Source organism: Citrobacter werkmanii, assembly GCF_008693645.1.
GTDB lineage: Bacteria > Pseudomonadota > Gammaproteobacteria > Enterobacterales > Enterobacteriaceae > Citrobacter > Citrobacter werkmanii.
Genome location: NZ_CP044101.1, coordinates 401729 through 459399 on the forward strand (window position 1 = coordinate 401729; position 57671 = coordinate 459399).

41 protein-coding genes, 6 tRNA genes, 3 rRNA genes, 1 pseudogene and 1 riboswitch (2 of these 52 running past the window's edge) are annotated in these 57671 nt (G+C 52.5%); of the genes and pseudogenes, 36 read left to right on the forward strand and 15 right to left on the reverse strand.

The window, feature by feature from the left end:
* The 3 genes from ftsN to priA form a co-directional block, all read right to left on the reverse strand.
* A protein-coding gene (ftsN, locus tag FOB24_RS02640; protein ID WP_074458535.1) for a cell division protein FtsN crosses the window boundary here: on the reverse strand, positions 1 to 892 show its 5' portion. It extends 83 nt beyond the left edge of the window; the window shows 892 of its 975 coding nt (coding positions 1–892); it begins with the start codon at positions 890 to 892; its stop codon lies beyond the left edge, outside the window.
* Positions 893 to 985: 93 nt separating this feature from the next.
* Positions 986 to 2011, reverse strand: coding sequence for a DNA-binding transcriptional regulator CytR (cytR, locus tag FOB24_RS02645; protein WP_003028807.1), 1026 nt, complete (start codon positions 2009 to 2011; stop codon positions 986 to 988).
* A 154-nt stretch (positions 2012 to 2165) separates the two neighbouring features.
* The gene (priA, locus tag FOB24_RS02650; protein WP_150344478.1) at positions 2166 to 4364 is read right to left on the reverse strand and encodes a primosomal protein N'; all 2199 of its coding nucleotides are present in this window, start codon (positions 4362 to 4364) and stop codon (positions 2166 to 2168) included.
* Positions 4365 to 4621: 257 nt separating this feature from the next.
* Between priA and rpmE the strand changes: the two genes are divergently transcribed.
* From rpmE to FOB24_RS02665, 3 genes are all read left to right on the forward strand, one after another.
* Positions 4622 to 4834, forward strand: a complete 213-nt coding sequence (rpmE, locus tag FOB24_RS02655) for a 50S ribosomal protein L31 (RefSeq protein WP_038636025.1) — start codon at positions 4622 to 4624, stop codon at positions 4832 to 4834.
* 338 nt (positions 4835 to 5172) lie between these two features.
* Positions 5173 to 5853, forward strand: coding sequence for an oligogalacturonate-specific porin KdgM family protein (locus FOB24_RS02660; protein ID WP_150344479.1), 681 nt, complete (start codon positions 5173 to 5175; stop codon positions 5851 to 5853).
* Positions 5854 to 5942: 89 nt separating this feature from the next.
* Positions 5943 to 7367, forward strand: coding sequence for an MFS transporter (locus tag FOB24_RS02665; RefSeq protein ID WP_150344480.1), 1425 nt, complete (start codon positions 5943 to 5945; stop codon positions 7365 to 7367).
* A gap of 53 nt (positions 7368 to 7420) precedes the next feature.
* Here FOB24_RS02665 and metJ read toward each other — a convergent pair whose 3' ends face one another.
* Positions 7421 to 7738: a met regulon transcriptional regulator MetJ gene (metJ, locus tag FOB24_RS02670; protein WP_003825168.1), complete on the reverse strand. Its 318-nt coding sequence runs from the start codon at positions 7736 to 7738 to the stop codon at positions 7421 to 7423.
* Positions 7739 to 8003: 265 nt separating this feature from the next.
* Between metJ and metB the strand changes: the two genes are divergently transcribed.
* Positions 8004 to 9164 (forward strand): cystathionine gamma-synthase, encoded by a 1161-nt coding sequence (metB, locus tag FOB24_RS02675; protein WP_038636034.1) that lies wholly within the window; start codon positions 8004 to 8006, stop codon positions 9162 to 9164.
* A 2-nt stretch (positions 9165 to 9166) separates the two neighbouring features.
* Positions 9167 to 11599, forward strand: a complete 2433-nt coding sequence (gene metL, locus FOB24_RS02680) for a bifunctional aspartate kinase/homoserine dehydrogenase II (protein WP_150344481.1) — start codon at positions 9167 to 9169, stop codon at positions 11597 to 11599.
* Positions 11600 to 11707: 108 nt separating this feature from the next.
* Here the strand turns inward: metL and FOB24_RS02685 are convergent, their stop codons facing one another.
* The gene (locus FOB24_RS02685; protein ID WP_087856665.1) at positions 11708 to 12085 is read right to left on the reverse strand and encodes a carboxymuconolactone decarboxylase family protein; all 378 of its coding nucleotides are present in this window, start codon (positions 12083 to 12085) and stop codon (positions 11708 to 11710) included.
* Positions 12086 to 12174: 89 nt separating this feature from the next.
* Between FOB24_RS02685 and FOB24_RS02690 the strand changes: the two genes are divergently transcribed.
* The 3 genes from FOB24_RS02690 (at position 12175) to katG (ending at position 16476) form a co-directional block, all read left to right on the forward strand.
* On the forward strand, positions 12175 to 13083 hold the full coding sequence (locus tag FOB24_RS02690) for a LysR family transcriptional regulator (RefSeq protein ID WP_150344482.1): 909 nt from the start codon (positions 12175 to 12177) through the stop codon (positions 13081 to 13083).
* A 157-nt stretch (positions 13084 to 13240) separates the two neighbouring features.
* Positions 13241 to 14128 carry a methylenetetrahydrofolate reductase gene (gene metF, locus FOB24_RS02695; RefSeq protein ID WP_038636049.1) on the forward strand — a complete coding sequence of 296 codons (888 nt, stop codon included), beginning with the start codon at positions 13241 to 13243 and terminating at the stop codon, positions 14126 to 14128.
* 167 nt (positions 14129 to 14295) lie between these two features.
* Positions 14296 to 16476: a catalase/peroxidase HPI gene (gene katG / locus FOB24_RS02700; RefSeq protein WP_087856667.1), complete on the forward strand. Its 2181-nt coding sequence runs from the start codon at positions 14296 to 14298 to the stop codon at positions 16474 to 16476.
* A gap of 85 nt (positions 16477 to 16561) precedes the next feature.
* Here the strand turns inward: katG and gldA are convergent, their stop codons facing one another.
* The 6 genes from gldA to argE all read right to left on the reverse strand — a co-directional run bounded on the left by gldA (position 16562) and on the right by argE (position 25559).
* Positions 16562 to 17665 (reverse strand): bifunctional L-1,2-propanediol dehydrogenase/glycerol dehydrogenase, encoded by a 1104-nt coding sequence (gene gldA / locus FOB24_RS02705; protein ID WP_038636055.1) that lies wholly within the window; start codon positions 17663 to 17665, stop codon positions 16562 to 16564.
* A gap of 12 nt (positions 17666 to 17677) precedes the next feature.
* Positions 17678 to 18340 (reverse strand): fructose-6-phosphate aldolase, encoded by a 663-nt coding sequence (fsa, locus tag FOB24_RS02710; protein WP_150344483.1) that lies wholly within the window; start codon positions 18338 to 18340, stop codon positions 17678 to 17680.
* A gap of 245 nt (positions 18341 to 18585) precedes the next feature.
* Positions 18586 to 19446 (reverse strand): AraC family transcriptional regulator, encoded by an 861-nt coding sequence (locus FOB24_RS02715; RefSeq protein ID WP_087856668.1) that lies wholly within the window; start codon positions 19444 to 19446, stop codon positions 18586 to 18588.
* An 85-nt stretch (positions 19447 to 19531) separates the two neighbouring features.
* Positions 19532 to 21265, reverse strand: a complete 1734-nt coding sequence (locus FOB24_RS02725; protein ID WP_038636061.1) for a phosphoethanolamine transferase CptA — start codon at positions 21263 to 21265, stop codon at positions 19532 to 19534.
* A 211-nt stretch (positions 21266 to 21476) separates the two neighbouring features.
* Positions 21477 to 24128, reverse strand: a complete 2652-nt coding sequence (gene ppc / locus FOB24_RS02730) for a phosphoenolpyruvate carboxylase (protein ID WP_042313352.1) — start codon at positions 24126 to 24128, stop codon at positions 21477 to 21479.
* Between the two features lie 279 nt (positions 24129 to 24407).
* Positions 24408 to 25559, reverse strand: coding sequence for an acetylornithine deacetylase (gene argE / locus FOB24_RS02735; protein ID WP_150344484.1), 1152 nt, complete (start codon positions 25557 to 25559; stop codon positions 24408 to 24410).
* 155 nt (positions 25560 to 25714) lie between these two features.
* On the opposite strand from argE, the gene argC reads away from it, so the two are divergent.
* The 4 genes from argC to oxyR all read left to right on the forward strand — a co-directional run bounded on the left by argC (position 25715) and on the right by oxyR (position 30210).
* Positions 25715 to 26719: an N-acetyl-gamma-glutamyl-phosphate reductase gene (gene argC, locus FOB24_RS02740; protein ID WP_085049753.1), complete on the forward strand. Its 1005-nt coding sequence runs from the start codon at positions 25715 to 25717 to the stop codon at positions 26717 to 26719.
* Positions 26720 to 26729: 10 nt separating this feature from the next.
* Positions 26730 to 27503 (forward strand): acetylglutamate kinase, encoded by a 774-nt coding sequence (gene argB, locus FOB24_RS02745; RefSeq protein ID WP_150344485.1) that lies wholly within the window; start codon positions 26730 to 26732, stop codon positions 27501 to 27503.
* A 117-nt stretch (positions 27504 to 27620) separates the two neighbouring features.
* Positions 27621 to 28994, forward strand: coding sequence for an argininosuccinate lyase (gene argH, locus FOB24_RS02750; protein ID WP_150344486.1), 1374 nt, complete (start codon positions 27621 to 27623; stop codon positions 28992 to 28994).
* Positions 28995 to 29292: 298 nt separating this feature from the next.
* Complete coding sequence (gene oxyR, locus FOB24_RS02755) at positions 29293 to 30210, forward strand: DNA-binding transcriptional regulator OxyR (RefSeq protein WP_038636079.1); 918 nt, start codon at positions 29293 to 29295, stop codon at positions 30208 to 30210.
* Here the strand turns inward: oxyR and sthA are convergent.
* Positions 30193 to 31593, reverse strand: coding sequence for a Si-specific NAD(P)(+) transhydrogenase (gene sthA / locus FOB24_RS02760; RefSeq protein ID WP_032940238.1), 1401 nt, complete (start codon positions 31591 to 31593; stop codon positions 30193 to 30195). The genes oxyR and sthA overlap by 18 nt on opposite strands.
* 191 nt (positions 31594 to 31784) lie before the next feature.
* On the opposite strand from sthA, the gene fabR reads away from it, so the two are divergent.
* Together fabR and FOB24_RS02770 are read left to right on the forward strand one after the other, a co-directional pair.
* Positions 31785 to 32420 carry an HTH-type transcriptional repressor FabR gene (fabR, locus tag FOB24_RS02765; RefSeq protein WP_003028862.1) on the forward strand — a complete coding sequence of 212 codons (636 nt, stop codon included), beginning with the start codon at positions 31785 to 31787 and terminating at the stop codon, positions 32418 to 32420.
* 15 nt (positions 32421 to 32435) lie between these two features.
* Positions 32436 to 32795, forward strand: a complete 360-nt coding sequence (locus FOB24_RS02770) for a YijD family membrane protein (RefSeq protein ID WP_038636082.1) — start codon at positions 32436 to 32438, stop codon at positions 32793 to 32795.
* A 36-nt stretch (positions 32796 to 32831) separates the two neighbouring features.
* Here FOB24_RS02770 and trmA read toward each other — a convergent pair whose 3' ends face one another.
* A complete protein-coding gene (gene trmA / locus FOB24_RS02775; protein ID WP_150344487.1) occupies positions 32832 to 33932 on the reverse strand; it encodes a tRNA (uridine(54)-C5)-methyltransferase TrmA in 1101 nt (366 codons plus the stop codon).
* Between the two features lie 115 nt (positions 33933 to 34047).
* A riboswitch (cobalamin riboswitch) is annotated at positions 34048 to 34234 on the forward strand.
* Between the two features lie 65 nt (positions 34235 to 34299).
* On the opposite strand from trmA, the gene btuB reads away from it, so the two are divergent.
* From btuB to birA, 9 genes are all read left to right on the forward strand, one after another.
* Complete coding sequence (btuB, locus tag FOB24_RS02780; protein ID WP_038636088.1) at positions 34300 to 36138, forward strand: TonB-dependent vitamin B12 receptor BtuB; 1839 nt, start codon at positions 34300 to 34302, stop codon at positions 36136 to 36138.
* Entirely contained in the window at positions 36083 to 36934 is an 852-nt protein-coding gene (murI, locus tag FOB24_RS02785; RefSeq protein ID WP_038636091.1) for a glutamate racemase, read from the forward strand. The genes btuB and murI overlap by 56 nt, the downstream gene beginning before the upstream one ends.
* A gap of 375 nt (positions 36935 to 37309) precedes the next feature.
* Positions 37310 to 38849: ribosomal RNA gene (locus FOB24_RS02790) — 16S ribosomal RNA — on the forward strand.
* Positions 38850 to 38920: 71 nt separating this feature from the next.
* Positions 38921 to 38997 (forward strand) — tRNA-Ile (locus FOB24_RS02795).
* Positions 38998 to 39105: 108 nt separating this feature from the next.
* A tRNA-Ala gene (locus tag FOB24_RS02800) sits at positions 39106 to 39181 on the forward strand.
* 199 nt (positions 39182 to 39380) lie between these two features.
* Positions 39381 to 42285: ribosomal RNA gene (locus FOB24_RS02805) — 23S ribosomal RNA — on the forward strand.
* Positions 42286 to 42383: 98 nt separating this feature from the next.
* Positions 42384 to 42499 (forward strand): 5S ribosomal RNA (gene rrf / locus FOB24_RS02810).
* The 16S, 23S and 5S rRNA genes sit together here with 2 tRNA genes alongside, the layout of an rRNA operon.
* A gap of 456 nt (positions 42500 to 42955) precedes the next feature.
* Positions 42956 to 43984 (forward strand): UDP-N-acetylmuramate dehydrogenase, encoded by a 1029-nt coding sequence (gene murB, locus FOB24_RS02815; RefSeq protein ID WP_087856916.1) that lies wholly within the window; start codon positions 42956 to 42958, stop codon positions 43982 to 43984.
* Positions 43981 to 44943, forward strand: a complete 963-nt coding sequence (birA, locus tag FOB24_RS02820; protein WP_038636096.1) for a bifunctional biotin--[acetyl-CoA-carboxylase] ligase/biotin operon repressor BirA — start codon at positions 43981 to 43983, stop codon at positions 44941 to 44943. The genes murB and birA overlap by 4 nt, the downstream gene beginning before the upstream one ends.
* 32 nt (positions 44944 to 44975) lie before the next feature.
* On the opposite strand, the gene coaA is transcribed toward birA, so the two are convergent.
* The gene (gene coaA, locus FOB24_RS02825) at positions 44976 to 45926 is read right to left on the reverse strand and encodes a type I pantothenate kinase (protein WP_150344488.1); all 951 of its coding nucleotides are present in this window, start codon (positions 45924 to 45926) and stop codon (positions 44976 to 44978) included.
* A gap of 291 nt (positions 45927 to 46217) precedes the next feature.
* Positions 46218 to 46298, reverse strand: a pseudogene (locus FOB24_RS24380) (hypothetical protein); the annotation flags it as partial.
* Between the two features lie 19 nt (positions 46299 to 46317).
* On the opposite strand from FOB24_RS24380, the gene FOB24_RS02835 reads away from it, so the two are divergent.
* The 13 genes from FOB24_RS02835 to rpoC form a co-directional block, all read left to right on the forward strand.
* Positions 46318 to 46393: transfer RNA gene (locus FOB24_RS02835), tRNA-Thr, on the forward strand.
* A gap of 8 nt (positions 46394 to 46401) precedes the next feature.
* Positions 46402 to 46486, forward strand: a tRNA-Tyr gene (locus FOB24_RS02840).
* A gap of 114 nt (positions 46487 to 46600) precedes the next feature.
* A tRNA-Gly gene (locus tag FOB24_RS02845) sits at positions 46601 to 46675 on the forward strand.
* Between the two features lie 5 nt (positions 46676 to 46680).
* Positions 46681 to 46756: transfer RNA gene (locus FOB24_RS02850), tRNA-Thr, on the forward strand.
* A gap of 118 nt (positions 46757 to 46874) precedes the next feature.
* On the forward strand, positions 46875 to 48059 hold the full coding sequence (gene tuf / locus FOB24_RS02855) for an elongation factor Tu (RefSeq protein WP_016157942.1): 1185 nt from the start codon (positions 46875 to 46877) through the stop codon (positions 48057 to 48059).
* A gap of 230 nt (positions 48060 to 48289) precedes the next feature.
* Complete coding sequence (gene secE / locus FOB24_RS02860; protein ID WP_003033128.1) at positions 48290 to 48673, forward strand: preprotein translocase subunit SecE; 384 nt, start codon at positions 48290 to 48292, stop codon at positions 48671 to 48673.
* Position 48674: 1 nt separating this feature from the next.
* Complete coding sequence (gene nusG, locus FOB24_RS02865) at positions 48675 to 49220, forward strand: transcription termination/antitermination protein NusG (RefSeq protein ID WP_003033125.1); 546 nt, start codon at positions 48675 to 48677, stop codon at positions 49218 to 49220.
* Positions 49221 to 49377: 157 nt separating this feature from the next.
* Entirely contained in the window at positions 49378 to 49806 is a 429-nt protein-coding gene (gene rplK / locus FOB24_RS02870) for a 50S ribosomal protein L11 (RefSeq protein WP_038636105.1), read from the forward strand.
* Positions 49807 to 49809: 3 nt separating this feature from the next.
* Positions 49810 to 50517, forward strand: a complete 708-nt coding sequence (gene rplA / locus FOB24_RS02875) for a 50S ribosomal protein L1 (RefSeq protein WP_006688358.1) — start codon at positions 49810 to 49812, stop codon at positions 50515 to 50517.
* Positions 50518 to 50810: 293 nt separating this feature from the next.
* On the forward strand, positions 50811 to 51308 hold the full coding sequence (gene rplJ, locus FOB24_RS02880) for a 50S ribosomal protein L10 (protein ID WP_005132895.1): 498 nt from the start codon (positions 50811 to 50813) through the stop codon (positions 51306 to 51308).
* Between the two features lie 66 nt (positions 51309 to 51374).
* Entirely contained in the window at positions 51375 to 51740 is a 366-nt protein-coding gene (gene rplL / locus FOB24_RS02885) for a 50S ribosomal protein L7/L12 (protein ID WP_000028882.1), read from the forward strand.
* A 320-nt stretch (positions 51741 to 52060) separates the two neighbouring features.
* The gene (rpoB, locus tag FOB24_RS02890; RefSeq protein ID WP_003033111.1) at positions 52061 to 56089 is read left to right on the forward strand and encodes a DNA-directed RNA polymerase subunit beta; all 4029 of its coding nucleotides are present in this window, start codon (positions 52061 to 52063) and stop codon (positions 56087 to 56089) included.
* 76 nt (positions 56090 to 56165) lie between these two features.
* Positions 56166 to 57671, forward strand: the 5' end (the start) of a protein-coding gene (gene rpoC, locus FOB24_RS02895; protein ID WP_038636118.1) for a DNA-directed RNA polymerase subunit beta'. The gene runs 2718 nt beyond the window's last position; the window shows 1506 of its 4224 coding nt (coding positions 1–1506); the start codon lies at positions 56166 to 56168; its stop codon lies off the right edge, out of view.

Genomic DNA, 57671 nt, shown 5'->3' on the forward strand with positions numbered 1-57671 from the left:
CTTTGAGCGGACCAATAACCACGCGATTCCAGCCGTTATTAGTGGTAATTCGCGAGTTGAACCCTTCAAAGGCCAGCTGTGCACGCACGGTTTCTGCCTGCTCAGCGCCTTTAAATGACCCGCACTGAACCATCCAGCGGCGTTCATCTTTTTTCTCCGCCGTCTGTTTTGGCGGCTGCGTTTCATTCGTTATTGGCGCGGCCGGTTGCGTTTTCGGCTGAGCGGCGGTGGTATGCGCAGGCGTTTGCAGCAGATCCTGATACGGCTGTTGCGCCGCCGGTTTTGGCTGCGGTTTCGGCTGTTGTACCGGTGCGGTTTGCGCCGTACGCGTTTGCGGCTGCTGGTACGGCTGTTCCGTTGCCCGTTGGCGTGGTTGTTGAGCCTGCTGCTGCGTAGTGTTCCACTGCTGCTGTTGCACCTGACGTTGACGCTGCAGCGTTTGCTGGCGTTGCTCAGGCGTTTGTTCGTTCCATGGTACTTCGTTGAGCTGCGTTGGCTGTTGACGCATATCTGCCTGCATCTGCGCCAACAACTGGCGCTGCTCATTGGTTAACTGGTCGGCGTTCAGCACCTCGCCGCCGGCAGACGGTTCGGTAGGCGCGCGTACGCCAGGCTGACGGCTTTCCAGCTCTTTGATGTATCGCCAGCGCTCTTCCGGTTTTGGTGGAATGCCATTCCCGGTGACTTTCTGGTTTTGCAGCGTTTCGGACTCTTCTTTCTTGTGATGCGTAATGAAGTACAGACCACCGATAAAGGTCACGAGTACGGCTGCAGCAATAGCAACCATAGCGGGCGATACCGCAGGCGTATTGCGTTGTTTTTTCCGTGATGTGCTCTTTTTGCGCCGCGAAGGTGCCGGTTGGCCGCGACGTACATAATCTCGTTGTGCCACTATCGTTTCGCTGTATTTATTCGTTCGTCAGCCCGCCATGTTACTTAAGCGGCGGGCCTTTGACCAGACAGGGGAGTCCGAAAGCACTTTACTTTACGTCAGTGCCCGGGTTGTACCCCGAATAATAAGCTCGCAGTCCAGTAAACGTGAGCCACTGCTGACGTTCTGCCCTTGTAATTGATCGAGCAGTAACAGCATAGCTTCGCGTCCGATATCGAAACGCGGCTGTGCGACGGTTGTCAGGGGTGGATCACAAAATTCCGCGAGCGAAATGTTATCGAAGCCAATGATCGATAAATCGTCGGGTACTTTCAGGCCCTGACGTTTGGCGTAAGAGAGGGCGCCAAGCGCCATGACATCGCTGTGGCAGAAGACTGCGGTAGGCGGCTGTGGTAGCGCCAGGAGCTGTTTAAGCGCATTAGCTCCCGCTTCATAGGTAAAGTCTCCGCGCGCGATGAAATGCGGATCGACCGTAATTCCGCTGCGGCGCAGTGCCTGAACGTAACCTTGCAGACGGTAATGGCACAGCGGCATATCCTCTGGTCCGGCGATACAGCCAATGCGTTTATGTCCCAACTCCAGCAGATAATTCATCGCGTTGAAGGCGGCGGTGAGGTTATCAATGTGCACGGTGGGGAGTTCCAGCTCTGGCGCGAACTCGTTGGACATAACCATCGGTGGTAAATTACGCTGCTCTTCAACGCTGGCATCAAACGGCAGGCGCGAGCTGAGCAGGACCATGCCATCGATCTGCTTGGTGATAATGAGGTTAAGAAAGGTCTTTTCCTGCTGATTCTGGTGCGCGCAATCGCCGATAAGCACCAGATATCCCTGTTCTGCGGCGGTGACTTCTATGCCACGAATGACTTCGCTAAAAAACGGATCGCAGATATCAGGCACAATCACCAGAATGGTACGTGACTCATTACGCTTTACGTTGCGTCCCATCGATTGAGGTAGATATCCCACTTCCAGAGCTGCCTGCTCAACCTTGTTACGGGTTGACTGCGAAACTTTGTCTGGATTCATTAATGCGCGGGATACGGTTGCCGTTGAGACTTTCGCCTTCAGGGCAACATCTTTCATCGTAGCGGCGGCAACCTGCTTATTCGGTTTCACTCTTTCTCCTCGCCAGGGCGGCTGGCACAGACTCGTCCCTGGATAACCTTCATCTGAAACATTTTTATCAGATAGTGAATGGAAGCGGTTACAGAATTTTCATAAAAAGTGTGATGGATCTTTAATTTTACGATCCGCCTCGCATCGTGAGGGATTATCCCTCGATGGGATCGACATCCAGCACCCATTTAACTTTACGCGCATCGGGTAACGTATTGATCAGCGCCAGTGTGCCGCTGACGATATGCTGCAGGCGAATTCGCGATGGGTGCTGCAACAAAATTTGCCAGCGATAGCGACCGCCACGTTTGGGTGCCAGGGCGGGAACCGGGCCTAACACCCACAGTTTTTCATCGGCCAGCGGACTGGCCTGAATCAGATTTCGTAACTGCTGCAAGAACATCGGCGCATGCTGGTTGTTGTGATCTTCTGCCCGCACGATCACATGGCTGGTCCATGGGGGAAGCTGGAGCGTTTGTCGCTCGGCCAGCGCCTGCTCGGCAAAAGCGTCATAACCTTTATACAGTAAGGTTTGCAGTAGCGGATGTTCAGGGTGGTGCGTTTGCAGCACCACTTCACCCTGTTTCCCGGCGCGACCGGCACGCCCGGAAACCTGCGTGTAGAGCTGGGCGAAGCGTTCTGCCGACCGGAAATCTGCGGAGAACAGCGCGCCGTCAACGTCCAGCAGCGCCACCAGGGTGACGTCCGGGAAATGGTGGCCTTTCGCCAGCATTTGTGTGCCGATCAGGATTCGCGCGCCGCCGCGATGCACTTCCGCCAGATGCTGCTCCAGCGACCCTTTACGGCTGGTCGTGTCGCGATCGATGCGTGAGATGGGCACGCCGGGGAAAAAAGGCGCCAGAGCCTGCTCAAGCTGTTCGGTGCCGAGTCCTACCGGAACCATATGCGTTGAGCCGCAGGAAGTGCACTGACGCGGTATCGGACGCTGATTGTCGCAGTGGTGGCAGCGCAGATGGTGCTGCGCCTGATGCAGCGTGTAGTAGTGATCGCAGCGCGGGCATTCAGCAATCCAGCCACAGTCGTGGCACAGCAGGGCAGGAGCAAAACCCCGGCGGTTTAAAAACAGGATCACCTGGTTATCCGCCTGCAGGTGCTGACGCATACGGGCGATAAGCGCAGGGGCGAGTCCGGCCTGTACCTGCTGACCTTTCAGATCCAGCACGTGCTGAGTGGCTGGGCGCGCATTTCCGGCGCGGCGCGTCAGGCGCAGCATGCGGTATTTTTTCTGCCGCACGTTGCACAGCGTTTCCAGCGCTGGGGTGGCTGAGCCGAGAATAATGGGAATTTGTTCGCTATGGGCACGATAAACCGCGAGGTCGCGCGCATGATAGCGCCAGCCTTCCTGCTGTTTATAAGAGCTGTCGTGCTCTTCGTCGATGACAATCACGCCCAGATTTTTAAACGGTGTAAACAGCGACGAGCGCGTGCCGATGACAATCGCCGCTTCGCCATTTTTCGCCTTCAGCCATGCCGAAAGACGTTCGCTGTCATTTAAACCCGAGTGCAGGACTTCGACCGGCGCATTGAAGCGCTCGCGAAACCGAGCAATAGTTTGCGGCGTCAGGCCAATCTCCGGCACCATCACCAGCGCCTGTTTGCCCTGGGCGAGCACATTTTCCAGTACGCTTAAATAGACCTCTGTTTTACCCGATCCCGTCACGCCCGCTAATAGCCAGGCGCTAAAACTGTCCGAGGCGCTGTGGATCGCCCCGACGGCGGTAGCCTGTTCGGTATTCAGCCGCAGACGTTCACCGGAAACCGCGTAGTGTGTACGCCAGTCGCTAAAGTCTGGTGTTTCGCTTGCCAGATCGCACAGGCCTTTTTTACGTAGCGCCTGCAAGGCGGCGTCATTAAATTCCAGCTCTGCCACCTGGTCGCGCCAGATTTTTCCCTGGCGTAATGCTGCCAGCGCCTGCTGCTGCTTGGGAGAACGCTTCAGGCCGTTGAGATCAATAACCTGGCCCTCTTCAGTGGCAAACCAGTACCACATGGGCGCGTTGGCGGCCGGGCGTCCCTGGCGTAGCAGAATCGGCAGGGCATGAAACAGCACGTCGCCAATAGGATGATGATAATAGTCAGCTGCCCACAACAGCAGACGCCAGACGGAGGTCGAATAGACCGGCTCGCTGTCCAGCACTTCGAGAACGGCTTTCAATTCGTTGAGCGGCAGTTCGCTGTGCTCGCTAACGGAAAGGACGATGCCCACGCGCTCCTGTTGCTTGCCAAAAGGCACGCGTACACGACACCCGGCTTTGGCGCTCATGCCTTCCGGCAGAAGGTAGTCAAAGGTGCGAGGTAGCGGAACGGGTAAGGCAACGTGCGCAACGGGCATTGAATCATCCTGACTTGAAATCTGGCGGGTTAGTATACACATTAGTGAAGGGTAGAATGCGGATCAGTTTGCATGAGCAGGTTAATTTCTGTATGATTCGCCGCCTTTGATGCAAATTGATTGCGTCAAACAATGACCATTACCCGAGAATTTCAAGCTGTTGATGCAGTGTGAAAGGTGACGGGGAATAATTAACATCGCGTGGTGTCTGGCGTTAGGGCTGGAAGAGCGACGCGGCCTTAAACTGAGGTTTTCCCATGAAAAAAGATATTCACCCGAAATACGAAGAAATTACTGCAAACTGCTCTTGCGGTAACGTCATTAAAATCCGCTCCACCGTCGGTCACGATCTGAACCTCGACGTGTGCAGCAAGTGCCACCCGTTCTATACTGGCAAGCAGCGTGATGTTGCTACCGGTGGCCGCGTTGATCGCTTCAACAAGCGTTTCAACATCCCAGGCAGCAAATAAGTTTCAGCTGTCAGAAAAAAGCGCCTTTCGGCGCTTTTTTTGTTTCTGCGCCTGAAGAATGAAATTTATATTGATGTGTTGAATAGTGTCTTTTATTTAATAAATAAAACAGCGTTTTTATTTTTTAGGTAAAATGTTTCTACTGGTGATCTGCATCCTTTTTATCTTCTGATTTTTGCCACTCATGCCAATTGTTGGCAAAATACCAAAGGTTTCTGCTTTCTTTCTAAAATACACTTTCGTGGAAATATAAAATTATTCTTAATCCTTCATCGTTTCCCATTAATGGACGGAACGAGATGGATAATTTCCTTGATGTAGTGTGAAGAGGGATGGTCATGAAATTTAAATCTGCGTTATTACTGATTCCATTATTCTCTGTGGCCGCGCAAGCGGGTTATGTTGATTATCGTCATGAATATTATGACGATGGGCGCAATTACGATCGTGTTTATATGTCTTATCGTTTTGCGACTGGTTTTGGTGTAGCCGTTGAAGCCATTTCACGTTCCGAAGATACGCAATCTAATGATGCGTGGAATAATATGGAAAGTAATGGCAACGAGTATACTGCAAGCTACCAGTTTACCTGGCGGGATCTTATCTGGCAGCCGGGTATTGCGATCGAAACGGGCGATAACATCACGATTTATAAACCTTATATCCGCGTACAGTACAATATCAATGACAGCTGGTGGACTGCGTTTCGCTATCGTCAGGAGTACATGCGCAGAAACACTGACGGCAAGGATGATCGCATGGTCTATCGTCCGGAAGCATGGCTCGGTTATAACATTCATGACTGGATGTTTGAGCTTAACGGTATTTATAAAATTGCCGATAGCGAAGATTTATATAACAACCGAAAAGACGATTATGAATATAACTTCCGTGTAGCTTATAAAATAGGTTCCTGGATTCCATTTGTTGAGGTGGGTAACGTTTCCTCCGGTTATAACACCACCACCACAGACGATCGCCAGACTCGTTATCGTGTCGGTCTCGGTTATAACTTCTGACCGTTAATACTCTTCATAGCGGTTTATTACGCTGAGCATCGGTATATCCATATAGTTTGCGTGAATAATGAGTCTAAGGAGTTGATATCATGTCTAATGATGGAACTATAATCGGAAGTAATCAAAGTATTGCTGTCAGGCCTTTCGGATTAAGAGATAAATTTGGTTATTTGTGCGGCGACCTCGGAACCTGTTTTATTCTTGGACTGGTGAACAGTTTTTTAATGATTTATTACACCAACGTACTCGGTATTTCCGGGGTTATTGTCGGCTCGCTCTATTTTGTGACCAAACTCTTTGATGCGTTTGTCGATGTTGGCGTAGGGCGTTTATGTGATACCTCTAAACTAACGGTACATGGACGGTTTAACCCGTGGGTGCGCCGTATGAAATATCCGTTCTGCATCATTGCGGTCGTCCTGTTCCTGCCATTTGTGAATGATTTCTCTTATACGGCGAAAATTATCTATATCTGCTGCTCCTATTTTATCTACGGTTCGTTGTTATCGACGGTCAGTATTCCGTATGGCGCCATGTCTGCGGCGATTAGCTCGAACCCGGAAGATCGTGTTTCGCTCTCCACCTGGCGCAGCGTTGGGTCTGCCATCGGCGGTGGGGCAACCGGCTTTTTTATTCCCATTCTGATGTACACCACCCTGGTGGACGGAAGCCAGGTGATTTCCGGGCAGCATTTCTTCTGGATTGCCATGGGTTGCGCAGTACTGGGTTTTCTCTTTTTAACCCTAACCTGTCAGTTAACGACAGAACGTGTGCGTGTGGAGAGAAAAGAGAGCATGCCCGTGTCGGTACTGCTGAAGGGGCTATTACGTAATAAGGCGCTGATTGTTTTGGTTGTAGTGGATCTGCTGATTGTGATTAATCAGGGGTTGTCCGGGACCAATATGACCTACCTGTTTAATGACTATTTCCATAACAAAGAGGCCATGTCCGTTGCATTGCTGTTTACCTTTGGTTCTCTGGTTTTGCTGGCGCCATCGGCATCCTGGCTCACGAAGCGGTTTGGTAAAAAAGAAGCAAGTGTAGGCGCGTTGCTCTTTGCGGTAGCGATGTATCTGATTATGTACTTCGTCCACATTACCGACGCGAAAGTCTATTTGGTTTTCCTGTTTCTGGCGACGCTGGGGGCGGGGTTATTCAACCTGATGATATGGGCGTTTATGACCGATGTTTGTGATTATCACCAGTATGTCACTGGCGATCGTGAGGATGGAACCGTTTATGGCGTGAACTTCTTCGCCCGCAAGGTTGGTCAGGCGTGCGCCGGGGCGATTGGCGGCTTTATGCTGGCCATCATTGGTTATCAATCTTCCTCAACGGGTGGGGCTGTGCAAACCAGCATCGTGCAGGAAAATATTTATACGATGGCGAATCTCTTGCCGGCTTTGTGCCTGTTTTTGGCGGCGGTCATTCTGATTTATTGCTATCCATTGAACCGTAAAGAAACGCTCAAAATGGAAAAAACATTGAATAAAATCAATGGGATTAGTAAGTAATGTTGTGAAAGATGGCGGGAACAATCCCGCCTTCTTTCATCTTTCTCTAACGATCAGTATTCCCACGTTTCCGGGTTGATACCCAGTTCACGCATGATTACCTTTGCTTCTTCCGGGATTTCATCACTGCGTTCTTTACGCAGGTCGTCATCGTTGGGTAGTGGTTGCCCGGTAAAAGCATGCAGAAACGCTTCACACAGCAGTTCGCTGTTGGTGGCGTGGCGCAGGTTGTTCACCTGACGACGCGTGCGTTCATCGGTAAGGATTTTTAACACCTTCAGAGGAATGGAAACCGTAATTTTTTTTACTTGCTCACTCTTCTTACCGTGCTCAGCGTATGGGCTGATATATTCGCCGCTCCATTCAGCCATGAGATACCTAATCCTCTTCGTCATTAATATTGAGGCCAGAACCTGAGCCCGGACCATAATTGCGCGTAGTTTATCGTAGTGGCGCGGCCCTGACACGAAGTAAGCCGACGCGGATGTACGCTAATGCATATAATTTTAACGGCTATTTGCGGTTTGCTCAATCTATACGCAAAGAAGTTTAGATGTCCAGATGTATTGACGGCTATCGTAACTATGATTAATCTGGTGCCTGACTTTTCACCGACTCAGCCAGGATCTCCTCTCTATGACGCGTAAACAGGCCACCATCGCAGTGCGTAGCGGATTAAATGACGACGAACAGTACGGTTGCGTTGTCCCGCCGATTCACCTCTCCAGTACCTATAACTTTACCGGCTTTAATGAGCCTCGCGCCCATGACTATTCACGCCGCGGTAACCCGACGCGCGATGTGGTTCAGCGCGCGTTGGCAGAACTGGAAGGTGGCGCGGGTGCGGTACTAACCAATACCGGCATGTCGGCGATTCATCTGGTGACGACGGTATTCCTGAAACCTGGCGATCTGCTGGTCGCGCCGCACGACTGTTACGGCGGCAGCTATCGACTGTTTGACAGTCTGGCAAAGCGAGGCTGTTATCGCGTACTGTTTGTTGATCAAGGTGATGAGCGGGCGTTGCAGGCGGCGCTGGCGGAAAAACCGAAGCTGGTGCTGGTAGAAAGCCCAAGCAACCCGCTACTACGCGTGGTGGATATTGCGAAAATCTGTCAATTGGCGCGTGAAGCTGGTGCAGTCAGCGTGGTAGACAACACTTTTTTAAGCCCGGCACTGCAAAATCCACTGGCATTGGGCGCCGATCTGGTGTTGCATTCATGCACGAAATATTTAAACGGTCACTCAGACGTGGTGGCTGGTGTGGTGATAGCGAAAGATCCGGAAACGGTCACTGAACTGGCGTGGTGGGCGAATAATATTGGCGTGACCGGCGGCGCGTTTGATAGTTATCTGCTGTTGCGCGGCCTGCGTACTCTGTCACCGCGTATGGAGGTGGCGCAACGTAATGCTCAGGCGATTGTTGATTATCTGCAAACGCAGCCGCTGGTGAAAAAATTGTATCACCCATCATTGCCGAATAATCAAGGGCATGAGATTGCCGCGCGTCAGCAAAAAGGCTTTGGCGCGATGCTGAGTTTTGAACTGGATGGCGATGAGCAGACGCTGCGTCGCTTCCTTGGCGGGCTGTCATTGTTTACGCTGGCGGAATCGTTAGGAGGCGTTGAAAGTCTGATCTCCCACGCCGCAACCATGACACACGCGGGAATGGCGCCAGAAGCGCGCGCGGCGGCAGGGATTTCGGAAACGCTGCTGCGTATCTCCACCGGTATTGAAGATGGCGAAGATTTAATTGCCGACCTGGAAAATGGCTTCCGGGCTGCAAACAAGGGGTAAACATGAGTGTGATTGCGCAGGCAGGGGCGAAGGGTCGTCAACTGCACAAATTTGGTGGTAGTAGTCTGGCTGATGTGAAATGTTATCTGCGTGTCGCAGGCATTATGGCGGAATACTCGCAGCCTGATGACATGATGGTTGTTTCAGCCGCAGGCAGTACCACTAACCAGTTGATTAGCTGGCTGAAGTTAAGCCAGACCGATCGTCTTTCTGCGCATCAGGTTCAGCAGGCGTTACGTCGCTATCAGAGCGAGCTGATTAGCGGTTTGTTACAACCAGAAGTGGCCGACGGCCTGATCGGTGCGTTTATTCACGACCTGGAGCGTCTGGCCGGATTACTCGACAGCGGCGTGAACGATGCCGTTTATGCTGAAGTCGTCGGACACGGTGAGGTATGGTCGGCGCGTTTGATGTCCGCTGTCCTTAACCAACAAGGTCTGGAATCGGCCTGGCTGGATGCGCGCGATTTTTTACGTGCGGAGCGTAGCGCTCAGCCGCAGGTGGATGAAGGTCTCTCCTACCCATTGTTGCAGCAACTTCTGGCGCAACATCCGGGTAAACGCCTGGTCGTTACCGGCTTTATTAGCCGTAACAACGCCGGTGAAACGGTACTGCTGGGGCGTAATGGTTCTGACTACTCGGCGACGCAGGTTGGCGCGCTGGCCGGGGTTTCCCGCGTAACCATCTGGAGTGATGTCGCCGGGGTTTACAGCGCGGATCCGCGTAAAGTAAAAGATGCCTGCCTGCTACCGCTGCTGCGTCTGGATGAAGCCAGCGAACTGGCGCGTCTGGCGGCTCCGGTTCTCCATGCCCGTACCTTACAGCCGGTTTCCGGCAGTGATATTGATCTCCAGCTGCGTTGTAGCTATACGCCTGAGCAAGGTTCAACGCGTATTGAACGCGTGCTGGCTTCTGGGACCGGGGCGCGTATCGTGACCAGTCATGACGACGTCTGCCTGATTGAGTTTCAGGTTCCCATCGGTCAGGACTTTAAGCTGGCCCATAAAGAGGTCGATCAGATTTTAAAACGCACCCAGGTGCGTCCGTTGGCGGTCGGTGTGCATCCCGATCGCCAACTGCTGCAATTTTGCTATACCTCCGAAGTCGCTGACGGCGCGTTGAGAATTCTTGATGAGGCCGGATTGCCGGGCGAGCTGCGTCTGCGCCAGGGGTTGGCGCTGGTGGCGATGGTCGGGGCGGGCGTCACCCGTAACCCGCTGCACTGCCACCGCTTCTGGCAGCAACTGAAAGGTCAGCCGGTCGAATTCACCTGGCAGTCGGAGGAGGGCATCAGCCTGGTTGCCGTACTGCGTACCGGACCGACGGAGAGCCTGATTCAGGGTCTGCATCAGTCAATTTTCCGCGCGGAAAAACGAATCGGCCTGGTGTTGTTCGGGAAGGGGAATATTGGATCACGTTGGCTGGAGCTATTCGCCCGTGAGCAAAGTACGCTCTCGGCGCGTACCGGATTAGAGTTCGTGCTGGCGGGCGTGGTCGATAGCCGCCGTAGTCTGCTGAATTATGAAGGGCTGGATGCCAGTCGCGCGTTGGCCTTCTTTGATGATGAGGCAGTGGAACAGGATGAAGAGTCATTGTTCCTGTGGATGCGCGCCCACCCGTATGATGATTTAGTGGTGCTGGACGTAACCGCCAGCGAGCAACTGGCGGATCAGTATCTGGATTTCGCCAGTCACGGTTTCCATGTTATCAGCGCCAACAAACTGGCGGGTGCGAGCAGCAGTAATAAGTATCGCCAAATCCATGATGCGTTTGAAAAAACCGGTCGTCACTGGCTGTATAACGCCACCGTGGGCGCAGGTTTGCCGATCAACCATACCGTGCGCGATCTGATTGATAGCGGAGATACCATTCTGTCGATCAGCGGGATCTTCTCTGGCACGTTGTCGTGGCTGTTCCTGCAATTTGATGGCACGGTGCCGTTCACCGACCTGGTGGATCAGGCGTGGCAGCAGGGGCTGACCGAACCAGACCCGCGGGTGGATCTTTCCGGCAAGGATGTGATGCGCAAGCTGGTGATTCTGGCGCGTGAAGCGGGTTACGACATCGAACCGGATCAGGTTCGCGTGGAGTCGCTGGTACCTGCGCATTGTGAAGAAGGCTCTATTGACCATTTCTTTGAAAATGGCGATGAACTGAACGAGCAGATGGTGCAGCGTCTGGAAGCGGCGCGTGAAATGGGGCTGGTGCTGCGCTATGTGGCGCGTTTTGACGCTAACGGAAAAGCACGTGTGGGTGTTGAAGCGGTACGTTCTGAGCACCCGCTGGCGGCATTGTTGCCGTGCGATAATGTGTTCGCCATTGAAAGCCGCTGGTATCGCGATAACCCGCTGGTGATCCGCGGACCTGGCGCAGGCCGCGATGTGACCGCCGGAGCCATTCAGTCGGATATCAACCGCCTGGCGCAGTTGCTGTAGTTTGCGTTGCCGGATGGCGCTTACGCTTATCCTGCCTGGCTATGACACGAACCATAGGCCCGGGAAGCGGCAGCGCCACCGGGCAAATCTCACCGCTGGCCTGTTGTTTTAGCCTCTGTGGGAGGCAAACACCTCTTTCGCGGCGAACAGACCATTCAACGCGGCCGGAAAGCCAGCGTATACGGCCATCTGCATAATTACTTCTACGATCTCATCCTGTGTTAAGCCAACGTGTAATGCCGCGCCAATATGCACTTTCAACTGCGGGGCGGCATTACCCAGCGCCGTTAACGCCGCGACGGTAGCAATCTCTCTACTGCGTAAATCCAATCCCGGTCTTGAATAGATGTCGCCAAAAGGAAATTCAAGCAGGTAGCGGGCGAAGTCTGGCGCAATATCTTGCAGACTTTCGACGACCGCATCGCCCCCTTTACCATCCACTTTTTGCAGCATCTTCTGACCGGTAATAAAGCGTTCTGAATGCATAATCTCTTCCTCATTTGTCTGGTATATAGCCTGAGGATAGAGCGTGCAGAATGATTGGGATAATACCATTTCCGTGATACCTTTTTGGTATGACAACATCGCCTTTGCACTCTCTGGATATTCGTCTGCTGCGTTACTTTTCCGTAGTAGCGGAAGAGAACAATATGAGCCGGGCGGCGCAGCGTTTATTTATGTCGCAGCCGCCGCTGAGTCGCCACATTCGCCAGCTTGAAGAACGTCTGGGGATGACGCTTTTTGTCCGTCATACCCGTGGGCTGACGCTGACGGAAGACGGTCTGCGCGTACTTGAAATAGTGCGCCCAGTGCTGACGATGTACGAAGAAACCTGCGCGACGTTGAGCCAGTTAGCGCAAGCTGGGGAGCACTCTCTGCGCCTGGGGCTAAGTACAGCGTTTGAACAAGGTGTTTTTGCTTCGCTTGAATCGCAGCTACACGAGCGTACGGAGAGGCTACATATTGTTCGTCATGGTTCGCCTGAGCTGGTGCGTCAGGTTCGTCGGGGAAAACTGGATGCAGCGCTGGTGGCGTTACCGCTTGAGACTCCCGGGCTTACCGTCATGCCACTCGGCTGGCAAGAGCCGATGATTGCCGCATTACCCGCGATCTGGCCAGAGGCGAGCCTGCCGTCACTCTCATTAACGACGCTGAACCACCGACCACTGTTCTGGTTTAAACGCGAACGGAATCCTGCCTTTTTTGATTACACCCGACATATTTTTCGCCGCGCCGGTTACTCTCCAGCCTGTATTGAAGAGCCGCTGGAACATGACGTGCTGCTGGCGCGGATCGCGCATGGCGACGGTCTGAGTTTACTCCCGGCCTCCTTTTCCGCTATCCAGCGTCAGGGCGTGATATTTCTGCTGCTTACCGATTCCGAATTGCGTATCCACGTGGGACTGGTAATGCTGCCTGAGAGCGAAGCAACGTTGCAGTGGTTGCAGACGGTTGTGAACCAATCCCTCGGTCTTTCAGGTTGATGTGAATTATTTTCACGTTGACTGAGTATTCCTCACCTTTAACGATGATTTTTGTGTTGACGCCAGCGTGCTTTTCCGTCATTTTTACATCTAGACGTCTAAACGTATAGCAGTTCACAACACAACATATAACGACAAAAGATTGATGAGGTAAGGTATGAGCTTTTTTCACGCCAACCAGCGGGAAGCGCTGAATCAGAGTCTGGCCGAAGTACAGGGGCAGATTAACGTTTCTTTCGAATTTTTCCCGCCGCGCACCAGTGAAATGGAGCAAACCCTGTGGAACTCTATCGATCGCCTGAGCAGCCTGAAGCCGAAGTTTGTTTCAGTCACTTACGGTGCAAACTCTGGTGAGCGCGACCGCACGCATAGCATTATTAAAGGGATCAAGGATCGCACCGGGCTTGAAGCGGCGCCGCACCTGACCTGTATTGATGCGACCCGCGATGAGCTGCGCACTATTGCTCAGGACTACTGGAATAACGGTATTCGTCATATTGTTGCCCTGCGCGGTGACCTGCCGCCGGGGAGCGGTAAACCGGATATGTATGCCTCTGACCTGGTGACTCTGCTGAAAGACGTTGCGGACTTTGATATTTCCGTTGCGGCTTACCCGGAAGTGCACCCGGAAGCGAAGAGCGCTCAGGCCGATCTGCTGAACCTGAAGCGTAAGGTTGATGCCGGTGCGAACCGCGCGATCACCCAATTTTTCTTCGATGTAGAAAGCTACCTGCGTTTTCGCGATCGCTGCGTGTCTGCGGGTATCGATGTGGAAATTATTCCGGGCATCCTGCCGGTATCTAACTTTAAACAGGCGAAAAAATTTGCCGACATGACCAACGTCCGCATTCCGGCATGGATGTCGACTATGTTTGCTGGCCTGGATGACGATGCGGAAACCCGCAAGCTGGTGGGCGCAAACATTGCCATGGATATGGTGAAAATTCTCAGCCGCGAAGGGGTGAAAGATTTCCATTTCTATACTCTCAATCGCGCCGAAATGAGCTACGCAATTTGTCACACGCTGGGAGTAAGACCGGCATAATCAGTACGTCAGCCCTCTGCGGAGGGTTTTTTATTGATCATTTTGATCTACATCTCTGTAACTAAAAATATAAAAGGATCTGGCTATCGAATCTGTGGGTTATTTCGACTATATCTAATCTTTGGTGGTGTATATCGTAGTCATAACACTGTAAAGGGAGCATATAGATGAGCATGTCCGACGATAGCCAGAACGCATCAACTGCCGGTAAGTGTCCTTTCCATCAGGGCGGGCCGGATCACAGCGCGGGAGCAGGAAGAAGTAACCGCGACTGGTGGCCTAATCAACTCCGCGTTGATCTTTTGAACCAACATTCCAATCGTTCGAACCCGCTGGGTGAGGACTTCGACTACCGCAAAGAATTTAGCAAACTTGACTATTCTGCCCTGAAAGGGGATCTCAGAGCCCTTCTGTCCGAATCTCAACCGTGGTGGCCTGCTGACTGGGGCTCTTATGCCGGTTTGTTTATCCGTATGGCATGGCACGGGGCAGGGACCTATCGTTCCATCGATGGACGCGGTGGCGCGGGTCGCGGGCAGCAGCGTTTTGCACCACTGAACTCCTGGCCGGACAACGTCAGCCTGGATAAAGCGCGTCGTCTGCTGTGGCCAATCAAGCAGAAATATGGCCAGAAAATCTCCTGGGCCGACCTGTTTATCCTCGCGGGCAACGTGGCGCTGGAAAACTCCGGCTTCCGTACCTTCGGTTTTGGCGCGGGTCGTGAAGATGTCTGGGAACCGGATCTCGACGTAAACTGGGGTGATGAAAAAGCCTGGCTGACCCACCGTCACCCGGAAGAACTGGCAAAAGCGCCGCTGGGCGCAACCGAAATGGGTCTTATCTATGTGAACCCGGAAGGGCCGGATCATAGCGGCGAACCGCTTTCTGCGGCCGCGGCGATTCGCGCGACCTTCGGTAACATGGGAATGAACGACGAAGAAACCGTGGCGCTGATTGGCGGCGGTCATACGTTAGGTAAAACCCACGGCGCAGCACCTGCTTCCCACGTTGGGGCCGATCCTGAATCCGCGCCGATTGAAGCGCAAGGCTTAGGCTGGGCCAGCAGCTATGGTAGTGGCGCGGGTGCAGACGCGATTACTTCCGGCCTGGAAGTGGTCTGGACGCAAACGCCGACCCAGTGGAGCAACTATTTCTTCGAGAACCTGTTCAAATATGAGTGGGTGCAGACTCGCAGTCCGGCTGGTGCTATCCAGTTCGAAGCGGTGGATGCGCCGGAGATTATCCCCGATCCGTTTGATCCTGAGAAAAAACGCAAGCCGACGATGCTGGTCACCGACCTGACGCTACGTTTCGATCCTGAGTTCGAGAAGATCTCTCGTCGTTTCCTCAATGATCCGCAGGCGTTCAACGAAGCCTTTGCCCGTGCGTGGTTTAAACTGACGCACCGCGATATGGGGCCGAAAGCGCGTTACATCGGACCGGAAGTGCCAAAAGAAGATCTGATTTGGCAGGATCCGTTGCCGCATGCGTTCTTCAACCCAAGCGAAGAAGATATTCTTAACCTGAAGGCGACCATTGCGGCTTCCGGGCTGTCAGTAGGCGAGCTGGTTTCGGTGGCATGGGCTTCTGCATCGACCTTCCGCGGTGGGGATAAACGTGGCGGCGCGAATGGCGCTCGTCTGGCGCTCGACCCACAGCGTGGTTGGGATGTGAATGCTACCGCAGCACGCGTACTGCCCGTGTTAGAGGGTATCTATAAATCAGCCCATACCGCGTCGTTGGCCGATATTATCGTGCTGGCTGGCGTCGTAGGCGTGGAGCAGGCCGCAAGCGCTGCGGGTGTCAGCATCAATGTTCCTTTTGCGCCGGGCCGCGTAGATGCGCGTCAGGATCAAACGGATATTGAGATGTTTGAACTGCTCAAGCCAATTGCGGACGGCTTCCGTAACTATCGTTCTCGCCCTGACGTATCAACCACTGAGTCTTTGTTGATTGATAAAGCGCAGCAGCTGACGCTAACCGCACCGGAAATGACCGTGCTGGTGGGTGGTATGCGCGTACTGGGCACCAACTTCGATGGTAGTCAGCACGGCGTCTTTACCGATCGTCCTGGCGTACTCAGCACTGACTTCTTCGTCAATTTGCTGGATATGCGTTACGAATGGAAAGCGGTTGATGAGTCACAAGAGCTGTTTGAAGGCCGTGACCGTCTGAGCGGCGAAGTAAAATACACCGCAACTCGCGCCGATCTGGTGTTTGGTTCTAACTCTGTACTGCGTGCAGTGGCTGAAGTTTATGCCTGCAGCGATGCGCATGAGAAGTTCGTGAAGGACTTTGTGGCGGCATGGGTGAAAGTGATGAACCTGGATCGTTTCGATCTGCTGTAAACAAAAACACCGGATGGCGCTTGCGCATATCCGGTATGGTATGAATAAAAAATCCCCGCGATTGCGGGGATTTTTTATTGGCAGGTTATTCCCACTCTTGCAGATAACGCTGCCCATACTGGTCAGCGACCAGCAACGCGGCATACACCTGGTCCGGGGTCGCGCCGCCAGGCATGTTGTGGATGGTTTCGCCTTCAGCACAGGCCGCCTCTGCCACAATGCGCATTTTCGCCGGGATATCCTGTTTGATGTCCAGTTGCGCCAGAGTAATCGGTAGTCCAACGGAATGACACAGCGCCGCCACGGTTTCGATCTCATCGACCGGCGCGTTTTCCAGCACCAATTGCGTCAGCGTACCAAACGCCACTTTTTCGCCGTGGTAGTAATGATGCGCATCCGGGATCGCCGTCAGGCCGTTATGAATGGCGTGAGCCGCTGCCAGACCACCGCTTTCAAAACCGACGCCGCTCAGATAGGTATTGGCCTCAATAACGCGCTCCAGCGCAGGCGTAACCACGTGCTGCTCGGCTGCCAGCATCGCTTTTTCACCTTCTTCTATCAACGTATTAAAGCACAGCTCAGCCAGAGCCAGCGCCGCCTGGGTGCACTGACCACCCGCCATGGTGGTTGCGCCGCTGCGTGAACAGGCACGCGCTTCGAACCAGGTCGCCAACGCATCGCCGATGCCTGCGGCTAACAGACGTGCCGGTGCGCCCGCGACTATTTTAGTATCCACAATGACCCTGTCCGGGTTGTTCGGCAGTAGCAGATAGCGATCGAATTCACCCGCATCGGTGTAAATGACGGACAGCGCGCTGCACGGTGCATCGGTAGAGGCGATGGTTGGCGCAATGGCGACAGGCACGCCCATAAAGTGCGCCAGCGCTTTGGCGGTATCCAGCGTTTTCCCGCCGCCAATACCGAGTACTGCGCCACACTGCGCTTTTTCCGCCACGCCGCGCAAACGGTCGATTTCGTTTTGCGAACATTCGCCGCCAAAAGGCGCGATCTCCAGCGCCAGTCCGGCATCCTGGAAGCTTTTTTCCAGTGCGGACTGTGCGAAGCCTAAGACAAACTTGTCCCCAACAACCAGCCAGCGTGCTGCCAGTGGTTTGAGATAGCTGCCAAGACGGGTAATAACATCGGCACCCTGGATGTACTTACCAGGTGATTGAATAATGCGATCCATACTTTATTTCCCTCACAGGTTGATGTGACCAAATGCGTTGTTCCAGTCCTGCTCAAACTTCTCTATTGCTGACTCTACCGCAGGGGTATTGAGCATTTGTTGCGCTACGTCTAAGGGCAGGGTAATTGCTTCACATCCTGTCAGTAAGCAATCGAGCGCCTGACGCGGGGTTTTAAAGCTGGCCGCCAGTACCATGCTGTTTGGCGCATGTAGCTCCAGTAGCGTTTGCAGTTCCTGTACTGTGCGGATCCCGTCGCCGCCCTGAGCGTCAATGCGGTTAACATATGGCGCGATATATTTTGCGCCAGCCAGCGCGGCCAGTAGACCTTGCGAAGCACTGTACACGGCGGTTCCCAGGGTGGTGATACCCTCTTTTTTCAGTAACCTGATGGCGGCCAGACCTTCAGCAGTAACGGGGATTTTCACTACGATACCCGGTACGGCATTGCTCAGACGTTTGGCTTCTTCCACCATCCCCTGCGCGTCGCGGCTCATGGTTTGGGCAAAAAGAATGCCCTCTTCGCCAATGGCGTTTTGCAGGCGCGGCAGCACATCCCAGATGGATTCTTTGCTTGCCGCCACAATGCTTGGGTTGGTGGTGACTCCCGCGATAGGGAAGATACGGGCCAGACGTTCGACTTCCGCGACGTTGGCGGTATCAAGGTAAAGTTCCATACAAAACATCCTCTTAATTTTGCGTGAGCAGCCCGTTGCCGGAATGCGTTGTTGTGCACAGGATAAGAGTGTTTCGCCGCATGGCGCTATCTGACAAATCTGCCAAAAGCTGGATAAATGTAATGTATCGACAAAAGTGAGACTTACTTCACATGTCAGTTGCAGGTGGGGGTTATTAAGGTGATGTGGGTTATGAGTTCATTTCTTATATTACAAAAATCCAGTTAATATTATTTTTGTCTTCTTTATTGCTGATGGATCGCTTTCTCCGTCAACTGGCTGTGATATTGCCGACGATATTCTGAGGGGGAACGCTCGGTATTCTTGCGAAACAGGCGGCAGAAGTAGTTGCTGTCAACAAACCCACAGGTGTGCGCCACGTCTTTGATCTTCAGCTCGTAACCCTTCAGTAGCGTCTTCGCGTGTTCAAGTCGCGTGTGGTTCAGGTATTCGTTAAAACCGATTGCGCCCGTTTTTTGAAACAGGTGGGAGAGGTAATTGGGCGAGATGTAGAACGCTTGCGCGACCGATTCCCGGGTCAGCGGTGAAGCGTAGCGTTCGTCAATATAGTCGCGAATGGCTTCGAACAGCGCCTGACTGCGCGACGCGGTCTGTATTTGGCTGCCGAGCAGATCGCGACAGTGGCTCAGCAAGCTCGCGACGATTAGCCTGGCCGTTTGCTGCTCCTGCGGCTGCATCTGTATTTCATTAAGCGTTTGCAGCAGGAAAGAGCCAATACGCGGTCCACGCCGTGCGACATGCTGCCTGGCGAGGTTTTGATATTGCTTGCCGTCCCACTGAACGACGTTGAAACCCAACTGCTGCTTGCTGAACAGAATGCTGAGCGTGGTGACCGGTGTGAGCCATTGCGGAAAGTTCCAGCCGCCGGCCGGAACGAACAGGACATCGCCAGGTAGTAACGTCGCGGCTGTGCCGGCAATACCCTGATCGGTGAACTCACCTTCCAGCACAATCTCCAGCCGGGGAAAATCAACCTGATATGCCAGTTCCGGCATTGAGCTACAGGTGCTGGCAAAGTAAATCTGGCGCAGCGGTGTAGGGCCGTTAATCAGGCGGGCGAGAAGATGGCTGATGTCGTGATACATGTTAATCCCTTGCAGGCAGCAGACAGGGAGAACAGTAACCGCCATCATAAAAAAAGGCCACTCTTAAAGAGTGGCCTGTGTAGGATTATTGATTACCGATTTGATCGCCGTAAGGCAAGGTATCGTAATCAATCAGGGCATTCTTCTTGTATGGATTGCCAATCCAGCGAGTCGTCTCTTTAAACTGTGGGCTGGTAATGGAACGCGTTGGATCGAAGCCATCGTAAGTGAAGCCCGCTAAATCAGACCAGGTATGGATTAGCTCTGAGCTGCTGTATTTACGATTCACATCCTGTGAGAAATCCCGAGGGTGCGCGGCCTGCCATTTTTCCGAGGTCCACAATAAGAACGGCACCGTATACATATGGCGTGTCGGATTGTCTTCATTACGGCCCTGCGTTTTATGCGGCGGCGTGTCGTACACCTCTTCACCGTGATCGGAGAAGTACAACAGGAAACCGTTCGGATCGGTCGCTTTGTAGTCTTTGATCAGGCTGGCAATGATGTGGTCATTGTAGACATTCGCGCTGTCGTAATCGTTGTAGGCTTCCAGCTCATCATTACCCAGGCCAGGGGGAACATTGTCGATATTGTTGTCGAACTTGCCCTGACCATCCGGATAACGGAATTTATACTTAATATGGGTACCCAGCAGGTGAACGATGATGAATTTTTTCGGCGCCGGGTCGGCCAGGACTTCTTTAAATGGCGCCAGCACATTGCTGTCATACTCGCGTGCGCTTTGCGTACGCTGCTGGTTCATATAGAACTGCTTATCTGTCTGCTTAGAGAATACCGTCAGCATGGTGTTGCGGGCAGTCATTGTCTGCTGATTGGTGATCCAGAAGGTTTTATAACCCGCCTGTTTCATCATGTTCATCAGGGATGGCTGGGTCAGATACAGATCCGGGTTCTTCTCGTTGGCAAAGGTCAGCGCCTGCTGCAGGATTTCAATGGTATACGGACGTGAGGTCACGACATTATTGAAAACGGTGAAGTTAGGATCGGTTTTATGCAGCGCATCCAGTTCCGGTGTGGTTTCACGCGGGTAACCATACAGGCTCATACGACCACGCTGCGTTGACTCACCAATCACCAGCACTAATGTGCGTGGCGCGTCACCGGAATGGTCTTTAAAGTTGGCCAGCGGAGGCAGGGCATTGTTTTCATTCAGCAGGCTATTGAGCGAGGTCAACTGCTGGCGATACTGATAATACCCGGAGATAAATTGCCATGGCGCGGCGGGCTCCATACGCGAAGCGAGACCATCCAACGTTTTTTCAAACGGTTTATGTTTGATGAACGTGTTAACCGCCATTGGGTGCAGAATCAAGCCATATAACAGCGCAAACGACACCAGATAGCGCCAGGGCGATGGAATATGAACAGGGCGCAGACGCGTCCACAGCAGAATCGCCATTGCCGTATACGCCAGCGCGATTAACACAATCTTCAGACTGAAATATTGGCTCAGATATTCGCTGGCTTCGTTCGCATTGGTTTCGAACATTACGTACAGAACGCTTTGCGAGAACTCTTGCCCGTAGATGACGTAATAGCTCAGAGCGGCCAACGAGGCAGCCCATAGCATGACACCAATAACGGCAGCAATAATACGGATACGGTTTGGAAATAAAAATACCGGAATCAACCACAGCGAACTGAATAGCAAGGAGTCGCGTAAACCGGTAGATCCGCTGTAGCCGCTAAAGTAGATAACGGCCTGCAGTAATGAGGAAAAAAACCAAAAATAGAGGAGCGCCCAACCCAGGGCTTTCCAGCTAAATGCAGGTTTAGACTGGGGTTGTAAGGATTGCATAGTGTGAGCCTGTCTTTAATCGTGTCGCCAAGAGTAGCGGGTAAATATTAAGAGGAACTGAAGCGTCGCGATGTTAAAAAACGCGTTTTGTTGATGATCCATTCATTAAATGAATAAATTCAGGCGGGAATATATTGAAATTGAAGCAGTTATAACAGCGATTTTTGATGTCGCCTTCGCGCAATAGCACGAAGGCGACGGGAGGGGGACGTTAGCCTGTATTGCGCATACCGGCAGCAACACCTGCGATGGTTACCATCAGCGCTTGTTCAACGCGTGGATCTGGCGCATTGCCTTGCTCTTCCGCCAGGCGCGAGCGGTGTAACAGTTCTGCCTGTAAAACGTTCAGCGGATCGGTATAAACATTCCTTAACTGGATGGACTCGGCAATCCACGGCAGGTCGGCCATCAAATGTGAGTCATTGGCAATCGCCAGCACGACGTCGATATCTGCTTCCAGGCGCTGACGCAGTTCTTCGCCGAGCGGCCACAACTCTTTTTTGACCAGACGTTGATCGTAGTATTCAGCCAGCCACAGGTCTGCTTTAGCGAAAACCATTTCCAGCATGCCAAGGCGTGTGGAGAAGAATGGCCAGTCGCGGCACATTGCTTCGAGTTCGCTTTGCTTACCGTCTTCCACCACTTTTTGCAGCGCGGTGCCTGCCCCCAGCCATGCCGGGAGCATCAGGCGGTTCTGCGTCCAGGCAAAGATCCATGGAATGGCGCGCAGAGACTCTACCCCACCAGTCGGGCGGCGTTTTGCCGGACGTGAGCCGAGCGGCAATTTACCCAGTTCCTGCTCTGGGGTTGCGGAGCGGAAGTAAGGGACGAAGTCTTTGTTTTCACGTACATATCCACGGTAGAGCTCACACGAGATATCAGAAAGCTCATCCATGATATGGCGCCAGTTATCCTTCGGCTCTGGCGGCGGTAACAGGTTGGCCTCAAGGATGGCTGCGGTATATAGCGACAGGCTGCTGATGGTCACTTCCGGCAGGCCATACTTAAAGCGGATCATCTCACCTTGTTCCGTCACGCGCAGGCCACCTTTCAGGCTGCCAGGCGGTTGAGAGAGCAGCGCGGCATGCGCAGGCGCGCCGCCGCGACCAATGGAACCACCGCGGCCATGGAACAGCGTCAGCTCGATGCCGGCTTTTTCACACGTTTTGATCAACGCGTCCTGAGCCTGATATTGCGCCCAGGAGGCCGCCATTACCCCCGCGTCTTTTGCAGAGTCAGAGTAGCCAATCATGACCATCTGTTTGCCCTGAATAAAGCCGCGGTACCAGTCAATATTCAAGAGCTGGGACATGACGTCATCAGCATTGTTGAGGTCGTCCAATGTTTCAAACAGCGGCGCAACCGGCATAGCAAAACCGATCCCGGCTTCTTTCAGCAGCAGATGTACGGCCAATACATCGGACGGCGTTTTCGCCATCGAGATAACATAGGCGGCAATGGAGCCATACGGAGCTTCGGCAATGACGCGGCAGGTGTCGAGCACTTCGCGGGTGTCATTGCTTGGTTCCCAGTTACGTGGCAGAAGCGGACGCTTGGAGTTCAGTTCGCGGATCAAGAAAGCCTGTTTATCCGCTTCTGACCAGTTTTCGTAGTCGCCAATGCCCAGATACCGGGTCAGTTCGCCCAGCGCTTCAGTGTGGCGGGTGCTTTCCTGACGAATATCAATACGTACCAGCGGCACGCCGAAACATTTCACGCGGCGCAAGGTGTCGAGCAGTTCGCCATTGGCGATGATGCCCATGCCACAGGCTTGCAGAGACTGGTAACACGCGTACAGCGGATCCCAGAGCTGTTCGTTTTGGGTGAGAAGGCCGGCAGGTTTCGGTAATTTCTCGCCTTTCAGGCGGGCTTCCAGCCAGGCTTGAGTTGCCATCAGACGTGAACGCAGGGTTTTCATCAGATAACGGTATGGTTCTGCTGCGCCTTCTTCGCCGACCAGCGCCAGCAGTTCCGGCGTGGCATCAACCATCGACAGTTCAGAGATCAGAAACTGAATGTCTTTCAGGAACAGGTCGGTGGCTTTCCAACGGCTGAGCAATAGCACGTGACGGGTGATATCCGCCGTCACGTTCGGGTTGCCGTCACGGTCGCCGCCCATCCAGGAGGTAAAGCGAACCGGAACAAAATCAACGGGCAGCTTATAACCCAGATTCTCTTCTAACTGTTCGTTCAGTTCGCGCAGATAGTTCGGCACGCCTTCCCACAGGCTGTTTTCGACCACGGCGAAGCCCCATTTGGCTTCATCAACCGGGCTTGGGCGTATCTTGCGGATCTCATCCGTATGCCAGGACTGGGCAATCAACTGGCGCAGACGGCGCATCAGTTGATGGCGTTCATAATCGACGAGATCTTTGTTATCAAGCTGTTTGAGACAGGCGTTTACTTCACCCATTTTATGGATCAACGTACGACGGGTGATTTCTGTCGGGTGGGCAGTCAGAACCAGCTCCAGGGAGAGTGACTCCACGGCTTTTTTGATGGTGGCTTCATCGAGATTGGGCTGGTCTTTCAATTTACGCAGAGTGCGAGCAATCACTTCCGGGTTGCTGGCTGCTTCGCCTTTGGGCGAAATGCTGTGGTATTGCTCGGCGGTGTTGGCCAGGTTCAGGAACTGGCTAAACGCACGGGCAACCGGCAGCAGTTCGTCGTTAGACAGGTTTTGCAGCGTCGTAAGTAGCTCCTGGCGATTGACTTCATTGCCAGCGCGGGATGATTTGGACAGCTTACGGATTGTTTCTACGCGATCAAGAATGTGCTCTCCCAGCGCATCCTTAATGGTCTCTCCCAGCACTTTGCCGAGCATACTGACATTACTACGCAACGCGGAATATTGTTCGTTCATATTTACCCAGACACCCCATCTCTTTTGTAAATGTCCTGTATCTTTCGCGCCGCCGTCAACACTGCTGCAACGTGAAATTTTTCGGACTTAATTTTTTTGCCGTCTTTTATAAAGCCACGTAAAACTCGTGACGTCAATTGCTGCGAAATCGGTTCAGCAAACGAAAAAATGGCGGGAATTTACGTTATTTAATTCACATCGAATCAAATAAGCTGTGCTTATGAAAATGTTAATAAATGACCTTGCTCACCGCTGAAGGATGAGCAAGGTTATAAACGATTAATGCCAGCAGAAATGATGCACAACCTGGGTGATCAATTCGCGAGTTGGCTTAATAAAACGTGTTTCCAGGTATTCATCTGGCTGATGTGCCTGATTAATGGAGCCTGGGCCCAACACCAGCGTCGGGCAAAGCGTCTGGATAAACGGCGCTTCAGTGCAGTAGTTCACCACTTCCGTTTGCGCTCCCAGCAGTTTTTCAACGACTTCGACCAACTGATGGTCCGGCGGACACTCATAACCAGGAATAGGCGGATGCAGTTCCGACACCGTCAGGCGACCCGGCCAACGCTCGCTGACAGGGGTCAGCGCATCGTTAAGTAAACCATTAAGATCGTTGAGCGTCATGCCGGGCAGCGGGCGAATATCCATATGCAGCTCGCAGCAGGCGCAGATTCGGTTGGCGGCGTCGCCACCGTGGATATGACCCAAATTTAACGTCGGGTACGGAACGGTAAAAGCGTCATGGTGATAGCGTTCTTTCAGGTCATCGCGCAGAGTCATGATATGGCCGATAGCATCATGCATGAGTTCAATCGCATTGACGCCACGCGCTGGATCGCTTGAGTGACCCGACTGCCCCAAAATGCGAATTGCATTAGAGATATGCCCTTTGTGCGCACGCACCGGCTGCAGGGAGGTGGGTTCGCCAATGATCGCGCAGTCCGGGCGCAGAGCGGTGGTTTCAGAAAAGTAGCGCGCCCCCGCCATGCTGGTCTCTTCGTCGGCAGTGGCCAAAATGTAGAGGGGCTTTTTCAGCTTCGCTACGTCGACGTCGCGCAGCGCGTCGAGGATAAACGCGAAGAAGCCTTTCATATCTGCCGTACCCAGGCCGTAGAGCTTATTGTCATGCTCTGTCAGGGTGAACGGATCGCGCGTCCAGCGTCCGTCGTCAAACGGCACGGTATCGGTATGACCCGCTAACAACAGACCGCCAGCCCCTTGTCCAATGCTCGCCAGCATATTGAATTTATTGCGCGTATCGGGGACCGGCTGAACCTCTACATTGAAGCCTAAATCTTTGAACCAGCCCGCCAGCAGAGTGATTAAACCTGCATTGCTTTGATCCAGTGCTTCTTCGGTGGCGCTAATCGATGGCGTGGCAATCAGAGCGCGGTAAATCTCGATAAATGGCGGTAAATTGTTTTTCATTGTTGACACACCTCGGGTCATGATAGTATCAATATTCATGCAATATTTGTGAATAAAAATACATTAACGTTGAGCGTAATAAAACCCACCAAGTGTAAGGTGAGGTGATAAAGGCTTATACCTGGCAACAGAATCTAAGAAGGTGAGCTGCCCCGATGTTGAATACGCTGATTGTGGGCGCCAGCGGCTATGCCGGCGCAGAGCTTGTGACCTATGTAAATCGCCATCCTGATATGAACATAACCGCTTTGACCGTCTCAGCGCAAAGCAATGATGCAGGAAAACTCATCTCCGATTTGCATCCGCAGTTGAAAGGCATTGTCGATTTACCGTTGCAGCCAATGTCGGATATCAGCGAGTTTAGCGCAGGGGTGGACATTGTGTTCCTCGCCACAGCGCATGAGGTCAGTCATGACCTGGCCCCGCAGTTTCTGCAGGCCGGATGTGTGGTGTTTGATCTTTCAGGCGCGTTTCGTGTTAACGATAGCGCGTTCTATGAAAAATATTATGGCTTTACCCATCAGCACCCCGAATTGCTGGAGCAGGCGGTGTACGGTCTGGCGGAGTGGAGCGCAGAGCAACTGAAAGAAGCGAATCTGGTTGCCGTACCGGGTTGTTATCCGACGGCGGCGCAGTTGTCGCTGAAACCACTGATTGACGGCGGACTGCTGGATCTCAGCCAGTGGCCGGTGATTAATGCGACCAGCGGCGTCAGCGGGGCAGGCCGTAAAGCGGCTATCTCGAACAGCTTTTGCGAAGTGAGCCTGCAGCCCTATGGCGTGTTTACCCATCGTCATCAGCCGGAAATCGCAACTCACCTCGGCGCGGAAGTGATCTTCACTCCGCATCTGGGGAACTTCCCGCGCGGAATTCTGGAAACGATCACCTGCCGTCTGAAAGCGGGCGTAACCCATGCGCAGGTGGCCCAGACACTGCAACAAGCCTATGGCGATAAACCACTGGTACGTCTGTACGATAAAGGCGTTCCGGCCCTGAAGAATGTGGTGGGCTTACCGTTTTGTGACATCGGGTTTGCCGTGCAGGGAGAGCACCTGATCGTGGTGGCGACCGAAGATAACTTATTAAAAGGCGCGGCGGCACAGGCGATGCAGTGCGCAAATATCCGTTTCGGCTTTGCTGAAACGCAGTCTCTTATTTAAGGGTGCAACAATGAATCCATTAATTATCAAGCTGGGCGGCGTTTTACTGGATAGCGAAGAGGCGCTGGAGCGACTGTTTACCGCACTGGTGAATTATCGTGAGTCGCATCAGCGTCCGCTGATTATTGTGCACGGCGGCGGCTGCGTGGTTGATGAGCTAATGAAGCAGTTGAATCTGCCGGTCAAAAAGAAAAACGGCCTGCGCGTCACCCCTGCCGATCAGATAGATATTATCACTGGCGCCCTGGCGGGTACGGCGAATAAAACCTTACTGGCCTGGGCGAAAAAACATCAAATCGCCTCTGTGGGCCTGTATCTTGGCGATGGCGACAGCGTAAAAGTGACGCCGCTCGATAAAGAGCTGGGTCATGTTGGACTCGCGCAACCGGGTTCGCCTAAGCTAATTAACACGCTGCTGGCAAGCGGTTTTCTGCCGGTGGTCAGCTCCATCGGCGTCACTGAAGATGGACTGCTGATGAACGTTAACGCCGATCAGGCGGCAACAGCGCTGGCGGCAACGTTGGGTGCGGATCTGATCCTGCTCTCAGACGTGAGCGGTATTCTGGATGGTAAAGGTCAGCGTATTGCCGAAATGACCGCCGCGAAAGCGGGGCAGTTGATCGACCAGGGAATTATTACCGATGGCATGATCGTGAAGGTCAATGCGGCGCTGGATGCCGCGCGCACGCTGGGCCGCCCGGTGGATATCGCCTCCTGGCGTCATGCAGAGCAACTCCCGGCGTTGTTTAACGGCACGCCGATCGGTACCCGTATTCTGGCTTAAGTATTTGTATGCCCGATGGCGGCTACGCCTTATCGGGCCTACGTGAACAGAACCTGTAGGCCGGATAAGCGTAGCGCCATCCGGCATTGAAATTAAAAGAATTTAAGGAAGCATGTTATGGCACTTTGGGGTGGGCGTTTTACACAGGCAGCAGATCAGCGGTTCAAACAGTTCAACGACTCGTTGCGTTTTGACTACCGCCTGGCAGAACAGGATATTGTCGGCTCTGTGGCCTGGTCCAAAGCGTTGGTAACGGTCGGCGTACTGACTGCCGATGAACAGCTGCAACTGGAAGAGGCGCTGAACACGCTGCTGGAAGAGGTTCGTGCCAACCCGCAACAGATCCTGCAAAGCGATGCCGAAGATATTCACAGTTGGGTGGAAGGTAAGCTGATTGATAAAGTCGGCCAGCTTGGTAAAAAACTGCATACCGGGCGTAGCCGTAATGATCAGGTCGCGACCGACCTTAAACTGTGGTGTAAAGACACGGTTATTGAATTACTCTCTGCCAACCGTCAGTTGCAAAGTGCGCTGGTGGTGACGGCGGAGAATAACCAGGACGCCGTTATGCCGGGTTACACCCACCTGCAACGTGCGCAGCCGGTGACGTTTGCTCACTGGTGCCTGGCTTATGTCGAAATGCTGGCGCGTGATGAGAGCCGTCTGCAGGATGCGCTTAAGCGTCTGGATGTCAGTCCTCTGGGCTGCGGCGCGTTGGCGGGTACGGCATATGAAATCGATCGCGAACAACTGGCCGGCTGGCTGGGCTTTGCTTCGGCAACGCGCAACAGTCTGGACAGCGTTTCCGATCGTGACCACGTGCTGGAGTTACTCTCCGACGCTTCTATCGGCATGGTGCACCTGTCGCGTTTTGCTGAAGACCTGATTTTCTTTAATACCGGTGAAGCAGGCTTTGTCGAGCTGTCCGATCGAGTGACCTCAGGTTCATCCCTGATGCCGCAGAAGAAAAACCCGGATGCGCTGGAATTAATCCGTGGTAAATGCGGTCGCGTGCAGGGTGCGTTGACCGGGATGATGATGACCTTAAAAGGCCTACCGCTGGCGTATAACAAAGATATGCAGGAAGACAAAGAAGGGCTGTTCGATGCGCTCGACACCTGGCTGGATTGTCTGCATATGGCCGCGCTGGTGCTGGATGGCATTCAGGTGAAACGTCCGCGTTGTCAGGAAGCGGCGCAGCAGGGTTATGCCAACGCCACTGAGCTGGCGGATTATCTGGTAGCGAAAGGCGTGCCGTTCCGCGAAGCGCACCACATTGTGGGCGAAACGGTGGTTGAGGCGATTCGTCAGGGCAAACCGCTGGAAGCGTTGTCGCTGACCGACTTACAGAAGTTCAGTTCGGTCATTGGCGATGACGTTTACCCGATCCTTTCTCTACAATCGTGTCTGGACAAACGTGCGGCGAAAGGCGGCGTGTCGCCACAGCAGGTCGCACAGGCGATTGATTACGCGAAGGCGCGTCTGGCGTAACTTTTGTCTTTGTAGGCCTGATAAGCATAGCGCCATCAGGCAAACAGTGATCAGAGCCTGGCATCTCGCCGGGCTTTTTTATGCAAAAAAAATGCGGACGCAAGGTCCGCAAAAGTTCACGTTGGCTTTAGTTATTTCGAGTATGAGAGAAACTCTCTAAACGGACAGTAGCTTCAAGGGTTAAAGGGGTACCGTTCCGTTTCTGTGGTGCATTATTAAACAGAAAGCTTGATAGGGATAATCGTTCGTTGCTATGCTACCTATCGCTACGAACTATCGTGGCGATGGAGGATGAATAATGAATATTCGTGATCTTGAATACCTGGTGGCGCTTGCCGAACATCGTCACTTCCGACGGGCGGCAGACTCCTGCCACGTGAGCCAGCCAACGCTGAGCGGGCAGATCCGTAAGCTGGAAGATGAGCTGGGCGTCATGTTGCTGGAGCGTACGAGTCGCAAGGTGCTGTTCACTCAGGCAGGTCTGCTGCTGGTGGATCAGGCGCGCACCGTGCTGCGCGAGGTCAAAGTGCTCAAGGAGATGGCAAGCCAACAAGGCGAGACGATGTCTGGCCCGCTGCATATTGGTTTGATCCCAACGGTGGGGCCATACCTGCTGCCGCATATTATTCCTATGTTGCACCAGACCTTCCCAAAACTGGAAATGTATCTGCATGAGGCGCAGACGCATCAGCTGTTGGCGCAACTGGATAGCGGTAAGCTCGACTGCGTGATTCTGGCGTTGGTGAAAGAGAGTGAGGCATTCATCGAAGTACCGTTATTTGATGAGCCTATGATGCTGGCGATCTATGAAGATCATCCATGGGCAAACCGTGACTGTGTACCGATGTCCGATCTGGCGGGTGAAAAACTGCTGATGCTGGAAGACGGCCACTGCCTGCGCGATCAGGCCATGGGCTTCTGCTTTGAAGCAGGTGCTGATGAAGATACCCATTTCCGGGCAACCAGTCTGGAAACGCTGCGCAATATGGTGGCGGCAGGTAGCGGTATTACGTTACTGCCTGCGCTGGCTGTTCCGTCCGAGCGCAAGCGTGATGGTGTTGTCTATCTGCCATGCATTAAGCCAGAACCGCGCCGCACGATTGGCCTGGTGTATCGTCCAGGTTCGCCGCTGCGCAGCCGTTATGAACAGCTGGCAGAGGCCATCCGTGGATCAATGGATGGCCATTTCGACAGTGCGTTAAAACAGGCGGTTTAAGCCATTTAGCGCCGCTACCCGATAGGCTTCCGCCATGGTTGGGTAGTTAAAGGTGGTGTTAACGAAGTACTCGATGGTGTTACCACCACCTTTTTGCTCCATTATCGCCTGACCGATGTGAATAATTTCGGCCGCGCGTTCCCCAAAGCAGTGGATCCCCAGAATCTCTTTGGTTTCGCGATGGAACAGAATCTTCAACGTGCCGACACTCATGCCCACGATTTGCGCACGTGCCAGATGTTTAAACTGGGCGCGGCCAACTTCGTATGGGACTTTCATCGCCGTAAGCTGCTGTTCGGTTTTACCAACGGAGCTGATTTCAGGAATGGTATAAATCCCGGTTGGGATATCTTCGATCAGATGCGCGGTGGCTTCGCCTTTCACCAGTGCCTGGGCGGCAATGCGTCCCTGATCGTAGGCCGCCGATGCCAGACTCGGATAGCCGATCACATCCCCTACGGCATACACGTGCGGCAGTGCCGTCTGGTACATGCTATTCACTTTGAGCTGCCCACGGCTGTCGGTTTTCAGACCAATATTTTCCAGCGCCAGCGAATCGGTATTACCGGTGCGGCCATTGGCGTACAGCAGACAGTCAGCCTTCAGTTTTTTACCGGATTTCAGGTGCATGATGACGCCGTCATCGCAACCTTCAATCTTCTCGTACTCTTCGTTGTGGCGAATAACCACACCGCTGTTCCAGAAGTGGTAAGAGAGCGAGTCGGACATCTCTTGATCAAGGAACGCCAGCAGACGATCGCGGGTGTTGATTAAATCAACTTTGACGTCCATTCCACGGAAGATCGACGCATATTCACAGCCAATAACCCCTGCGCCATAAATCAGAACGTGGCGAGGTTCGTGGTGCAGACTCAGGATGGAGTCGCTGTCATAAATCCGGGGATGCGAAAAGTCGACGTCAACAGGGCGATAAGGGCGTGAACCGCAGGCGATCACGAACTTATCCGCGGTCAGCGTTTCCACCGTGCCGTCGTGGCATTCCAGGGCGATAGTGTGTTCGTCAACAAAACGGGCATTTCCCTGCAAAATCTCGCAGTGATTACGCTCGTAAAAACCTTGCCGCATGCGCGTTTGCTGATTAATCACGTTATCAGCATGGTTGAGAATATCGGCGAAGGAAGAACGGAGAAGTCGGGAATGGTCGCTGTAAAGTGGGTTCTGATTGAATTCAATAATACGGCTGACGGCGTGGCGGAGTGCTTTCGACGGGATGGTGCCCCAGTGGGTACAGCCTCCGCCGACGTTATGATAGCGCTCAATCACCGCGACGCGCGCTCCCTGTTTAACCAGACCCATTGCAGCGCCTTCGCCGCCGGGACCGGAACCTATTACTATTGCATCGTAATCGTAGGAATGTGACATGGTCAGGCTTACCTGTTCTTATACACAAAAGCAACAGAATAGTAACATCGTTGTCGGGATAACCCAATTATCGTTGTGCTTTTTTGCGAAGTCGAAGCACAAACTGCGCGTAAACAATCATTAACAAAGCCATGCCAACCGCCTAATCTCTGGTATAGTGCCAGTAAGGTATGTGGAAGGATTCAGACATCGTGATGGGCGTTAGAGCGCAACAAAAAGAGAAAACCCGGCGTTCGCTGGTAGAGGCTGCATTTAGTCAACTCAGTGCTGAGCGTAGTTTTGCTAGTCTCAGTTTACGAGAAGTTGCTCGTGAAGCGGGCATTGCGCCAACCTCGTTTTATCGCCATTTCCGCGATGTGGATGAGCTCGGACTGACGATGGTGGACGAAAGTGGTCTGATGCTGCGTCAGTTGATGCGTCAGGCGCGTCAGCGTATCGCCAAAGGCGGGAGTGTGATCCGTACCTCGGTCTCAACATTTATGGAATTCATCGGCAACAATCCCAACGCCTTCCGTTTATTATTGCGCGAGCGTTCGGGAACCTCCGCAGCGTTTCGTGCAGCGGTCGCACGTGAAATTCAGCACTTCATTGCGGAACTTGCGGACTATCTGGAACTCGAAAACCATATGCCCCGTGCGTTTACTGAAGCGCAGGCCGAAGCCATGGTAACGATTGTGTTCAGCGCCGGGGCAGAAGCACTGGATGTTGGCGCTGAACAGCGTCGACAGCTGGAAGAGCGGCTGGTATTGCAACTACGCATGATCGCGAAAGGCGCATTTTATTGGTACCGCCGTGAACAAGAGAAGATGACGCACCACTCCGAGTAACGAGAAGGACGAGCAATGAAACAGTCAGGTCAAGATAAAGGTACGCTGCTGCTGGCGCTGGTTGCTGGCTTATCGATCAATGGCACATTTGCGGCGCTGTTTAGCTCCATTGTGCCATTCTCAGTATTCCCGATTATTTCGCTGGTGCTGACGGTTTATTGTCTGCATCAACGCTATCAGAACCGTACCATGCCTGTGGGGCTACCAGGCCTGGCCGCCGCCTGTTTTATTCTCGGTGTTCTGTTGTACAGCACCGTGGTACGCGCTGAATATCCGGATATTGGTTCTAACTTCTTCCCGGCGGTACTGTCGGTGATTCTGGTGTTCTGGATCGGCGTTAAAGTGCGTAACCGTAAGCAGGAAATTGCGGAATAATATTTGTAGGCCGGGCAAGCCCGGCCAGGACATCACTTACTTCGCGGTCAGTAACACGCCACACTCCATATGGTGCGTATACGGGAACTGATCGAACAGAGCCAGACGTGAAACATTGTGCGTCTGGCTTAACGTTTCCAGATTCTTACACAGCGTCTCCGGGTTGCAGGAGATGTACAGAATACGCGGATACGCCTGCACCATTTTCTCCGTTTCGCTGTCCAGACCGCTACGCGGTGGGTCAACGAAAATGGTTTCACACTGGTAACTCTTCAGATCGATCCCCTGCAAACGGTTGAACTCGCGAACCCCATTCATCGCCTGAGTAAACTCTTCTGCCGCCATGCGGATAATTTGTACGTTATCAATATGGTTAGCCGCAATGTTGTACTGGGCAGCCGCCACGGATGGTTTGGCGATTTCAGTCGCCAGCACGCGGTTGAAATTTTGCGCCAGCGCTAATGAGAAGTTGCCATTACCGCAGTACAGCTCAAGCAGGTCGCCCTGGGAATCTTTGGTGACATCAATCGCCCATTCCAGCATCTGAATATTCATCGCGGCATTGGGCTGGGTGAAGCTGTTCTCAACCTGGCGGTAGATGATCTCTTTACCTGCGACCGGCAAGCGTTCGTCAATATAGTCCTGATCCAGCTCGATTTTGGTTTTGGTGGCCCGACCAATCAGATGCACGTTCAGATTTTGTGCGCGCAGCGCGTCCCGTAGTGCTTCGGCTTCATGACGCCATTCGTCATCCAGCTTTTTATGGTAAAGCATCGAGACGACCGCTTGATCGCTCAGGGTGGTGAGGTAATCAATCTGGAACAGTTTGTGGCGCAGGACACGGTTGTTGCGTACCCCTTCAATCATTGCCGTCATCAGCGTGTTGATAAGCTCGCTGGCCGCCGGGAAGCTGTCGACGCGAATACGGCTTTTCGTCTGTTGATCGAACATGATGTGGTACAGGTCATCACCGTCATGCCACAGCCGGAATTCGGCACGCATACGGTAGTGACTGACCGGTGAGCGAAACACTTCCGGAGCCTGTGCATAAAACGGTGTCATTAAGCTCTGCAGACGCACCACTTTTTCAGCTAACTGCGCGTCGTACTGTTCTGTCGGAAGATGTTCGGGGGTCATGATGCGTCCTGAAAAATAAAAGTACGCGGGGATTGTAGGGATTGCTCAACAGATGTCCAGTCATTGATGATTTCCGATATTGTGATACACAGTCTGGACAGTGGGTTGTAACAAACTGTAGCATCCGTTTTCCGGTCCTGTGAGTTAAAAGGGAATCCAGTGTGAATCTGGAGCTGACGCGCAGCGGTAAGGAAGGTAGGAGATGAGCGCACCTGGTGCAGACACTGCGGCTTGCCGTGGGAAGTCATCGTCTCTTTAAGTCGCCTCCAAGCCCGAAGACCTGCCGGCTAACGTCGCATCTGGTTTTCATCATCGCGTACTATCGGTGGGACCTGCGGCATCCTTCTTATATTGTGGATGCTTTACAATGATTAAAAAATCGTTGCTGTGGACGGCGCTTTCCGTCACGGCATTTTCTGGTTGGGCACAGGATGCTAGCCCAGATACTCTCGTCGTCACTGCCAACCGTTTTCAGCAGCCTCGTAGCGCAGTACTTGCTCCTATCACCGTTGTTACGCGTCAGGATATCGACCGCTGGCAATCTACCTCCGTGAATGATGTGCTTCGTCGCTTGCCAGGCGTGGATATCGCCCAATACGGTGGTATGGGACAAAATTCGTCTATTTCTATTCGCGGCACCAACGCCAGCCATGTTCTGGTGCTGATTGACGGTGTACGTCTGAACCTGGCAGGGGTTAGCGGCGCAGCCGATCTTAGCCAGTTCCCGGTATCGTTGGTACAACGTATTGAGTACATTCGTGGGCCGCGTTCGGCTATTTATGGTTCTGATGCGATCGGCGGCGTGGTGAATATCATTACGACGCGCGAAAAGCCGGGGACGGAACTGACCGCTGGCGTGGGAAGCAATGGCTACCAGAATTACGATGTCTCAACCCAACAACAGTTAGGTGAAAATACGCGTGTCACGTTGATGGGCGATTATGCCTATACCAAAGGCTTTGATGTCGTGGCTTACGGTAGTACTGGCTCTCAGGCTCAACCCGACAAAGACGGCTTCTTAAGTAAGACGCTATATGGCGCGCTGGAACACAACTTCTCTGACACCTGGAGCGGGTTTGTTCGTGGCTACGGTTATGATAACCGCACGAATTACGATTCGTACTATTCTCCGAACTCACCACTGGTCGATACCCGAAAACTCTATAGCCAAAGCTGGGATGCCGGACTGCGCTTCAATGGTGAAATTATCCAGTCACAGCTGGTTTCCAGCTATAGCCACAGTAAAGACTACAACTATGATCCGGATTATGGCCGCTATGACTCCTCGGCCACGCTGGATGAGATGAAGCAATATAATGTTCAGTGGTCGAACAGTATGGTGGTTGGCCACGGTAATGTGGGTGCGGGCGTCGACTGGCAAAAGCAAACTACGGAGCCTGGCACCGCGTATGTCACGGACGGTTACGACCAGCGTAACACTGGCCTCTATCTCACCGGGTTGCAGCAACTGGGTGACTTTACCTTTGAAGGTGCGGCACGCAGTGATGATAACTCCGAGTTTGGTCGCCATGGTACATGGCAAACCAGCGCCGGGTGGGAGTTTATTGAAGGTTATCGCTTTATTGCCTCCTACGGTACTTCCTACAAAGCACCAAATCTCGGGCAGTTGCATGGCTATTACGGCAATTCGAATCTGGATCCTGAAGAGAGTAAGCAGTGGGAAGGGGCGTTTGAAGGGCTGACGGCGGATGTGAACTGGCGTTTGTCAGGATATCGCAACGATATCGATAACATGATCGATTACGACCCACATACCGAGAAATACTTTAACGAAGGCAAAGTACGTATTAAAGGTGTCGAAGCGACAGCAAACTTTGATACCGGGCCGCTGGCGCACACCCTGAGCTACGATTACGTTGATGCACGAAATGCGATTACCGATAAACCACTGGCGCGTCGTTCTAAACAGCAGGTGAAGTACCAGCTTGACTGGCAGGTTTACGATTTTGACTGGGGCCTGACCTATCATTATCTGGGAACGCGTTATGACACGGACTTCGTCACCAATCAGCCGGTAAAAATGGGGGGAGTGAGCCTGTGGGATCTGACAGTGGCATATCCAATCACCTCACAGCTGACTGTTCGTGGTAAAATCGCCAACCTGTTCGATAAAGATTACGAGACAGTTTATGGCTACGCAACTGCAGGGCGGGAATACACCTTGTCTGGCAGCTACACCTTCTGATCCACGTCCCACCGTGCTGGTGTTTGATTCCGGCGTCGGTGGGTTGTCGGTCTACAATGAGATCCGCAGTCTGCTGCCGGATCTCCACTATATATACGCTTTTGATAATGTCGCCTTTCCTTATGGTGAGAAGAGCGAGGAATTTATCGTCGAGCGTGTTGTTGAGATTGTGACTGCGGTCCAGCAGCGCTATCCACTCTCTCTTGCGGTCATCGCGTGTAATACCGCAAGTACTGTGTCGCTTCCTGCATTACGTGCGAAATTTGCCTTCCCGGTTGTAGGCGTCGTTCCTGCTATTAAACCGGCGGCGCGACTCACGGCGAATGGCGTTGTGGGACTGCTGGCTACACGTGCGACGGTGAAGCGGTCGTATACCCATGAGTTGATTGCGCGGTTTGCTAACGAATGTCAGATTGCGATGTTGGGGTCTGCCGAGCTGGTAGAACTGGCGGAAGCGAAGCTGCACGGCGAAACGGTCTCTCTGGAGGAGTTGCGCCGCATTCTACGTCCGTGGCTGCGGATGTCGGAACCACCCGACACGGTGGTGCTGGGCTGCACCCATTTCCCTCTATTACAGGAAGAACTTTTACAGGTCCTGCCCGAGGGGACGCGACTGGTGGATTCGGGGGCCGCGATTGCGCGTCGCACGGCCTGGTTATTAGAACATGAAGCGCCCGACGCGAAATCAACCGATGAGAATGTCGCATTCTGTATGGCGATGACGACAGAAGCCGAACAATTATTGCCCGTGCTGCAACGTTATGGCTTCAAAACGCTCGAAAAACTGGCGGTTTAATCGATTTTGATGAAAAAATGCGCACTCGGAAGATTATTTTGAATTTCCCCTTGTCAGCCTGAAATAACTCCCTATAATGCGCCTCCACTGACACGGAACAACGGATTACACGCCGCCGGGTCAGCGGGGTTCCAGTGAGAATCCCGGAGAGAAAAGCAAAAATAAATGCTTGACTCTGAATGAGGAAAACGTAATATACGGGACCTCGCGACAGAGCGCCAAAGCGCGTCGCAACTGCTCTTTAACAATTTATCAGACAATCTGTGTGGGCACTCGAGGATACGGATTCTTAACGTCGCAAGACGAAAAATGAATACCAAGTCTCTGAGTGAACACGTAATTCATTACGAAGTTTAATTCACGAGCATCAAACTTAAATTGAAGAGTTTGATCATGGCTCAGATTGAACGCTGGCGGCAGGCCTAACACATGCAAGTCGAACGGTAGCACAGAGAGCTTGCTCTCGGGTGACGAGTGGCGGACGGGTGAGTAATGTCTGGGAAACTGCCCGATGGAGGGGGATAACTACTGGAAACGGTAGCTAATACCGCATAATGTCGCAAGACCAAAGAGGGGGACCTTCGGGCCTCTTGCCATCGGATGTGCCCAGATGGGATTAGCTAGTAGGTGGGGTAACGGCTCACCTAGGCGACGATCCCTAGCTGGTCTGAGAGGATGACCAGCCACACTGGAACTGAGACACGGTCCAGACTCCTACGGGAGGCAGCAGTGGGGAATATTGCACAATGGGCGCAAGCCTGATGCAGCCATGCCGCGTGTATGAAGAAGGCCTTCGGGTTGTAAAGTACTTTCAGCGAGGAGGAAGGCATTAAGGTTAATAACCTTAGTGATTGACGTTACTCGCAGAAGAAGCACCGGCTAACTCCGTGCCAGCAGCCGCGGTAATACGGAGGGTGCAAGCGTTAATCGGAATTACTGGGCGTAAAGCGCACGCAGGCGGTCTGTCAAGTCGGATGTGAAATCCCCGGGCTCAACCTGGGAACTGCATCCGAAACTGGCAGGCTAGAGTCTTGTAGAGGGGGGTAGAATTCCAGGTGTAGCGGTGAAATGCGTAGAGATCTGGAGGAATACCGGTGGCGAAGGCGGCCCCCTGGACAAAGACTGACGCTCAGGTGCGAAAGCGTGGGGAGCAAACAGGATTAGATACCCTGGTAGTCCACGCCGTAAACGATGTCGACTTGGAGGTTGTGCCCTTGAGGCGTGGCTTCCGGAGCTAACGCGTTAAGTCGACCGCCTGGGGAGTACGGCCGCAAGGTTAAAACTCAAATGAATTGACGGGGGCCCGCACAAGCGGTGGAGCATGTGGTTTAATTCGATGCAACGCGAAGAACCTTACCTACTCTTGACATCCACGGAATTTGGCAGAGATGCCTTAGTGCCTTCGGGAACCGTGAGACAGGTGCTGCATGGCTGTCGTCAGCTCGTGTTGTGAAATGTTGGGTTAAGTCCCGCAACGAGCGCAACCCTTATCCTTTGTTGCCAGCGGTCCGGCCGGGAACTCAAAGGAGACTGCCAGTGATAAACTGGAGGAAGGTGGGGATGACGTCAAGTCATCATGGCCCTTACGAGTAGGGCTACACACGTGCTACAATGGCATATACAAAGAGAAGCGACCTCGCGAGAGCAAGCGGACCTCATAAAGTATGTCGTAGTCCGGATTGGAGTCTGCAACTCGACTCCATGAAGTCGGAATCGCTAGTAATCGTGGATCAGAATGCCACGGTGAATACGTTCCCGGGCCTTGTACACACCGCCCGTCACACCATGGGAGTGGGTTGCAAAAGAAGTAGGTAGCTTAACCTTCGGGAGGGCGCTTACCACTTTGTGATTCATGACTGGGGTGAAGTCGTAACAAGGTAACCGTAGGGGAACCTGCGGTTGGATCACCTCCTTACCTTAAAGAACCGACCTTTGCAGTGCTCACACAGATTGTCTGATGAAAATTAGCAGTAAGAAAATCTCTGCAGGCTTGTAGCTCAGGTGGTTAGAGCGCACCCCTGATAAGGGTGAGGTCGGTGGTTCAAGTCCACTCAGGCCTACCAAATTTCTGCTGATGCTGCGTTGCGGCGACACTCACATACTTTAAGTATGCTTCGTGTCACCACGCCTTGCCTCAACAGAAATTAAGGTTGATGAGATTTGACGTCGATGGGGCTATAGCTCAGCTGGGAGAGCGCCTGCTTTGCACGCAGGAGGTCTGCGGTTCGATCCCGCATAGCTCCACCATCTTTACTGCAACAACCCAAGAAAACTTCAGAGTGTACCTGAAAAGGTTCACTGCGAAGTTTTGCTCTTTAAAAATCTGGATCAAGCTGAAAATTGAAACGACACACTGTTTCATTTCTCCGTAAACAAGAAATGAAAAGCGGTGTGTTCGAGTCTCTCAAATTTTCGCAATCAGAAGTGAAACATCTTCGGGTTGTGAGGTTAAGCGACTAAGCGTACACGGTGGATGCCCTGGCAGTCAGAGGCGATGAAGGACGTGCTAATCTGCGATAAGCGCCGGTAAGGTGATATGAACCGTTATAACCGGCGATTTCCGAATGGGGAAACCCAGTGTGATTCGTCACACTATCGTTAACTGAATACATAGGTTAACGAAGCGAACCGGGGGAACTGAAACATCTAAGTACCCCGAGGAAAAGAAATCAACCGAGATTCCCCCAGTAGCGGCGAGCGAACGGGGAGCAGCCCAGAGTCTGAATCAGCATGTGTGTTAGTGGAACGGTCTGGAAAGTCCGACGGTACAGGGTGATAGTCCCGTACACAAAAATGCACCTGTTGTGAACTCGAAGAGTAGGGCGGGACACGTGGTATCCTGTCTGAATATGGGGGGACCATCCTCCAAGGCTAAATACTCCTGACTGACCGATAGTGAACCAGTACCGTGAGGGAAAGGCGAAAAGAACCCCGGCGAGGGGAGTGAAAAAGAACCTGAAACCGTGTACGTACAAGCAGTGGGAGCACCTTCGGGTGTGACTGCGTACCTTTTGTATAATGGGTCAGCGACTTATATTCTGTAGCAAGGTTAACCGTATAGGGGAGCCGAAGGGAAACCGAGTCTTAACTGGGCGTTAAGTTGCAGGGTATAGACCCGAAACCCGGTGATCTAGCCATGGGCAGGTTGAAGGTTGGGTAACACTAACTGGAGGACCGAACCGACTAATGTTGAAAAATTAGCGGATGACTTGTGGCTGGGGGTGAAAGGCCAATCAAACCGGGAGATAGCTGGTTCTCCCCGAAAGCTATTTAGGTAGCGCCTCGTGAACTCATCTTCGGGGGTAGAGCACTGTTTCGGCTAGGGGGTCATCCCGACTTACCAACCCGATGCAAACTGCGAATACCGAAGAATGTTATCACGGGAGACACACGGCGGGTGCTAACGTCCGTCGTGAAGAGGGAAACAACCCAGACCGCCAGCTAAGGTCCCAAAGTCATGGTTAAGTGGGAAACGATGTGGGAAGGCACAGACAGCCAGGATGTTGGCTTAGAAGCAGCCATCATTTAAAGAAAGCGTAATAGCTCACTGGTCGAGTCGGCCTGCGCGGAAGATGTAACGGGGCTAAACCATGCACCGAAGCTGCGGCAGCGACACTATGTGTTGTTGGGTAGGGGAGCGTTCTGTAAGCCGTTGAAGGTGGCCTGTGAGGGTTGCTGGAGGTATCAGAAGTGCGAATGCTGACATAAGTAACGATAATGCGGGTGAAAAACCCGCACGCCGGAAGACCAAGGGTTCCTGTCCAACGTTAATCGGGGCAGGGTGAGTCGACCCCTAAGGCGAGGCCGAAAGGCGTAGTCGATGGGAAACAGGTTAATATTCCTGTACTTGGTGTTACTGCGAAGGGGGGACGGAGAAGGCTATGTTGGCCGGGCGACGGTTGTCCCGGTTTAAGCATGTAGGCGGAGGTTCCAGGTAAATCCGGTACCTTTTAACGCTGAGGTGTGATGACGAGGCACTACGGTGCTGAAGTGACAAATGCCCTGCTTCCAGGAAAAGCCTCTAAGCATCAGGTAACACGAAATCGTACCCCAAACCGACACAGGTGGTCAGGTAGAGAATACCAAGGCGCTTGAGAGAACTCGGGTGAAGGAACTAGGCAAAATGGTGCCGTAACTTCGGGAGAAGGCACGCTGATAGGTAGGTGAAGCGGTTTACCCGTGGAGCTGAAATCAGTCGAAGATACCAGCTGGCTGCAACTGTTTATTAAAAACACAGCACTGTGCAAACACGAAAGTGGACGTATACGGTGTGACGCCTGCCCGGTGCCGGAAGGTTAATTGATGGGGTTATCCGTAAGGAGAAGCTCTTGATCGAAGCCCCGGTAAACGGCGGCCGTAACTATAACGGTCCTAAGGTAGCGAAATTCCTTGTCGGGTAAGTTCCGACCTGCACGAATGGCGTAATGATGGCCAGGCTGTCTCCACCCGAGACTCAGTGAAATTGAACTCGCTGTGAAGATGCAGTGTACCCGCGGCAAGACGGAAAGACCCCGTGAACCTTTACTATAGCTTGACACTGAACACTGGTCCTTGATGTGTAGGATAGGTGGGAGGCTTTGAAGTGTGGACGCCAGTCTGCATGGAGCCATCCTTGAAATACCACCCTTTAATGGCTGGTGTTCTAACGTGGGCCCGTAATCCGGGTTGCGGACAGTGTCTGGTGGGTAGTTTGACTGGGGCGGTCTCCTCCCAAAGAGTAACGGAGGAGCACGAAGGTTAGCTAATCCTGGTCGGACATCAGGAGGTTAGTGCAAAGGCATAAGCTAGCTTGACTGCGAGAGTGACGGCTCGAGCAGGTGCGAAAGCAGGTCTTAGTGATCCGGTGGTTCTGAATGGAAGGGCCATCGCTCAACGGATAAAAGGTACTCCGGGGATAACAGGCTGATACCGCCCAAGAGTTCATATCGACGGCGGTGTTTGGCACCTCGATGTCGGCTCATCACATCCTGGGGCTGAAGTAGGTCCCAAGGGTATGGCTGTTCGCCATTTAAAGTGGTACGCGAGCTGGGTTTAGAACGTCGTGAGACAGTTCGGTCCCTATCTGCCGTGGGCGCTGGAGAATTGAGGGGGGCTGCTCCTAGTACGAGAGGACCGGAGTGGACGCATCACTGGTGTTCGGGTTGTCATGCCAATGGCACTGCCCGGTAGCTAAATGCGGAAGAGATAAGTGCTGAAAGCATCTAAGCACGAAACTTGCCCCGAGATGAGTTCTCCCTGACCCTTTAAGGGTCCTGAAGGAACGTTGAAGACGACGACGTTGATAGGTCGGGTGTGTAAGTGTAGCGATACATTGAGCTAACCGATACTAATGAACCGTGAGGCTTAACCTTACAACGCCGAAGGTGTTTTGGCGGATTTGAGAAGACAGATTTTCAGCCTGATACAGATAAGATTAGCCGGCGAAAAGCGGGTTAATAAACAGAATTTGCTTGGCGGCTGTAGCGCGGTGGTCCCACCTGACCCCATGCCGAACTCAGAAGTGAAACGCCGTAGCGCCGATGGTAGTGTGGGGTCTCCCCATGCGAGAGTAGGGAACTGCCAGGCATCAAATAAAGTGAAGAAGCCCATCCTGCCGGATGGGCTTTTTTGCGTCTGTACGAAATGAAACCTGCCGGATGCGGTGTCCCGCCTTATCCGGCCTACGTTGTGCGGAAGGCCCGGTCGAAAGACCGGGCCTTTTGTTTTATCTGTGGTCTGTCGGTGAGTGCTCTCCTGAGGAGGACAAATCCGCCGGGAGCGGATTTGAACGTTGCGCAGCAACGGCCCGGAGGGTGGCGGGCAGGACGCCCGCCATAAACTGCCAGGCATCAAATAAAGTGAAGAAGCCCGTCCTGCCGGATGGGCTTTTTTGCGTCTGTACGAAATGAAACCTGCCGGATGCGGCATCCCGCCTTATCCGGCCTGCCAAAGCGCATCAGGCAACCCCCTTGCCTCCATAAGACAAGCCATCCTGCGGCATATGCGGTAAACTAAGCGCGATTTTGCATCAGGAAAGCGTCTATGAATCACTCCCTTAAAGCCTGGAACACCTTCGGTATCGATCAACAAGCTAATGAGCTTGTCTGCGCCGAAAATGAGCAACAACTGCTGAATGCCTGGCAATCAGCGAATGCATCACATCATCCAGTACTGATCCTGGGCGAGGGGAGTAACGTCCTGTTTCTCGATACCTTCCATGGAACGGTGATCGTCAATCGAATCAAGGGCATTGAGATCACAGAACAACCTGAGGCGTGGCACCTGCACGTCGGTGCCGGTGAGAACTGGCATCATCTGGTACAGCACACGCTGCAAGAAGGTATGCCTGGACTGGAAAATCTGGCACTCATTCCAGGATGTGTCGGTTCATCGCCCATTCAGAATATTGGTGCTTATGGTGTGGAGCTGCAGCGTGTCTGTGAATATGTGGACTGCGTTGAACTGTCAACCGGCAAACATCTGCGCGTCAGCGCCGCGGAATGCCGTTTTGGTTACCGTGACAGCATCTTCAAGCATGAATATCAGGATCGTTTCGCAATTGTTGCCGTTGGTTTGCGCTTGCCTAAACAGTGGCAGCCCGTTCTCACTTACGGTGACTTGACGCGTCTGGATCCTACAACCGTGACGCCTCAGCAGGTTTTTGATTCTGTCTGTCATATGCGCACAACAAAGCTGCCTGACCCGAAAGTTAACGGTAATGCCGGTAGCTTCTTTAAAAACCCGGTTGTTACAGCGCACGTTGCGCAGGAACTGTTGGCCAAATTCCCGACTGCGCCTCATTACCCGCAGGTAGATGGTTCAGTAAAACTGGCTGCCGGCTGGCTTATCGATCAATGCCAGCTAAAAGGCATGCGTATTGGTGGTGCTGCGGTACATCAGCAGCAAGCACTGGTACTGATCAATGCAGACCGTGCGACCAGTCAGGATGTGGTACAACTAGCGCATCATGTACGCCAAAAAGTCGGTGAGAAATTCAATGTCTGGCTCGAACCCGAGGTCAGATTTATTGGCCCACAGGGTGAAGTGAATGCTGTGGAGATCATCGCATGAAAGATAATACCGTCCCCCTGACGCTTATTTCCTTGTTAGCCGACGGCGAATTTCATTCTGGTGAGCAGCTTGGTGAACAGCTGGGAATGAGCCGTGCGGCAATCAATAAGCATGTTCAGACGCTACGCGACTGGGGCGTTGATGTCTTTACTGTTCCCGGTAAAGGATACAGCTTACCTGAGCCTATCCAGTTATTAGACTCATCACTGATTCATTCTCAGTTGGATGGAGGGAATATCACGGTTCTGCCGGTTATCGACTCAACCAACCAGTACCTGATGGACCGTATTGGTCAACTGGAGTCAGGGGATGCCTGCGTCGCTGAGTATCAGCAGGCCGGTCGTGGTCGTCGCGGACGTAAGTGGTTCTCACCGTTTGGCGCCAATCTGTATCTCTCAATGTTCTGGCGACTGGAGCAAGGACCGGCAGCCGCAATTGGTCTGAGTCTGGTGATTGGTATTGTCATGGCGGAGGTTTTACGCGATTTGGGGGCGGATAAAGTCCGCGTGAAATGGCCGAACGATCTCTATCTGCTCGATCGTAAACTGGCCGGAATTCTGGTTGAACTCACCGGTAAGACGGGCGATGCCGCGCAAATTGTTATCGGTGCGGGTATTAATATGTCCATGCGCCGGGTAGAAGAGAATGTCGTTAATCAGGGCTGGATTAATCTCCAGGAAGCGGGAATTAACATTGACCGCAATACCCTTGCTGCCCGACTAATCCGCGAGCTGCGCGCTGCGTTGGTATTGTTTGAGCATGAGGGCTTAGCGCCGTATTTGTCCCGCTGGAAGACGCTGGACAACTTTATCGACCGCCCGGTAAAACTCATTATTGGCGATAAAGAAATATTTGGGATATCTCGTGGAATAGATGCACAAGGTGCATTATTGCTCGAACAAAATGGCGTGATAAAACCCTGGATGGGCGGAGAAATATCGCTCAGAAGCGCTGAATAATAACAAGGGGAGCTGCGGCTCCCCTTGTTAATTTATTTGCGTAGTCTGACCTCTTCAACAGCATGATTGGCGCTTTTGGTCATGATTAAGCTGGCACGCTCACGCGTTGGTAAAATATTTTGCTTTAAATTCATCCAGTTAATCTCTTTCCATAACGAAGTGGCCGTGTTGATTGCCTCGTCTTCCGACAATTTCGCATAATTATGGAAATAAGAGTCTGGGTTGGTAAATGCTCCTTCGCGGAATTTCAGGAAGCGGTTGATATACCACGTCTGGAGTAATTCCTCTGGTGCATCAACATAAATAGAAAAGTCGACAAAATCAGAAACAAATACATGATGTGGATCGTGAGGATAATCCATCCCGCTCTGTAATACATTAAGCCCTTCAAGTATTAATATGTCGGGTTGGGCAACAGTTTTGTCGCCATCAGGGATCACATCATAGATAAGATGGGAGTATACCGGTGCCGTGACGTTGGGTACGCCTGACTTCAAATCGGAAACGAATTTAACCAGGCGGTGCATATCATAGGACTGAGGGAAGCCTTTCTTCTTCATGAGTCCACGATCTTTCAACACCTGATTGGGATGAAGAAAACCGTCGGTCGTAATCAATTCAACCTTACGATGCTCAGGCCAGCGACTCAACAGTGCCTGCAAAACACGTGCTGTGGTGCTTTTGCCAACGGCGACGCTGCCAGCAATGCTGATAATATAAGGAATACGCTCGCCGTTAGTGCCTAAAAATTGCTCCAGCACCGCCTGACGTCGCAGGTTCGAACTGATGTAAAAATTTAGCAAACGCGATAGAGGCAAATAAATTTCGGCAACTTCTTCCAGCGACAAGTCTTCGTTAATGCCTTTCAGACGAGCAATCTCTTCCTCGGTCAGGGTCATTGGCACGGAATCACGAAGCGCAGCCCACTGGTTGCGATCAAACTGTAGGTAAGGCGACGTTAACGCTTGCTCTTTTATACTCATACGCATGGTCTGGCTGTCATTGCTATATCAGGTCTGCGGTAAAAAAACGAAATCATCCCCGGCACGCAATGGCACGCACATTTCAGTTAATTTGGACAATGGGCAGGAGGGTAACACCAGATGAGGGGGAATAATAAGAAAAAATCATCCCCTGAAAAGCAATGTGACGGCAATTCCAGATGTATAAAGAGGTACTTTCTCTCTATGGATAAGTGCATGGCGGCGAAAAACTTGCCTTTGGAAGGGCGCGCGCCGTTGGAAATTTGTCCAATCATACGAAGAAATAGATTATTTATCGGACGTATAGTGCAAAATGTGAGCGATAGAACATTTTATGCAATTTTTTAGTTGCATGAGTGCGCAGGTCTCCATAAAATGCGCGCTACTTGATGCCGACTTAGCTCAGTAGGTAGAGCAACTGACTTGTAATCAGTAGGTCACCAGTTCGATTCCGGTAGTCGGCACCATCAAGTCCGGTGGGGTTCCCGAGCGGCCAAAGGGAGCAGACTGTAAATCTGCCGTCACAGACTTCGAAGGTTCGAATCCTTCCCCCACCACCACTTTCTGGCAGCGTTATCGCCGCCTGAGTTGGTTAAAAAATTAATCAGCTCGAACATAAAAGAGAGAAATCTCTTTTTTGTTACAGAAAGAACTGGGTAGCCGAGTTTCAGGATGCGGGCATCGTATAATGGCTATTACCTCAGCCTTCCAAGCTGATGATGCGGGTTCGATTCCCGCTGCCCGCTCCAGACGTGCTGATATGGCTCAGTTGGTAGAGCGCACCCTTGGTAAGGGTGAGGTCCCCAGTTCGACTCTGGGTATCAGCACCACTTCACTTCTCCTTCCCGTTTCTCTCTGTTTACTTTTAAAAGCATTCAACAGCTCAGGTATATTGCCTGGTTGATGTGGTGATATCACCGATTTATCCGTGTCTTAGAGGGACAATCGATGTCTAAAGAAAAATTTGAACGTACTAAACCGCACGTTAACGTCGGTACTATCGGCCACGTTGACCATGGTAAAACAACGCTGACCGCTGCAATCACTACCGTACTGGCTAAAACCTACGGCGGTGCTGCTCGTGCATTCGACCAGATCGATAACGCGCCGGAAGAAAAAGCTCGTGGTATCACCATCAACACTTCTCACGTTGAATATGACACCCCGACTCGCCACTACGCACACGTAGACTGCCCGGGCCACGCCGACTATGTTAAAAACATGATTACCGGTGCTGCGCAGATGGACGGCGCGATCCTGGTTGTTGCTGCGACTGACGGCCCGATGCCGCAGACTCGTGAGCACATCCTGCTGGGTCGTCAGGTAGGCGTTCCGTACATCATCGTGTTCCTGAACAAATGCGACATGGTTGATGACGAAGAGCTGCTGGAACTGGTAGAAATGGAAGTTCGTGAACTTCTGTCTCAGTACGATTTCCCGGGCGACGATACGCCGATCGTTCGTGGTTCTGCTCTGAAAGCGCTGGAAGGCGAAGCAGAGTGGGAAGCGAAAATCATCGAACTGGCTGGCTTCCTGGACTCTTACATCCCGGAACCAGAGCGTGCGATTGACAAGCCGTTCCTGCTGCCTATCGAAGACGTATTCTCCATCTCCGGTCGTGGTACCGTTGTTACCGGTCGTGTAGAGCGCGGTATCATCAAAGTTGGCGAAGAAGTTGAAATCGTTGGTATCAAAGACACCGCTAAGTCTACCTGTACTGGCGTTGAAATGTTCCGCAAACTGCTGGACGAAGGCCGTGCTGGTGAGAACGTTGGTGTTCTGCTGCGTGGTATCAAACGTGAAGAAATCGAACGTGGTCAGGTACTGGCTAAGCCGGGCTCTATCAAGCCGCACACCAAGTTCGAATCTGAAGTGTACATCCTGTCCAAAGACGAAGGCGGCCGTCATACTCCGTTCTTCAAAGGCTACCGTCCGCAGTTCTACTTCCGTACTACTGACGTGACTGGCACCATCGAACTGCCGGAAGGCGTAGAGATGGTAATGCCGGGCGACAACATCAAAATGGTTGTTACCCTGATCCACCCAATCGCGATGGACGACGGTCTGCGTTTCGCAATCCGTGAAGGCGGCCGTACTGTTGGTGCGGGCGTTGTTGCCAAAGTAATGAGCTAATTGCCGAATAACATTTGACGCAATGCGCAATAAAAGGGCATCATTTGATGCCCTTTTTGCACGCTTTCACACCAGAACCTGGCTCATCAGTGATTTTTTTTGTCATAATCATTGCTGAGACAGGCTCTGAAGAGGGCGTTTAGTCCGAAACGCACCAGAGCATTTCGGTTTGGATCGCCTCGCTTACGCGGGGTGAAAATGTTTGTAGAATACTTCTGACAGGTTGGTTTATGAGTGCGAATACCGAAGCTCAAGGAAGCGGGCGCGGCCTGGAAGCGATGAAGTGGGTTGTTGTCGCTGTATTGCTGCTTGTAGCTATCGTTGGCAATTACCTTTATCGTGACATGATGCTGCCGCTGCGTGCGCTGGCCGTAGTGATTCTGATTGCCGCAGCGGGTGGTGTCGCGCTGTTGACAACAAAAGGTAAAGCGACCGTTGCTTTTGCCCGTGAAGCGAGAACCGAAGTCCGTAAGGTCATTTGGCCAACTCGCCAGGAAACATTGCACACCACATTAATTGTGGCTGCGGTTACCGCAGTAATGTCACTGATCCTGTGGGGACTGGATGGTATTCTGGTTCGCCTGGTATCCTTTATCACTGGCCTGAGGTTCTAAGATGTCTGAAGCCCCTAAAAAGCGCTGGTACGTCGTTCAGGCGTTTTCCGGTTTTGAAGGCCGCGTTGCCACGTCGCTGCGCGAATATATCAAGTTACAAAATATGGAAGAGCTGTTTGGCGAAGTCATGGTGCCGACAGAAGAAGTGGTCGAGATCCGTGGTGGCCAGCGTCGCAAGAGCGAACGTAAATTCTTCCCGGGCTATGTACTGGTCCAGATGGTCATGAATGATGCGAGCTGGCACCTGGTGCGCAGCGTTCCGCGTGTGATGGGCTTTATCGGCGGTACTTCTGACCGTCCGGCGCCAATCAGCGACAAAGAAGTTGATGCGATCATGAACCGTCTGCAGCAGGTTGGTGATAAGCCGCGTCCGAAAACGATGTTTGAGCCGGGCGAAATGGTCCGCGTTAGCGATGGTCCGTTTGCTGACTTTAACGGCGTAGTTGAAGAAGTGGACTACGAGAAGTCTCGTCTGAAAGTTTCTGTATCTATCTTCGGTCGTGCGACTCCGGTTGAACTGGACTTCGCCCAGGTTGAGAAAGCCTAACACGTCGATCAAAAAAGCGGCGATTTAATCGTTGCACAAGGCGCGAGATTGGAATACAATTTCGCGCCTTTTGTTTTTATGGACTCTGTCCGTAAAACGAATTTAAAAACACGGGGAGCCTCTTTGAGGCGCTATAACCCAACTAGAGGAATTTAGAATGGCTAAGAAAGTCCAAGCCTATGTCAAGCTGCAGGTTGCAGCTGGTATGGCTAACCCGAGTCCGCCGGTAGGTCCAGCACTGGGTCAACAAGGCGTGAACATCATGGAATTCTGCAAAGCGTTCAACGCAAAAACTGATTCCATTGAAAAAGGTCTGCCGATCCCGGTTGTTATCACCGTTTACGCTGACCGTTCTTTCACTTTCGTTACCAAAACGCCTCCGGCAGCAGTACTGCTGAAGAAAGCGGCTGGTATCAAGTCTGGTTCCGGCAAGCCGAACAAAGACAAAGTGGGTAAAATTTCCCGCGCTCAGCTGCAGGAAATCGCGCAGACCAAAGCTGCCGACATGACTGGTTCCGACATTGAAGCGATGACTCGCTCCATTGAAGGTACTGCACGTTCCATGGGCCTGGTAGTGGAGGACTAAGAAATGGCTAAACTGACCAAGCGTATGCGCGTGATCCGTGACAAAGTTGATGCAACTAAACAGTACGACATCAACGAAGCTATTGCTCTGCTGAAAGAGCTGGCCACTGCTAAATTCGTAGAAAGCGTGGACGTTGCCGTTAACCTCGGCATCGACGCTCGTAAATCTGACCAGAACGTACGTGGTGCAACTGTACTGCCGCACGGTACTGGCCGTTCTGTTCGCGTAGCCGTATTTACCCAGGGCGCAAACGCTGAAGCTGCTAAAGCTGCAGGCGCTGAACTGGTAGGTATGGAAGATCTGGCTGACCAGATCAAGAAAGGCGAAATGAACTTTGACGTTGTTATTGCTTCTCCGGATGCAATGCGCGTTGTTGGCCAGTTGGGTCAGGTTCTGGGTCCGCGCGGCCTGATGCCAAACCCGAAAGTTGGTACCGTAACTCCGAACGTTGCTGAAGCGGTTAAGAACGCTAAAGCTGGCCAGGTTCGTTACCGTAACGACAAAAACGGCATCATCCACACCACCATCGGTAAAGTGGATTTTGACGCTGACAAACTGAAAGAAAACCTGGAAGCTCTGCTGGTTGCGCTGAAAAAAGCAAAACCGACTCAGGCAAAAGGCGTGTACATCAAGAAAGTTAGCATCTCCACCACCATGGGTGCTGGTGTTGCCGTTGATCAGGCTGGTCTGAGCGCGTCTGCGAACGTCTAAGATTAGCTTTACGTGGGCGGCGAATTTGTCTACAATCTTCGCCCACGATTCTATTAGCTTCGGCCGATAGACAACAGATTTGTTCGTTGGAGCCTGGCCTATCCAGGCCTCCGTCGAAGACCGCAGGTGTTTCCCAAGAAACTTAATGCCCTGCGTAGACGGTGACAGAACGCTAAGATTATTTCTGATACTCTGGCTTGTTTCTGCTCACCGTATTTAGACGCTCTCTCCGTTGGGGGGAGTGAAGTGAGTTCCGGAACATGAGTTCCGGCAAACATCCAGGAGCAAAGCTAATGGCTTTAAATCTTCAAGACAAACAAGCGATTGTTGCTGAAGTCAGCGAAGTAGCCAAAGGCGCGCTGTCTGCAGTAGTTGCGGATTCCCGTGGCGTAACTGTAGATAAAATGACTGAACTGCGTAAAGCAGGTCGTGAAGCTGGCGTATACATGCGTGTTGTTCGTAACACCCTGCTGCGCCGCGTCGTTGAAGGTACTCAGTTCGAGTGCCTGAAAGACACGTTTGTTGGTCCGACCCTGATTGCATACTCTATGGAACACCCGGGCGCCGCTGCTCGTCTGTTCAAAGAGTTCGCGAAAGCGAATGCAAAATTTGAGGTCAAAGCCGCAGCCTTTGAAGGTGAGTTGATTACGGCATCGAATATCGACCGCCTGGCAACTCTGCCGACCTACGAAGAAGCAATTGCACGCCTGATGGCAACCATGAAAGAAGCTTCGGCTGGCAAACTGGTTCGTACTCTGGCTGCTGTACGCGATGCGAAAGAAGCTGCTTAATTGCAGTTACCTTTCTCAAGCATCTGCTTACGTATAAACTTATTCTGATTTTCAGGAACAATTTAAATGTCTATCACTAAAGATCAAATCATTGAAGCAGTATCCGCTATGTCCGTAATGGACGTTGTAGAACTGATTTCTGCAATGGAAGAAAAATTCGGTGTTTCCGCTGCTGCTGCTGTAGCTGTAGCTGCTGGCCCGGCTGAAGCTGCTGAAGAAAAAACTGAATTCGACGTAATTCTGAAAGCTGCTGGCGCTAACAAAGTTGCTGTTATCAAAGCAGTACGTGGCGCAACTGGCCTGGGTCTGAAAGAAGCTAAAGACCTGGTAGAATCTGCGCCGGCTGCGCTGAAAGAAGGCGTGAGCAAAGACGACGCAGAAGCACTGAAAAAATCTCTGGAAGAAGCTGGCGCTGAAGTTGAAGTTAAATAAGCCAACTTTTCTGGTTGCAGCCTAAGAAATTAGGCTGATGGCTGGTGACTTTTTAGTCACCAGCCTTTTTGCGCTGTAAGGCGCCAGTAGCGTTTCACACTGTTTGACTACTGCTGTGCCTTTCAATGCTTGTTTCTATCGACGTCTTAATATACTGCGACAGAGCGTCAGTTCTGTGTAAATCGCAATGAAATGGTTTAAGCGTGATAGCAACAGGCATTGCGGAAAGTATTCGATTTTCCGGTCAACAAAATAGTGTTGCACAAACTGTCCGCTCAATGGACAGATGGGTCGACTTGTCAGCGAGCTGAGGAACCCTAATGGTTTACTCCTATACCGAGAAAAAACGTATTCGTAAGGATTTTGGTAAACGTCCGCAAGTGTTGGACATACCTTATCTCCTTTCTATCCAGCTTGACTCGTTTCAGAAGTTCATCGAGCAAGATCCTGAAGGGCAGTATGGTCTGGAAGCAGCTTTCCGTTCCGTTTTCCCGATTCAGAGCTACAGCGGTAATTCCGAGCTGCAATACGTCAGCTACCGTCTTGGCGAACCGGTGTTTGACGTTCAGGAATGTCAGATCCGTGGCGTGACCTATTCCGCACCGCTGCGCGTAAAACTGCGTCTGGTGATCTACGAGCGCGAAGCGCCGGAAGGCACCGTAAAAGACATTAAAGAACAAGAAGTCTACATGGGCGAAATTCCGCTCATGACCGACAACGGTACCTTTGTTATCAACGGTACTGAGCGTGTTATCGTTTCTCAGCTGCACCGTAGTCCTGGCGTCTTCTTTGACTCCGACAAAGGTAAAACCCACTCTTCGGGTAAAGTGCTGTATAACGCGCGTATCATTCCTTACCGTGGTTCCTGGCTGGACTTCGAATTCGATCCGAAGGACAACCTGTTCGTACGTATTGACCGTCGCCGTAAACTGCCTGCGACCATCATTCTGCGTGCGCTGAACTACACCACTGAGCAGATCCTTGACCTGTTCTTTGAAAAAGTTGTTTTCGAAATTCGTGACAACAAGCTGCAGATGGAACTGGTGCCGGAACGCCTGCGTGGTGAAACCGCCTCCTTTGACATCGAAGCTAACGGCAAAGTCTACGTCGAAAAAGGCCGTCGCATCACTGCGCGCCATATTCGCCAACTGGAAAAAGACGATATCAAGCATATCGAAGTTCCGGTTGAATACATTGCTGGTAAGGTTGCGGCTAAAGACTACGTTGACGAATCTACTGGCGAGCTGATCTGCGCAGCTAACATGGAGCTGAGCCTGGATCTGCTGGCTAAGCTGAGCCAGTCTGGTCACAAGCGTATCGAAACGCTGTTCACTAACGATCTGGACCACGGTCCGTACATTTCTGAAACTGTACGCGTCGACCCAACCAACGATCGTCTGAGCGCGCTGGTAGAAATCTACCGCATGATGCGCCCTGGTGAGCCGCCGACTCGTGAAGCTGCGGAAAGCCTGTTCGAGAACCTGTTCTTCTCCGAAGACCGCTATGACCTGTCTGCGGTTGGTCGTATGAAGTTCAACCGTTCTCTGCTGCGCGACGAAATCGAAGGTTCCGGTATCCTGAGCAAAGACGACATCATTGAAGTGATGAAGAAGCTCATCGATATCCGTAACGGTAAAGGCGAAGTCGATGATATCGACCACCTTGGCAACCGTCGTATCCGTTCCGTAGGCGAAATGGCGGAAAACCAATTCCGCGTTGGCCTGGTGCGTGTTGAGCGTGCGGTGAAAGAGCGTCTGTCTCTGGGCGATCTGGATACCCTGATGCCTCAGGATATGATCAACGCCAAGCCGATTTCTGCAGCAGTGAAAGAGTTCTTTGGTTCCAGCCAGCTGTCTCAGTTTATGGACCAGAACAACCCGCTGTCTGAGATTACGCACAAACGTCGTATCTCCGCACTCGGCCCAGGCGGTTTGACCCGTGAACGCGCAGGCTTCGAAGTTCGAGACGTACACCCGACTCACTACGGTCGCGTATGTCCAATCGAAACGCCTGAAGGTCCGAACATCGGTCTGATCAACTCCCTATCCGTGTATGCACAGACTAACGAATACGGCTTCCTTGAGACGCCGTACCGTAAAGTGACCGACGGTGTTGTAACCGATGAAATTCACTACCTGTCTGCTATCGAAGAAGGTAACTACGTTATCGCTCAGGCGAACTCCAACCTGGATGACGAAGGCCACTTTGTAGAAGATCTGGTTACCTGCCGTAGCAAAGGCGAATCCAGCTTGTTCAGCCGTGACCAGGTTGACTACATGGACGTATCCACCCAGCAGGTGGTATCCGTCGGTGCGTCCCTGATCCCGTTCCTGGAACACGATGACGCCAACCGTGCATTGATGGGTGCGAACATGCAACGTCAGGCGGTTCCGACTCTGCGTGCTGATAAGCCGCTGGTTGGTACCGGTATGGAACGTGCTGTTGCCGTTGACTCCGGTGTTACTGCAGTTGCTAAACGTGGCGGTACTGTTCAGTACGTGGATGCTTCCCGTATCGTTATCAAAGTTAACGAAGACGAGATGTACCCGGGCGAAGCAGGTATCGACATTTATAACCTGACTAAATACACCCGTTCTAACCAGAACACCTGTATCAACCAGATGCCTTGCGTATCTCTGGGCGAGCCGGTTGAACGTGGTGATGTGCTGGCAGACGGTCCGTCCACCGACCTTGGTGAACTGGCGCTGGGTCAGAACATGCGCGTGGCATTCATGCCATGGAATGGTTACAACTTCGAAGACTCCATCCTCGTATCCGAGCGTGTTGTCCAGGAAGACCGTTTCACCACCATCCACATTCAGGAACTGGCATGTGTGTCCCGTGACACCAAGCTGGGGCCGGAAGAGATCACCGCTGACATCCCGAACGTGGGTGAAGCTGCGCTCTCCAAACTGGATGAATCCGGTATCGTTTATATCGGTGCGGAAGTGACCGGTGGCGATATTCTGGTTGGTAAGGTAACGCCGAAAGGTGAAACCCAGCTGACGCCGGAAGAGAAACTGCTGCGTGCGATCTTCGGTGAGAAAGCGTCTGACGTTAAAGACTCTTCTCTGCGCGTGCCAAACGGTGTTTCCGGTACGATTATCGACGTTCAGGTCTTTACTCGCGATGGCGTAGAAAAAGACAAACGTGCGCTGGAAATCGAAGAGATGCAGCTGAAGCAGGCTAAGAAAGACCTGTCTGAAGAACTGCAGATCCTCGAAGCTGGTCTGTTCAGCCGTATCTACGCTGTGCTGGTTTCCGGTGGTGTTGAAGCTGAGAAGCTCGACAAACTGCCGCGTGACCGCTGGTTAGAACTCGGCCTGACCGACGAAGAGAAACAGAATCAGCTGGAACAACTGGCTGAGCAGTACGACGAACTGAAACACGAATTCGAGAAAAAACTCGAAGCGAAACGCCGTAAAATCACTCAGGGCGACGATCTGGCACCGGGCGTGCTGAAGATTGTTAAGGTTTATCTGGCGGTTAAACGTCGGATCCAGCCTGGTGATAAGATGGCAGGTCGTCACGGTAACAAGGGTGTAATCTCTAAGATCAACCCGATCGAAGATATGCCACACGATGCTAACGGTACGCCGGTAGATATCGTACTGAACCCGCTGGGCGTACCATCGCGTATGAACATCGGTCAGATCCTTGAAACCCACCTGGGTATGGCTGCGAAAGGTATCGGCGATAAGATCAACGCCATGCTGAAACAGCAACAGGAAGTCGCCAAACTGCGCGAGTTCATCCAGCGTGCTTACGATCTGGGCTCAGATGTTCGTCAGAAAGTTGACCTGAATACCTTCAGCGATGAAGAAGTTCTGCGTCTGGCTGAAAACCTGAAAAAAGGTATGCCGATCGCAACGCCGGTCTTCGACGGTGCGAAAGAGTCTGAAATCAAGGAACTGTTACAGCTGGGTGGCCTGCCGACTTCCGGTCAGATTACCCTGTTCGACGGTCGTACCGGTGAGCAGTTCGAGCGCCAGGTTACCGTTGGCTACATGTACATGCTGAAACTGAACCACCTGGTTGATGACAAGATGCACGCGCGTTCTACCGGTTCTTACAGCCTGGTTACTCAGCAGCCGCTGGGTGGTAAGGCTCAGTTCGGTGGTCAGCGCTTCGGGGAGATGGAAGTGTGGGCGCTGGAAGCATATGGCGCGGCATACACCCTGCAGGAAATGCTCACCGTTAAGTCTGATGACGTGAACGGTCGTACTAAGATGTATAAAAACATCGTGGACGGCAACCATCAGATGGAACCAGGCATGCCGGAATCCTTCAACGTACTGTTGAAAGAGATTCGTTCGCTGGGTATCAACATCGAGCTGGAAGACGAGTAACTCTCGATCAAACAGGTCACTGGTGCTGGCGTAACAGCCAGCGCCAGATTGTGCTAACTCCGACGGGAGCAAATCCGTGAAAGATTTATTAAAGTTTCTGAAAGCGCAGACTAAAACCGAAGAGTTTGATGCGATCAAAATTGCTCTGGCCTCGCCAGACATGATCCGTTCATGGTCTTTCGGTGAAGTTAAGAAGCCGGAAACCATCAACTACCGTACGTTCAAACCTGAGCGTGACGGCCTTTTCTGCGCCCGTATCTTTGGGCCGGTAAAAGACTACGAGTGCCTGTGCGGTAAGTACAAGCGCCTGAAACATCGTGGTGTGATCTGTGAGAAGTGCGGCGTTGAAGTGACCCAGACCAAAGTACGCCGTGAGCGTATGGGCCACATCGAGCTGGCGTCTCCGACCGCGCATATCTGGTTCCTGAAATCGCTGCCGTCCCGTATCGGTCTGCTGCTCGATATGCCGCTGCGCGATATCGAACGCGTACTGTACTTCGAATCTTATGTCGTTATCGAAGGCGGTATGACCAACCTGGAACGTCAACAGATCCTGACTGAAGAGCAGTATCTGGACGCGCTGGAAGAGTTCGGTGACGAATTCGACGCGAAGATGGGTGCGGAAGCTATCCAGGCCCTGCTGAAGAGCATGGATCTGGAGCAAGAGTGTGAAACTCTGCGCGAAGAGCTGAACGAAACCAACTCCGAAACCAAGCGTAAAAAGCTGACCAAGCGTATCAAACTGCTGGAAGCCTTCGTACAGTCTGGCAACAAGCCAGAGTGGATGATCCTGACCGTTCTGCCGGTTCTGCCGCCAGATCTGCGTCCGCTGGTTCCGCTTGATGGCGGTCGTTTCGCAACGTCAGATCTGAACGATCTGTATCGTCGCGTGATCAACCGTAACAACCGTCTGAAGCGTCTGTTGGATCTGGCTGCGCCGGACATCATCGTACGCAACGAAAAACGTATGCTGCAGGAAGCGGTTGACGCCCTGCTGGATAACGGTCGTCGCGGTCGTGCGATCACCGGTTCTAACAAGCGTCCTCTGAAATCTTTGGCCGATATGATCAAAGGTAAACAGGGTCGTTTCCGTCAGAACCTGCTCGGTAAGCGTGTTGACTACTCCGGTCGTTCTGTAATCACCGTAGGTCCATACCTGCGTCTGCATCAGTGCGGTCTGCCGAAGAAAATGGCACTGGAACTGTTCAAACCGTTCATCTACGGCAAGCTGGAACTGCGTGGCCTCGCCACCACCATCAAAGCCGCTAAGAAAATGGTTGAGCGTGAAGAAGCTGTCGTTTGGGATATCCTGGACGAAGTTATCCGCGAACACCCGGTACTGTTGAACCGTGCACCAACCCTGCACCGTCTGGGTATCCAGGCATTTGAGCCGGTACTGATCGAAGGTAAAGCTATCCAGCTGCACCCGCTGGTTTGTGCGGCATATAACGCCGACTTCGATGGTGACCAGATGGCTGTTCACGTACCGCTGACGCTGGAAGCCCAGCTTGAAGCGCGTGCGCTGATGATGTCTACCAACAACATCCTGTCCCCGGCGAACGGCGAACCTATCATCGTTCCG

Excerpts from the sequence above, each read along its gene's own strand:
- ppc (WP_042313352.1), bottom strand. The coding sequence starts at position 24,128 with ATGAACGAACAATATTCCGCGTTGCGTAGTAATGTCAGTATGCTCGGC.
- btuB (WP_038636088.1), top strand. The coding sequence starts at position 34,300 with ATGATTAAAAAATCGTTGCTGTGGACGGCGCTTTCCGTCACGGCATTT.
- rplK (WP_038636105.1), top strand. The coding sequence starts at position 49,378 with ATGGCTAAGAAAGTCCAAGCCTATGTCAAGCTGCAGGTTGCAGCTGGT.
- FOB24_RS02725 (WP_038636061.1), bottom strand. The coding sequence starts at position 21,265 with ATGCAATCCTTACAACCCCAGTCTAAACCTGCATTTAGCTGGAAAGCC.
- rplL (WP_000028882.1), top strand. The coding sequence starts at position 51,375 with ATGTCTATCACTAAAGATCAAATCATTGAAGCAGTATCCGCTATGTCC.
- rplA (WP_006688358.1), top strand. The coding sequence starts at position 49,810 with ATGGCTAAACTGACCAAGCGTATGCGCGTGATCCGTGACAAAGTTGAT.
- metF (WP_038636049.1), top strand. The coding sequence starts at position 13,241 with ATGAGCTTTTTTCACGCCAACCAGCGGGAAGCGCTGAATCAGAGTCTG.
- rplJ (WP_005132895.1), top strand. The coding sequence starts at position 50,811 with ATGGCTTTAAATCTTCAAGACAAACAAGCGATTGTTGCTGAAGTCAGC.
- priA (WP_150344478.1), bottom strand. The coding sequence starts at position 4,364 with ATGCCCGTTGCGCACGTTGCCTTACCCGTTCCGCTACCTCGCACCTTT.
- nusG (WP_003033125.1), top strand. The coding sequence starts at position 48,675 with ATGTCTGAAGCCCCTAAAAAGCGCTGGTACGTCGTTCAGGCGTTTTCC.
- murB (WP_087856916.1), top strand. The coding sequence starts at position 42,956 with ATGAATCACTCCCTTAAAGCCTGGAACACCTTCGGTATCGATCAACAA.
- rpmE (WP_038636025.1), top strand. The coding sequence starts at position 4,622 with ATGAAAAAAGATATTCACCCGAAATACGAAGAAATTACTGCAAACTGC.
- secE (WP_003033128.1), top strand. The coding sequence starts at position 48,290 with ATGAGTGCGAATACCGAAGCTCAAGGAAGCGGGCGCGGCCTGGAAGCG.
- FOB24_RS02770 (WP_038636082.1), top strand. The coding sequence starts at position 32,436 with ATGAAACAGTCAGGTCAAGATAAAGGTACGCTGCTGCTGGCGCTGGTT.
- FOB24_RS02690 (WP_150344482.1), top strand. The coding sequence starts at position 12,175 with ATGACAACATCGCCTTTGCACTCTCTGGATATTCGTCTGCTGCGTTAC.
- argH (WP_150344486.1), top strand. The coding sequence starts at position 27,621 with ATGGCACTTTGGGGTGGGCGTTTTACACAGGCAGCAGATCAGCGGTTC.
- fsa (WP_150344483.1), bottom strand. The coding sequence starts at position 18,340 with ATGGAACTTTACCTTGATACCGCCAACGTCGCGGAAGTCGAACGTCTG.
- argE (WP_150344484.1), bottom strand. The coding sequence starts at position 25,559 with ATGAAAAACAATTTACCGCCATTTATCGAGATTTACCGCGCTCTGATT.
- FOB24_RS02685 (WP_087856665.1), bottom strand. The coding sequence starts at position 12,085 with ATGCATTCAGAACGCTTTATTACCGGTCAGAAGATGCTGCAAAAAGTG.
- sthA (WP_032940238.1), bottom strand. The coding sequence starts at position 31,593 with ATGTCACATTCCTACGATTACGATGCAATAGTAATAGGTTCCGGTCCC.
- metB (WP_038636034.1), top strand. The coding sequence starts at position 8,004 with ATGACGCGTAAACAGGCCACCATCGCAGTGCGTAGCGGATTAAATGAC.
- FOB24_RS02715 (WP_087856668.1), bottom strand. The coding sequence starts at position 19,446 with ATGTATCACGACATCAGCCATCTTCTCGCCCGCCTGATTAACGGCCCT.
- rpoB (WP_003033111.1), top strand. The coding sequence starts at position 52,061 with ATGGTTTACTCCTATACCGAGAAAAAACGTATTCGTAAGGATTTTGGT.
- FOB24_RS02660 (WP_150344479.1), top strand. The coding sequence starts at position 5,173 with ATGAAATTTAAATCTGCGTTATTACTGATTCCATTATTCTCTGTGGCC.
- FOB24_RS02665 (WP_150344480.1), top strand. The coding sequence starts at position 5,943 with ATGTCTAATGATGGAACTATAATCGGAAGTAATCAAAGTATTGCTGTC.
- birA (WP_038636096.1), top strand. The coding sequence starts at position 43,981 with ATGAAAGATAATACCGTCCCCCTGACGCTTATTTCCTTGTTAGCCGAC.
- trmA (WP_150344487.1), bottom strand. The coding sequence starts at position 33,932 with ATGACCCCCGAACATCTTCCGACAGAACAGTACGACGCGCAGTTAGCT.
- argB (WP_150344485.1), top strand. The coding sequence starts at position 26,730 with ATGAATCCATTAATTATCAAGCTGGGCGGCGTTTTACTGGATAGCGAA.
- metL (WP_150344481.1), top strand. The coding sequence starts at position 9,167 with ATGAGTGTGATTGCGCAGGCAGGGGCGAAGGGTCGTCAACTGCACAAA.
- oxyR (WP_038636079.1), top strand. The coding sequence starts at position 29,293 with ATGAATATTCGTGATCTTGAATACCTGGTGGCGCTTGCCGAACATCGT.
- murI (WP_038636091.1), top strand. The coding sequence starts at position 36,083 with ATGGCTACGCAACTGCAGGGCGGGAATACACCTTGTCTGGCAGCTACA.
- argC (WP_085049753.1), top strand. The coding sequence starts at position 25,715 with ATGTTGAATACGCTGATTGTGGGCGCCAGCGGCTATGCCGGCGCAGAG.
- tuf (WP_016157942.1), top strand. The coding sequence starts at position 46,875 with ATGTCTAAAGAAAAATTTGAACGTACTAAACCGCACGTTAACGTCGGT.
- katG (WP_087856667.1), top strand. The coding sequence starts at position 14,296 with ATGAGCATGTCCGACGATAGCCAGAACGCATCAACTGCCGGTAAGTGT.
- metJ (WP_003825168.1), bottom strand. The coding sequence starts at position 7,738 with ATGGCTGAATGGAGCGGCGAATATATCAGCCCATACGCTGAGCACGGT.
- coaA (WP_150344488.1), bottom strand. The coding sequence starts at position 45,926 with ATGAGTATAAAAGAGCAAGCGTTAACGTCGCCTTACCTACAGTTTGAT.
- gldA (WP_038636055.1), bottom strand. The coding sequence starts at position 17,665 with ATGGATCGCATTATTCAATCACCTGGTAAGTACATCCAGGGTGCCGAT.